General features: G+C 72.4%; 57 protein-coding genes and 1 other RNA gene (2 of these 58 running past the window's edge). 43 read left to right on the top strand and 15 right to left on the bottom strand.

The window, feature by feature from the left end; all coding sequences use genetic code 11:
• From CR165_RS01830 to CR165_RS01845, 4 genes are all read right to left on the bottom strand, one after another.
• Positions 1-206: the 5' end (the start) of an ATP-binding protein gene (locus tag CR165_RS01830; protein WP_109515241.1), read on the bottom strand. It extends 2,368 nt beyond the left edge of the window; 206 of the gene's 2,574 nt are visible here — the first part of the coding sequence; it begins with the start codon at positions 204-206; the stop codon falls past the left edge of the window.
• Positions 207-213: 7 nt separating this feature from the next.
• The gene (locus CR165_RS01835; RefSeq protein ID WP_109515242.1) at positions 214-2,445 is read right to left on the bottom strand and encodes a two-component system response regulator; all 2,232 of its coding nucleotides are present in this window, start codon (positions 2,443-2,445) and stop codon (positions 214-216) included.
• Between the two features lie 193 nt (positions 2,446-2,638).
• Positions 2,639-3,889 carry an MFS transporter gene (locus CR165_RS01840; RefSeq protein ID WP_181377963.1) on the bottom strand — a complete coding sequence of 417 codons (1,251 nt, stop codon included), beginning with the start codon at positions 3,887-3,889 and terminating at the stop codon, positions 2,639-2,641.
• Positions 3,867-4,610 (bottom strand): SDR family NAD(P)-dependent oxidoreductase, encoded by a 744-nt coding sequence (locus CR165_RS01845; protein WP_109515244.1) that lies wholly within the window; start codon positions 4,608-4,610, stop codon positions 3,867-3,869. The genes CR165_RS01840 and CR165_RS01845 overlap by 23 nt, the downstream gene beginning before the upstream one ends.
• Before the next feature lie 107 nt (positions 4,611-4,717).
• Between CR165_RS01845 and CR165_RS01850 the strand changes: the two genes are divergently transcribed.
• The 10 genes from CR165_RS01850 to CR165_RS01895 all read left to right on the top strand — a co-directional run bounded on the left by CR165_RS01850 (position 4,718) and on the right by CR165_RS01895 (position 14,553).
• The gene (locus tag CR165_RS01850; protein WP_109515245.1) at positions 4,718-5,506 is read left to right on the top strand and encodes an IclR family transcriptional regulator; all 789 of its coding nucleotides are present in this window, start codon (positions 4,718-4,720) and stop codon (positions 5,504-5,506) included.
• The gene (locus CR165_RS01855; protein WP_109515246.1) at positions 5,503-6,267 is read left to right on the top strand and encodes an SDR family NAD(P)-dependent oxidoreductase; all 765 of its coding nucleotides are present in this window, start codon (positions 5,503-5,505) and stop codon (positions 6,265-6,267) included. The genes CR165_RS01850 and CR165_RS01855 overlap by 4 nt, the downstream gene beginning before the upstream one ends.
• A 49-nt stretch (positions 6,268-6,316) precedes the next feature.
• On the top strand, positions 6,317-7,876 hold the full coding sequence (locus CR165_RS01860; RefSeq protein WP_109515247.1) for an ABC transporter substrate-binding protein: 1,560 nt from the start codon (positions 6,317-6,319) through the stop codon (positions 7,874-7,876).
• Between the two features lie 59 nt (positions 7,877-7,935).
• On the top strand, positions 7,936-8,940 hold the full coding sequence (locus tag CR165_RS01865) for an ABC transporter permease (protein WP_109515248.1): 1,005 nt from the start codon (positions 7,936-7,938) through the stop codon (positions 8,938-8,940).
• Complete coding sequence (locus CR165_RS01870) at positions 8,937-9,821, top strand: ABC transporter permease (RefSeq protein WP_109515249.1); 885 nt, start codon at positions 8,937-8,939, stop codon at positions 9,819-9,821. The genes CR165_RS01865 and CR165_RS01870 overlap by 4 nt, the downstream gene beginning before the upstream one ends.
• Positions 9,818-10,840 carry an ABC transporter ATP-binding protein gene (locus CR165_RS01875; RefSeq protein WP_109515250.1) on the top strand — a complete coding sequence of 341 codons (1,023 nt, stop codon included), beginning with the start codon at positions 9,818-9,820 and terminating at the stop codon, positions 10,838-10,840. The genes CR165_RS01870 and CR165_RS01875 overlap by 4 nt, the downstream gene beginning before the upstream one ends.
• Positions 10,837-11,823 carry an ABC transporter ATP-binding protein gene (locus CR165_RS01880; RefSeq protein WP_109515251.1) on the top strand — a complete coding sequence of 329 codons (987 nt, stop codon included), beginning with the start codon at positions 10,837-10,839 and terminating at the stop codon, positions 11,821-11,823. The genes CR165_RS01875 and CR165_RS01880 overlap by 4 nt, the downstream gene beginning before the upstream one ends.
• Before the next feature lie 214 nt (positions 11,824-12,037).
• On the top strand, positions 12,038-12,727 hold the full coding sequence (locus tag CR165_RS01885) for a glutathione S-transferase family protein (protein WP_109515252.1): 690 nt from the start codon (positions 12,038-12,040) through the stop codon (positions 12,725-12,727).
• Positions 12,728-12,840: 113 nt separating this feature from the next.
• Positions 12,841-13,995 (top strand): ABC transporter substrate-binding protein, encoded by a 1,155-nt coding sequence (locus CR165_RS01890; protein ID WP_109515253.1) that lies wholly within the window; start codon positions 12,841-12,843, stop codon positions 13,993-13,995.
• A 72-nt stretch (positions 13,996-14,067) separates the two neighbouring features.
• Complete coding sequence (locus CR165_RS01895) at positions 14,068-14,553, top strand: cupin domain-containing protein (protein WP_109515254.1); 486 nt, start codon at positions 14,068-14,070, stop codon at positions 14,551-14,553.
• A 28-nt stretch (positions 14,554-14,581) separates the two neighbouring features.
• On the opposite strand, the gene thiE is transcribed toward CR165_RS01895, so the two are convergent.
• The 3 genes from thiE to CR165_RS01910 form a co-directional block, all read right to left on the bottom strand.
• Complete coding sequence (thiE, locus tag CR165_RS01900) at positions 14,582-15,238, bottom strand: thiamine phosphate synthase (RefSeq protein WP_109515255.1); 657 nt, start codon at positions 15,236-15,238, stop codon at positions 14,582-14,584.
• 1 nt (position 15,239) lies between these two features.
• Positions 15,240-16,163 carry a class I fructose-bisphosphate aldolase gene (locus CR165_RS01905; protein ID WP_109515256.1) on the bottom strand — a complete coding sequence of 308 codons (924 nt, stop codon included), beginning with the start codon at positions 16,161-16,163 and terminating at the stop codon, positions 15,240-15,242.
• Positions 16,164-16,279: 116 nt separating this feature from the next.
• Positions 16,280-16,816 (bottom strand): hypothetical protein, encoded by a 537-nt coding sequence (locus CR165_RS01910; protein ID WP_146201810.1) that lies wholly within the window; start codon positions 16,814-16,816, stop codon positions 16,280-16,282.
• 97 nt (positions 16,817-16,913) lie between these two features.
• On the opposite strand from CR165_RS01910, the gene CR165_RS01915 reads away from it, so the two are divergent.
• The 5 genes from CR165_RS01915 (at position 16,914) to CR165_RS01935 (ending at position 19,138) form a co-directional block, all read left to right on the top strand.
• Positions 16,914-17,216, top strand: a complete 303-nt coding sequence (locus CR165_RS01915; protein ID WP_146201811.1) for a hypothetical protein — start codon at positions 16,914-16,916, stop codon at positions 17,214-17,216.
• 2 nt (positions 17,217-17,218) lie between these two features.
• A complete protein-coding gene (locus CR165_RS01920) occupies positions 17,219-17,548 on the top strand; it encodes a cell division protein ZapA (RefSeq protein ID WP_109515259.1) in 330 nt (109 codons plus the stop codon).
• 9 nt (positions 17,549-17,557) lie between these two features.
• A non-coding RNA gene (gene ssrS, locus CR165_RS01925) (6S RNA) lies at positions 17,558-17,712 on the top strand.
• Entirely contained in the window at positions 17,699-18,310 is a 612-nt protein-coding gene (locus CR165_RS01930; RefSeq protein WP_109515260.1) for a 5-formyltetrahydrofolate cyclo-ligase, read from the top strand. The genes ssrS and CR165_RS01930 overlap by 14 nt, the downstream gene beginning before the upstream one ends.
• A 6-nt stretch (positions 18,311-18,316) precedes the next feature.
• The gene (locus tag CR165_RS01935) at positions 18,317-19,138 is read left to right on the top strand and encodes a TIGR00282 family metallophosphoesterase (RefSeq protein WP_109515261.1); all 822 of its coding nucleotides are present in this window, start codon (positions 18,317-18,319) and stop codon (positions 19,136-19,138) included.
• 1 nt (position 19,139) lies between these two features.
• Here CR165_RS01935 and CR165_RS01940 read toward each other — a convergent pair whose 3' ends face one another.
• Together CR165_RS01940 and CR165_RS01945 are read right to left on the bottom strand one after the other, a co-directional pair.
• Entirely contained in the window at positions 19,140-20,042 is a 903-nt protein-coding gene (locus CR165_RS01940; RefSeq protein WP_109515262.1) for a hypothetical protein, read from the bottom strand.
• Between the two features lie 156 nt (positions 20,043-20,198).
• Entirely contained in the window at positions 20,199-20,816 is a 618-nt protein-coding gene (locus CR165_RS01945; protein WP_245906049.1) for an MSMEG_1061 family FMN-dependent PPOX-type flavoprotein, read from the bottom strand.
• Between the two features lie 170 nt (positions 20,817-20,986).
• Here CR165_RS01945 and CR165_RS01950 point away from each other — a divergent pair, with 170 nt between their 5' ends.
• From CR165_RS01950 to CR165_RS02060, 23 genes are all read left to right on the top strand, one after another.
• Entirely contained in the window at positions 20,987-21,739 is a 753-nt protein-coding gene (locus CR165_RS01950) for a YebC/PmpR family DNA-binding transcriptional regulator (protein WP_109515264.1), read from the top strand.
• Positions 21,740-21,754: 15 nt separating this feature from the next.
• Complete coding sequence (gene ruvC, locus CR165_RS01955; RefSeq protein ID WP_181377979.1) at positions 21,755-22,255, top strand: crossover junction endodeoxyribonuclease RuvC; 501 nt, start codon at positions 21,755-21,757, stop codon at positions 22,253-22,255.
• Entirely contained in the window at positions 22,252-22,869 is a 618-nt protein-coding gene (gene ruvA / locus CR165_RS01960; protein WP_109515266.1) for a Holliday junction branch migration protein RuvA, read from the top strand. The genes ruvC and ruvA overlap by 4 nt, the downstream gene beginning before the upstream one ends.
• Before the next feature lie 85 nt (positions 22,870-22,954).
• Positions 22,955-23,980: a Holliday junction branch migration DNA helicase RuvB gene (ruvB, locus tag CR165_RS01965; protein ID WP_109515267.1), complete on the top strand. Its 1,026-nt coding sequence runs from the start codon at positions 22,955-22,957 to the stop codon at positions 23,978-23,980.
• Positions 23,977-24,432: a YbgC/FadM family acyl-CoA thioesterase gene (locus tag CR165_RS01970; protein WP_109515268.1), complete on the top strand. Its 456-nt coding sequence runs from the start codon at positions 23,977-23,979 to the stop codon at positions 24,430-24,432. The genes ruvB and CR165_RS01970 overlap by 4 nt, the downstream gene beginning before the upstream one ends.
• A gap of 15 nt (positions 24,433-24,447) precedes the next feature.
• The gene (gene tolQ, locus CR165_RS01975; RefSeq protein ID WP_245906051.1) at positions 24,448-25,155 is read left to right on the top strand and encodes a protein TolQ; all 708 of its coding nucleotides are present in this window, start codon (positions 24,448-24,450) and stop codon (positions 25,153-25,155) included.
• Positions 25,156-25,159: 4 nt separating this feature from the next.
• Positions 25,160-25,663: a protein TolR gene (tolR, locus tag CR165_RS01980; protein ID WP_109515269.1), complete on the top strand. Its 504-nt coding sequence runs from the start codon at positions 25,160-25,162 to the stop codon at positions 25,661-25,663.
• 22 nt (positions 25,664-25,685) lie between these two features.
• Positions 25,686-26,921, top strand: coding sequence for a hypothetical protein (locus CR165_RS01985; protein WP_109515270.1), 1,236 nt, complete (start codon positions 25,686-25,688; stop codon positions 26,919-26,921).
• Positions 26,918-28,312, top strand: a complete 1,395-nt coding sequence (gene tolB / locus CR165_RS01990; protein ID WP_109515271.1) for a Tol-Pal system beta propeller repeat protein TolB — start codon at positions 26,918-26,920, stop codon at positions 28,310-28,312. The genes CR165_RS01985 and tolB overlap by 4 nt, the downstream gene beginning before the upstream one ends.
• A 143-nt stretch (positions 28,313-28,455) precedes the next feature.
• Complete coding sequence (pal, locus tag CR165_RS01995; protein WP_109515272.1) at positions 28,456-28,953, top strand: peptidoglycan-associated lipoprotein Pal; 498 nt, start codon at positions 28,456-28,458, stop codon at positions 28,951-28,953.
• 140 nt (positions 28,954-29,093) lie between these two features.
• Positions 29,094-29,969 (top strand): YbgF trimerization domain-containing protein, encoded by an 876-nt coding sequence (locus CR165_RS02000; protein WP_109515273.1) that lies wholly within the window; start codon positions 29,094-29,096, stop codon positions 29,967-29,969.
• Positions 29,970-30,052: 83 nt separating this feature from the next.
• Positions 30,053-31,216, top strand: a complete 1,164-nt coding sequence (tilS, locus tag CR165_RS02005) for a tRNA lysidine(34) synthetase TilS (RefSeq protein WP_109515274.1) — start codon at positions 30,053-30,055, stop codon at positions 31,214-31,216.
• Between the two features lie 116 nt (positions 31,217-31,332).
• Positions 31,333-33,255, top strand: a complete 1,923-nt coding sequence (ftsH, locus tag CR165_RS02010; protein ID WP_109515469.1) for an ATP-dependent zinc metalloprotease FtsH — start codon at positions 31,333-31,335, stop codon at positions 33,253-33,255.
• 92 nt (positions 33,256-33,347) lie between these two features.
• Positions 33,348-34,400: a dihydropteroate synthase gene (gene folP / locus CR165_RS02015; RefSeq protein ID WP_109515275.1), complete on the top strand. Its 1,053-nt coding sequence runs from the start codon at positions 33,348-33,350 to the stop codon at positions 34,398-34,400.
• 72 nt (positions 34,401-34,472) lie between these two features.
• Positions 34,473-35,882: a phosphoglucosamine mutase gene (gene glmM / locus CR165_RS02020; protein WP_109515276.1), complete on the top strand. Its 1,410-nt coding sequence runs from the start codon at positions 34,473-34,475 to the stop codon at positions 35,880-35,882.
• Complete coding sequence (gene thiD, locus CR165_RS02025; protein ID WP_109515277.1) at positions 35,882-36,697, top strand: bifunctional hydroxymethylpyrimidine kinase/phosphomethylpyrimidine kinase; 816 nt, start codon at positions 35,882-35,884, stop codon at positions 36,695-36,697. The genes glmM and thiD overlap by 1 nt, the downstream gene beginning before the upstream one ends.
• A gap of 72 nt (positions 36,698-36,769) precedes the next feature.
• Entirely contained in the window at positions 36,770-37,630 is an 861-nt protein-coding gene (locus CR165_RS02030) for a PhzF family phenazine biosynthesis protein (RefSeq protein ID WP_109515278.1), read from the top strand.
• Between the two features lie 60 nt (positions 37,631-37,690).
• Complete coding sequence (locus CR165_RS02035; RefSeq protein WP_109515279.1) at positions 37,691-38,866, top strand: phosphoserine transaminase; 1,176 nt, start codon at positions 37,691-37,693, stop codon at positions 38,864-38,866.
• A 190-nt stretch (positions 38,867-39,056) separates the two neighbouring features.
• Positions 39,057-39,986 carry a DMT family transporter gene (locus CR165_RS02040; RefSeq protein ID WP_109515280.1) on the top strand — a complete coding sequence of 310 codons (930 nt, stop codon included), beginning with the start codon at positions 39,057-39,059 and terminating at the stop codon, positions 39,984-39,986.
• A gap of 67 nt (positions 39,987-40,053) precedes the next feature.
• On the top strand, positions 40,054-40,443 hold the full coding sequence (locus CR165_RS02045; RefSeq protein WP_219929660.1) for a DUF6152 family protein: 390 nt from the start codon (positions 40,054-40,056) through the stop codon (positions 40,441-40,443).
• 10 nt (positions 40,444-40,453) lie between these two features.
• A complete protein-coding gene (locus tag CR165_RS02050) occupies positions 40,454-40,921 on the top strand; it encodes a DUF6644 family protein (protein ID WP_109515281.1) in 468 nt (155 codons plus the stop codon).
• 67 nt (positions 40,922-40,988) lie between these two features.
• A complete protein-coding gene (locus tag CR165_RS02055) occupies positions 40,989-41,444 on the top strand; it encodes a bleomycin resistance protein (protein WP_109515282.1) in 456 nt (151 codons plus the stop codon).
• A gap of 93 nt (positions 41,445-41,537) precedes the next feature.
• Positions 41,538-43,022 (top strand): ATP-binding protein, encoded by a 1,485-nt coding sequence (locus CR165_RS02060; RefSeq protein ID WP_109515283.1) that lies wholly within the window; start codon positions 41,538-41,540, stop codon positions 43,020-43,022.
• On the opposite strand, the gene CR165_RS02065 is transcribed toward CR165_RS02060, so the two are convergent.
• The 3 genes from CR165_RS02065 to CR165_RS02075 form a co-directional block, all read right to left on the bottom strand.
• Positions 43,023-43,733 (bottom strand): phosphatase PAP2 family protein, encoded by a 711-nt coding sequence (locus CR165_RS02065; protein WP_181377964.1) that lies wholly within the window; start codon positions 43,731-43,733, stop codon positions 43,023-43,025.
• A gap of 210 nt (positions 43,734-43,943) precedes the next feature.
• Positions 43,944-44,498: a hypothetical protein gene (locus CR165_RS02070; protein WP_109515285.1), complete on the bottom strand. Its 555-nt coding sequence runs from the start codon at positions 44,496-44,498 to the stop codon at positions 43,944-43,946.
• A 59-nt stretch (positions 44,499-44,557) separates the two neighbouring features.
• On the bottom strand, positions 44,558-45,259 hold the full coding sequence (locus tag CR165_RS02075; protein WP_109515471.1) for a DUF599 domain-containing protein: 702 nt from the start codon (positions 45,257-45,259) through the stop codon (positions 44,558-44,560).
• Positions 45,260-45,368: 109 nt separating this feature from the next.
• On the opposite strand from CR165_RS02075, the gene CR165_RS02080 reads away from it, so the two are divergent.
• Positions 45,369-46,535, top strand: coding sequence for an MFS transporter (locus tag CR165_RS02080; protein WP_109515472.1), 1,167 nt, complete (start codon positions 45,369-45,371; stop codon positions 46,533-46,535).
• A gap of 7 nt (positions 46,536-46,542) precedes the next feature.
• Here CR165_RS02080 and CR165_RS02085 read toward each other — a convergent pair whose 3' ends face one another.
• A complete protein-coding gene (locus tag CR165_RS02085; protein ID WP_109515286.1) occupies positions 46,543-47,979 on the bottom strand; it encodes an alanine/glycine:cation symporter family protein in 1,437 nt (478 codons plus the stop codon).
• A gap of 183 nt (positions 47,980-48,162) precedes the next feature.
• Positions 48,163-49,377: an NADP-dependent isocitrate dehydrogenase gene (locus CR165_RS02090; protein WP_109515287.1), complete on the bottom strand. Its 1,215-nt coding sequence runs from the start codon at positions 49,375-49,377 to the stop codon at positions 48,163-48,165.
• A 241-nt stretch (positions 49,378-49,618) separates the two neighbouring features.
• Between CR165_RS02090 and CR165_RS02095 the strand changes: the two genes are divergently transcribed.
• Positions 49,619-50,116, top strand: coding sequence for a DUF3597 domain-containing protein (locus CR165_RS02095; protein WP_109515288.1), 498 nt, complete (start codon positions 49,619-49,621; stop codon positions 50,114-50,116).
• 278 nt (positions 50,117-50,394) lie between these two features.
• Here the strand turns inward: CR165_RS02095 and CR165_RS02100 are convergent, their stop codons facing one another.
• Positions 50,395-51,597, bottom strand: a complete 1,203-nt coding sequence (locus tag CR165_RS02100) for a CaiB/BaiF CoA transferase family protein (RefSeq protein WP_245906054.1) — start codon at positions 51,595-51,597, stop codon at positions 50,395-50,397.
• Between the two features lie 122 nt (positions 51,598-51,719).
• Between CR165_RS02100 and CR165_RS02105 the strand changes: the two genes are divergently transcribed.
• The 3 genes from CR165_RS02105 to CR165_RS02115 form a co-directional block, all read left to right on the top strand.
• Positions 51,720-52,484, top strand: coding sequence for a GntR family transcriptional regulator (locus CR165_RS02105; RefSeq protein ID WP_109515289.1), 765 nt, complete (start codon positions 51,720-51,722; stop codon positions 52,482-52,484).
• Positions 52,456-53,472 carry a Bug family tripartite tricarboxylate transporter substrate binding protein gene (locus tag CR165_RS02110; protein ID WP_181377965.1) on the top strand — a complete coding sequence of 339 codons (1,017 nt, stop codon included), beginning with the start codon at positions 52,456-52,458 and terminating at the stop codon, positions 53,470-53,472. The genes CR165_RS02105 and CR165_RS02110 overlap by 29 nt, the downstream gene beginning before the upstream one ends.
• Positions 53,473-53,539: 67 nt before the next feature.
• A protein-coding gene (locus CR165_RS02115; RefSeq protein ID WP_109515291.1) for an amidohydrolase crosses the window boundary here: on the top strand, positions 53,540-54,611 show its 5' portion. 98 nt of this gene lie beyond the right edge of the window; only the first 1,072 of its 1,170 coding nucleotides appear in the window; its start codon is at positions 53,540-53,542; its stop codon lies beyond the right edge, outside the window.

The following is a 54,611-nucleotide window of genomic DNA, read 5'->3' on the forward strand; positions in this document are numbered from 1 at the left end:
AGCACGCCCAGCGCCAGCGTGACATAAAGCGCCATCACCAGCAGCGCGCTGCGGGACTCCGCCGAGCCGTCTACCAGCAGCACGAGGATGATGATCACCGCGAAGGCCAGGCGGTTGAAGCTCATCTCGTGCTCGCTGTCCGGCCGGCCGCGCAGCCGTGCGCGCAGGCGGGACAGCAGGCCGCGCCGGGGGGGCGGGGCGCTCATGGCACCCTCAGGGCCCGCGCAGCAGTTGCGGGCCGGCGTCCTGGCCCTTGCTCTCCGGCAGCTCCGGCCGGGCGGCCGCCGCCAGGCTGGCACGCGGGATGGCGACGGGATGGCCCATCAGCTCGGCGAAATCCGCGGGTGGCACCGCCTCGCTGTAGTAGAAGCCCTGCACCTCGTCGCAGCCCTCGGCCTTCAGCTGCAGCAGCTGCGCCTCGGTCTCCACACCTTCCGCGATCACCTGCAGGCGCAGCATATGGCCGAGCTCCACGATGGTGCGCACGATGGCCGCGTCGTTCGGCTCCGTGGTCATGCCGCGCACAAAGGACTGGTCGATCTTGAGCCGGTCTATCGGAAAGTTCTTAACATAGTTCAGCGAAGAGTACCCGGTTCCGAAGTCATCGACCGAAATCCGCACCCCGCGCGTGCGCAGCGTCTGCAGCACGGCCGCCGTCTCCGGCGCCTGCTCCATCAGGATGCCCTCGGTCAGCTCGAGGTCGAGCTGCGCCGGGTTCATCCCGCTTTCCGCCAAAGCCCGCAGGACCATCGCCGCCACGTCCTGCCGGCGGAACTGGATGGGGGAGAGGTTCACCCCCATGCGGATCGGCGGCAGGCCGGCCTCCCGCCAGCGCACTGCCTGGCGGCAGGCCTCGCCCAGCACCCATTCGTTGATGGGGCCGATCAGCCCGCTCTCCTCCGCCACGGGCAGGAAGCGGCCAGGGCCCATCAGCGTCTGGCCGGAGCGCTGCCAGCGCAGCAGCGCCTCGGCGCCGGTGATGCGGCCGGTGCGCAGGTCCACCTGGGGCTGGTAGTGCAGCAGGAACTCGCCGCGGGCGAGGCCCTCGCGCAGCGCCGCCTCGATCTGCATCGCCTCGCGTGCCCGCGCATCCATGGCGGCGGCGAAGAAGCGCCAGCCATTCCGCCCCTCCGCCTTGGCCCGGTACATGGCGAGGTCGGCGTTGCGCAGCAGCTCGGCGGCGTCCGTGCCGTCCCGCGGGTAGAGGGTGATGCCGATGCTGGCGCCCACCGTCAGCGTCTGGCCGCCGCAGTGGAAGGGTTCCGACAGGCTGGCCACCACCTTCTCGGCCAGGGTGGCGGCCTCCTCCGCCTGGCTGATGCCGGTCTGCACGATGGCGAACTCGTCGCCGCCCAGACGGGCGATGATGTCGTTCTCCTGCGTGACGTGGCGCAGGCGCTCGGCCACGGCGCGCAGCAGCTCGTCGCCCAGGTGGTGGCCGAAGACGTCGTTCACCGGCTTGAAGCGGTCGAGGTCGAGGAAGAGGAGGGCGAAGATGTGGTCGCCCCGGCGGCCGCGCGCCAGCTCCCGCCGCAGCCGGTTGCGCAGGAAGGCGCGGTTGGGCAGGCCGGTGAGCGGGTCGTGGTGGGCCAGGTGGCCCAGCCGCTGCTCGGCATGCTTGCGGTCGGTGATCTCGAGCGAGGTGGTCAGGACGGATTCGATCTCGCCGCGGGCGCCCCGCAGCGGCGCCTTGGTGGTGATGAAGATGCGCGCCTGGCCATCGGCGTCCACCGCCTCCTCCTCGCGGCCCGGCAGGGCCTCGCCGGATTCGAAGACCAGCAGGTCGAGCGCGCGGGAGCGGCGGCCGCGCTCGGGGCCGAACAGGGCTTCCACCGGGTTGCCCACCAGCGCATCGGGCGTGGAGCCGGAGAAGCGGGCCTGCCAGGCATTGACGAAGACGCAGCGCCCCTGCCGGTCGGCCGCGCTGATCATGGCCGGGACCGTGTCGATCACCTGCGCCAGGGCGCGGCGGCTGTGGCGCAGCAGCTCCTCCTGGCTGCGGGCGCTGTCCTCCAGCTCCTGCTCCAGCGAGGCGGCGCGGCGCTGGATGATCTGCTGCTGCCAGCGCATCCGCAGCAGGTTGCGCGCCCTCGTCATGAACTCGTAATGGTCCACGGGGCTGAGCAGGAAGTCGGTGGCGCCCGCCTCCAGGGCGCGCAGCCGGTAGGCACGGTCGTTGTAGGCGGTGATGACGATCACCGGCACATCCGCGGCACCCGAGCCGGGCCCGAGGCTTCGCAGCTGGCGCGTGAACTCCGCCCCGTCCATTTCCGGCATGCGGAAGTCGGTGACCACCAGATCGGCGCTGTTGTCACGCAGCCAATCGAGGGCCCGCCTCGGGTCGCCGAAAGCCTCGACCCTCACATCCTTGTCGAGCGACACGGCCAGTCTGGCGAAAATGTCCCGGTTGGTCGTCCTGTCGTCCAGGATCAGGATCGTTGCCATATCTTTGAATCTTTAGCCTGCAGCCGTGCTGCGTCCACTGAAGGTGGGCGCGGGAGAGAGTGACGCTATACGATCCGGCCGCATCTTGCACGAAGCAAGGCATCCACAATCCGGTGCATTTCGTGAGCGTTCGTAAACCAATGGTGGCCGGAAGGGCGGGCGGTTCTCCCGCCGCCCCGACTCGGGCCGCCGTTCAGGACGGCCGGGCGCCTGTTCCGAGCAGCACCAGCCCGCCGCTGAAGGGCAGCAGCGCCACGGCGAGAAAGGCCGGCCCATAGCCGGTGCCCAGCGCCAGGCAGGCGCCGACCAGCGCCGGCCCCAGCACATAGCCGATGAAGGTAACGAAGGTGGTGGCCGCCGTGGCCTCGCCCACCTGCTGCTCCGGCACCAGGCTGCTGACCTCGGCCATGAAGACGCCGTTCCAGCTGGCGATGGCGATGCCCCCCAGCGCGCTCAGCCCCACCACCGCGGCGGGCGGCCAGGCAGGGCCGACCGCCGCCAGCAGCGCGGTGACGGCGGCGGAGGCGAAGGCCAGCAGCACCAGCATGCGGCGGGCCGAGCCCATCCGGTCCGCCAGCCAGCCCACCAGGATGCGCCCCGCCACGCCGGCGCCCTGCATGGCGGCGAAGGCGGTGCCCGCCTCGGCCAGGGTGAAGCCCTGCCGTGCCGTCAGGTAGAGGACGAGAAAGGCGAAGACGCTGCCCTGGGCCACCGCGAAGCCGAGGCTTACATAGCTGATGCCGAGCAGGGCCGGCCGCCGCGCCAGCAGCCGGAAGGGCGCCGCCATCTGCGCCGGCCGCAGCGCGGCGCGCAGCGAGAAGCGGCGCGGGCCGGGCGGGTCGATGCGGCGGCGGAAGGCCTCGGACAGCAGGGTTGCGGCCAGCGCCGGCAGGGCGATGCCAAGGCAGGCCCACCGCCAGTCGCCGCTTTGCAGCAGCAGCGGCACGGCGATGCCGGCGACCGCCCCGCCCAGCGGAACGCCGGATTGCTTGATCGAGAACACCAGGGAGCGGTGCCGCGCCGGCGCATAGCGGCGCAGCAGGTCGCTGCCCGCGGGCGGGGAGGGGCCATAGCCCAGCCCGATCAGCAGCGAGGCCGCCAGCAGCGCCGGCCAGCCGCCGCCCGTCGCCAGCAGCAGCCCCGCCACCCCCAGAACGGCGCCGAGCTGCAGCGTGCGCACGGCGCCGAGCTGCGCCATCACGCCATTGCCCAGCACCAGCCAGAGCATGGTGCCGGCCGAGCCCACCGAGGCGAGCAGCCCGATGCTGCTCTCCGGCACGCCGGCCGCCTCGGTCAGCGCCGGCGCCAGCACCGGGAAGACGCGGGTGAGGCAGGCGCTCACCGTCTGCATCAGCAGCGCCACGCCGAGCGCCGCGACCCAGGCCGGGCGTGGTTCCGCCCCCGGCGCCCGGGCGGGGCCTTCAGACGTTGTACTGGAAGCCATCGACGACGAAGTCCTGGCCGGTGATGAAGCAGGGCTCCGAGGCGGCGAGGAAGGCCACGATGTTGGCGACATCCGCCGGCTTGCCGAGCCGCTGCAGCGCGATGCCGCGCGCCAGCTCCGGCCCGCGCGCGCGGGTGATGCTGTTGCCCAGCTCCGTCTCGATCACGCCCGGGCAGATGGCGTTGACCAGGATCTCCGGCCCCAGCTCCTTGGCCAGCGCGCGCGTCATGCCGAGGATGCCGGCCTTGGCGGCAGCGTAGGAGAAGCGGCTGACCGCGGCGGTGACACCGCCCGAATGCGCGTTCAGCGAGGACATGCTGATGATGCGCCCCGACCCTTGCGCCTTCATCAGCGGCGCCACGTGGCGGATGTAGTTGAAGCAGCTCTTGAGGTTGACCGCGATGGTGCGGTCGAACTCCGCCTCGGTGATCTCGAGGATGCCGGTCGGGTTGCCGCGTCCGGCATTGTTCACCAGCACGTCGATGCGGCCATGCCGCTCCATCACCGCCGCCACGACCTCGCCGGCGCGCGCGAACTCCGCCACATCCGCCTCGTGGACCGAGACCTCGCGGCCGAGCGCCGCGATCTCGCCTTGCGTGCGCTGCATCTCCGGCAACAGCAGGTCCACCAGCGCGATGTCGAAGCCCTGCTGCGCGAGGGCGAGGGCACAGCCGCGCCCGATGCCGCGCGCGCCGCCGGTGACGATCGCAAGCTTGCTCATGGAACCATCCCTCTCGACGGCGCCCCGCTCGATGACGCCGGGTTCATTTTGCCTTGACATCGCTACTGTCCGCCAACGAACCTCATTCAGCAACGGGATTGGCATTCATGTCCATGAATCTGGAAGTGAAGTCCGCGGGGCGGATCCTGGAGTTGCTGGAGTTCCTCGCCGCTGCGGCGGAGCCTGTCTCCCTCAAGGAAGTGGCGCTCGAACTCGGCTTTCCGCGCAGCAGCACGCACGGCCTGCTGCAGACGCTGGTCGGGCGCGGCTACGCGCTGCGCGAGGAAGGCGACCGCTACGTGATGAACCCCGCCTGCCGCAGCGGCCCCGGCTGGAGCGGAGGGCCCACCGCGCATCTCGTCGCCGTCGCCAGGCCGGTGATGGAGAAGCTGCGCGATGAGAGCGGCGAGACCGTCGTGCTCGGCGTGCGCATGCGCAACCAGGACGTGAAGCGCTGCGCCAAGCTCGTGAGCCTGCAGGCGGTGCGTTACGACACCACGCGCGAGACGCAGATGCCCGCCTACTGCACCGCCATGGGCCGCGTGCTGCTGGCCTACGCCGAGCCCGGCGTGGTGGATGCCTATCTGGCGCGGCTGCAGCCGGAGAGGCTGACGCCGCGCACGGTGACCGACCGTGCCGCGCTGCGCGGCCTGATCGAGGCAGCGCGGCGGGATGGCTACGCCATCAGCGACGAGGAGATGGTGCTCGGCGGCACCGGCATCGCCGCCCCCGTGCGGACCCGCAGCGGGCGGGTGGAGGCGGCGATCAACCTCGGCGTCGTCACGCCGCGCTACGCGGCCAACCGCGAGCGCATGATCGGGCTGGTGGTGGCCGCCGCGCGGCAGCTCAGCTTCCGCATGGGGCACATGTCCGCGGTGGAGAGTGCCGCGGCATGAGGATCGCATTCGCGGGGCGCACGGTTCTGGTGACGGGCGCGGCGCGCGGCATCGGCGGCGGAATCGCCGCCGCCTTCGCGGAACGTGGCGGCCGCGTCATCGCGACCGATGTGCTGGAGGCGGAGCTGGCGGCGCTGCCCGCGCATGTGGCGCCGGCCGGGGGCGGCAGCCTGGAGACGCGCCGGCTGGACGTGACCGATGCCGCCGCCATCGCTGCGCTGATCGGCGAGACCGGCACGCCGGACATCCTGGTGCATGTCGCCGGCGGCGTGCGCGGCCAGAGCCCGAAGCCCTTCGAGGACGTCACCGAGGCGGAGTGGGACGCGATCCAGGATGCCAACCTGAAGGGCGCCTTCCTCGCCGCCCGCGCCGTGGTGCCGGGGATGAAGGCGGCCGGACGCGGGCGGATCGTGGTCATCTCCAGCCGGGCGGGGCTTGGCGTCAGCCGCACCGGCATCCAGTCCTATGCCACGGCCAAGGCGGCGCAGCTCGGCCTGGTGCGGCAGCTCGCGCATGAGCTGGGGCCGTACGGCATCACGGTGAATTCCGTGGCGCCCGGCTTCCTGCGCACCAGCCCCGATTACGAGCGGCAGTGGAATTCCTACGGCGCCGAGGGCCAGCGCGCCATGGTCGAGGGCATCGCCATGCGCCGGCTCGGCGAGCCGGAGGATATCGCGCATGCGGTGCTGTTCCTGGCCTCCGACTATGCCTCCTGGATCACCGGGCAGGTGCTGCCGGTGACGGGAAGCCCCATCGCCTGACGGCCGCGCGCCGACACGACTGCAACCACCAGACGGAAAGGTGCCTGTGATGATACCGATCTCCCGGCGACCCCTCCTCGGGCTTGCCGCCGCCGCCGCGGCCACCGCCGCCATGCCGCGCGAGGCGCACGCCGCCGACCGCTTCGTCTACGCCAACAACAGCAATTTCGACACGCTGGACCCGCATGTGGTGTTCGACACCGCGCGCGTGGCAGTGCGCCTGAACTTCTACGATGGCCTCTACCGCTGGGTGGACAACCCGCCGAAGCTGATCCCCTGGCTGGCCGAGAGCCACGAGACCAGCGCCGACGGGCTGGACTGGGTGTTCAAGCTGCGCCGCGACGTGAAGTTCCACGACGGCAGCCCTATGACGGCCGAGGACGTGGTCTACAGCATCGAGCGCATCCTGGCGCTGAACCTCGGCGCCGCGCCGCTGTTCCGGCCTCTGCTGGAAGCCGGCGCCACCACGGCGCCCGATGCGCACACGGTGCGCTTCCGGCTGAAGGAACCCTCCGCCATCTTCGGCTCTCTGGTGCCGGACATCACGGTGGTGAATTCCAAGCTGGTGAAGCGCAATGAGCGCGACGGCGACTGGGGCCGCGCCTGGCTGGCGCGCAACGTGGCCGGCACCGGCAGCTTCCGCCTGCGGCGCTACGACCCGGCGGTGGGCTTCATCGCCCAGCGCTTCCCCGACCATTTCGCCGGCTGGGGGCCAAAGTATCTCGACGAGATCGAGTTCCGCACGGTGCTGGAGACCAACACCCGCGTGCTGGGCATGATCCGCGGCGACTACCACGGCACGGACGGCTACATGACGCCCGACCAGATCGACCGCTTCCGCGCCTCGGACACGGTGCAGATCCTGGAACAGGAGTCGATGCGGGTGTTCCACTTCTGCATCCACAATGCCCGCGCACCGATGAACGACATCCACTTCCGCAAGGCGCTGGTGCACGCCTTCGACTATGACGGATTCATCAATGACGTGCTGAAGGGCTCGGTGGTGCGCAACCCCACCATCATCCCGAACAACATGTGGGGCGCGCCGCAGGGCCTCGAGGGCTACAAATTCGACCTCGACCTGGCGAAGGCGGAGTTGGCCAAGGTGCAGGCGCCGCTGCGGCCCATCACCATCGGCACGCTGGCGGGCTTCAGCGAGACGGAGCAGGCGGCCTCGGTGTTCCAGGCCAACCTGCGCAAGATCGGCATCGAGGCGCGCATCGAATCCGCGCCCTGGCCCACCGTCTCCTCGCGCATGCGCAACAAGGACCAGCAATACGACATGGTGCCCTACTGGAAGAGCACCTACTACGCCGACCCCAACAACTGGCTGGGCGAGCTCTACGGCTCCCGCTACCTCGGCGGCGGCAACGTCTCCTACTACAGCAACCCGGAAGTCGATCAGCGCATCGAGCGCGCGCTGGTCTCGACCGACCAGGAGGAGCGGCAGCGGCTGAACGAGGAAGCGGCCCGCATGGTGTTCGACGATGCCGCCGGCGTCTGGATCTACAACACCAAGTGGTTCGGCCCGTACTCGAAGCGCATCGCCGGCATCCGCTTCTGCCCGGTGGGCAGCGGGCAGGACATGCGCTGGGCGCATTTCGCCTGATCCGCCTTTCCTGAATTTCCCCCGGCGCCCACCCGCGCCGGGGCCTGCCGGGGCGCCGCATGAAAAGGCTGGAACTGATCCTGTCACGGCTGCTGTGGCTGGTGCCGACGCTCATCGGGCTGGGCGTCATCACCTTTGCCATCAGCCATGTCATCCCGACCGATCCGGTCGCCATCCTGGCGGGCGAGAACGCGACGGCCGAGCAGATCGCGGCGCTGCGCACGCAGCTCGGCTTCGACCGGCCGCTGCCGGTGCAACTCCTGGCCTACTTCCAGGATCTGCTGCGCGGCGACATGGGCGTCAGCCTGTTCAGCCAGCAGCCGATCGCCGAGGAGCTGGCCACCCGCCTGCCGGCGACGCTGGAGCTGACCTTCGCCGCCGTGCTGCTGGCCTCCGTCCTCGGCATCCCGCTCGGCGTGGTCTCGGCGTTGCGGCGCAACAGTGCCATCGACCACGCGCTGCGCATCGTCACCGTCTCCGGCCTCGCCATCCCGAGCTTCTGGCTGGCCATCCAGCTGCAGTACCTGTTCGCCATGCAGATCGGCGTGGCGCCGCTGAACGGGCGGATCGACGGCTTCGGGCCGGAGCCGGTCACCGGCCTGATGCTGCTGGACTCGCTGCTGCAATGGGACTGGGAATCGTTCTGGGGCGCGCTGCGGCACATCGCGCTGCCGGCCATCACCCTGGCGCTGCCGGCGGCGGCCACCATCGCCCGCTTCACCCGCGCCGGCGTGCTGGAGGTCGTCACCAGCAACTACGTCCTCTACGAACGCGCCATGGGCCTGCCCGGCGCGCTGGTGACGTGGAAATACGTGCTGCGCAACGCGCTGATCTCCACCGTGACGCAGATCGGCCTGATCTTCGGCGTGCTGCTCTCGGGCGCGGTGGTGGTGGAGGCGGTGTTCGACTGGCCGGGCCTCGGCGCCTTCGCCGTCATCTCCATCATCCAGTCCGACCACCGCGCGGTGATGGGCTTCACCCTCTGGGCCGGCGCCATCTTCGTCATCGTCAACCTGATCGTCGATGTGCTGCACACGCTGATCGACCCCCGGAGCACGCGATGAGCGCGCCGAACCACGGCTTCCTCGCCGGCGCGGCGGATATCGCGCGGCGCCTGCTGCGCGACCGCGCCGCGATGGTCGGCTTTACGCTGATCCTGCTGCTGGTGCTGGCGGCCATCTTCGCCCCCTGGCTCGCCACCCACCCGAACGACGTGTACGAGATCCACACCGCCCGCCGCCTGACGCCGCCCGGCGCCGAGCACTGGATGGGCACCGACCGCATGGGCGCCGACATCTACAGCCGCCTGCTGTTCGGCGCGCGCATCACCATCCTGATCGCGGTCATCGCCGTCGGTACGGCGGTGCTGGTCGGCGTGCCGATCGGGCTGGTGGCGGGCTACTACCGCAATTGGTTCAGCGACCTGCTGATGCGGCTGTCGGACATCTTCCTCGCCGTGCCGCAGATCGTGCTGGCCATCGCCATCGCGCAGACGCTGGGGCCGTCGATCGAGAACGTCATCCTGGCGCTCAGCGCCACCTACTGGCCCTTCTGGGCGCGGCTGGTCTATGCCGAGACGCGTTCGATCAAGAACGAGACCTTTGTCGAGGCCGCCATCGCCCTCGGCGCCTCGGCGCCGCGCGTCATGATCCTGCACATCCTGCCCAACATCGCCTCGGCCATCATCGTGCGCACCTCCATCGGCATGGGCGCCACCATCCTGACGGCGGCGGCGCTGGGCTTCCTCGGCCTCGGCGCGCCGCCGCCGACGCCGGAATGGGGCCGCACCATCGCCGAATCCCGCGAATACCTGCCCGAGGCCTGGTGGTACGCGCTGGCCCCGGGCATCGCCATCTTCCTCGTCGTCATGGGTTTCAACCTGCTGGGCGATGGCCTGCGGGACATCCTCGACCCGCGCATCCGCCGTGGCGGGCGCGGGCCATGAGCGGGCTTCTCCTGGAGGTGGACCGCCTCACCCTCGGCTTCCGCACCGAGCGTGGCCTGGCGCGCATCCTGGATGGCGCCAGCCTGCGCATCGCACCGGGGGAGGTGATGGGGCTGGTGGGCGAATCCGGCTGCGGCAAGACCACGCTGGCGCGCGCCATCCTTGGCGTGCTGCCGGCGGGCGGCGCGCAGGTCGATGGCGGGCGCATCAGCTTCCGTGGCCGCGACCTGCTGCGCGAGGATCCCGCCACCCTGGCGCGCGACCTGCGCGGCCGCGCCATCACCTTCATCCCGCAGGACCCGTTCAGCAGCTTCAACCCGGTCTTCACCATCGGCGAGCAGTTGATGGACCTGATGAAATGGAAGTCCCCCCGTCGTCAGGGGGAGGGGCGCTGGCCCACCCTGCTGCAACCCTATCCGCGCGCACGCCGGAAGGCCGACCGGGAGGCGGTGCTGGAGATGCTCGCCGCCGTGCAACTCCCCAATCCGGCCGCCATCCTGCAAAAATACCCGCACGAGGTCTCGGGCGGGCAGCGGCAGCGGCTGATGATCGCCATGGCGCTGCTGCCGGAGCCCGACCTCGTCATCGCCGACGAGCCTACCACGGCGCTCGACGTCACCATCCAGGCGCAGATCCTGGGCGTCATCCGCCGCCTCGCCACCGAGCGGCGCGTGGCGGTGCTGCTGACGACGCACGACCTCGGCTCCGCCTGGGAGATCTGCGACGCGGTGACGGTGATGTATGCTGGGCAGGACGTGGAATCGGCGCCGATCGACCGCTTCTTTGCCGCCCCCGCCCATCCCTACACCACCCGCCTGCTGGAGAGCCTGCCCAGGGAAGGCGCCGATGTCGCGGGCATTCCCGGCGAGGTGCCGAGCCCGCTCGCCCAGCCGCCCGGCTGCCGCTTCTATCCGCGCTGCGACCGCGCCACGGAGGCGTGCCGCGCCACCCGGCCGGAGGAGACGCTGCTGGCCGAGGGCCACCGCCTGCGCTGCTACCATCCGAGGCTGCCCGCATGACCCCGACGAGCCCCATCCTGGAGCTGCGCCACCTCGTCAAGCACTTCCCCATCCGTGGCTTCATGGGCCGCCGGGTGGGAGCGGTGAAGGCGGTGGACGATATCTCCTTCACCCTGGAGAAGGGCGAGATCCTCGGCCTGGTGGGCGAATCCGGCTGCGGCAAGTCGACGCTCGGCAAGACGGTGATGGGCATCCAGCAGCCCGATGCCGGCGAGATCCTGCTCGATGGCGAGCTGCTCGCCGGCCCTGGCCAGCGCCACCGCACCGAGCGCCGGAAGGACCTGCAATACGCCTACCAGGATCCCGGCGCCTCGCTCGACCCGCGCTGGAAGATCGGCCGCTCGCTGGAGGAGCCGCTGGTCATCCACACGAAGCTCGACGCCGCCGCGCGCCGTGCCCGGGTGCGCGAGATCCTGCGCGCCGTGGGGCTGCCGGAAGGGCATCTGGAACTGTATCCGCACGAGATCTCGGGCGGGCAGCAGCGCCGCGTGGGCCTCGCGCGCATCCTGACGCTGCACCCCAAGGTGGTGATCCTCGACGAGCCGACCTCGGGGCTGGATGTCTCGGTGCAGGCCACGGTGCTGAAGCTGTTCCGCGAGCTGCGCGACCGCTTCGACCTCACCTATGTCTTCGTCAGCCACGACCTCGCGGTGGTGCGGATGATGTGCACGCGGGTGGCGGTGATGTATCTCGGCCGCATCGTCGAGATCGGCCCCACCGCCGCGATCTTCGCCGACCCGCAGCACCCCTACACCCAGTCCCTGCTGGCGGCGATCCCGCAGATCGGCGGCCGGCGCGTGACCGAGAATTTCAGCCTCCAGGGCGAGCCGCCCGATGCCGGGCGCCTGCCGGGCGGCTGCCGCTTCCGCACCCGCTGCCCGCGCGCCACGGCACTCTGCGCCGCGCAGGAGCCGGCGCTGGCGCCGCATGGCGGGCAGATGGCAGCCTGCCATTTTCCGGGGCGGGATGCGCGGGCGGCGTGACCCGCGCCGCCGGGGCCGGCTTGCCGCGGGGCAGGGGGCTTTGTAGCGTCCCGCCCCGGAGCGGTGGCGCTGCGCCACCGCGTGGGAGCTGCCAGCGATGACCGAACCGCATTCTGCGATGACGCCGAGCCAGCCTGGGGCCGCACGCTGCCTGAAGGGGGGCGCGCTGCACGGCCTGCCCCTGCGCCGCGGCGTCCGGGCCGGCTGAGCGGCGATGGCGCGCGAACTCTACGAGCTGGCCGGCTCCGACCCGCAGCGCCGCTTCAGCCCCTATTGCTGGCGCAGCCGCATGGCGCTGGCGCACAAGGGGCTGGAGGCGGATTGCGTCCCCTGGCGCTTCACCGAAGGCCAGGCCATCGCCTTTTCGGGCCAGGACAAGGTGCCGGTGCTGGTGGACGGGGACCATGTGGTCGCGGATTCCTGGGCCATCGCCGAGTATCTGGAGGACCGCTACCCCGAGGCCCCTTCGCTGTTCAACGGCGCCCGCCAGCCGGTGCGCTTCATCAATGCCTGGGCCGACACGGTGCTGAACCTGCATCTGGCACGGATGATCGTCAGCGACATCCCGCAATGGCTGGATGAAAGCCACCGGACCTATTTCCGCGCCAGCCGCGAAGCGCGCTTCGGCATGGCCCTGGAGCAGGTGACACAAGGGCGTGAAGCACGGCTGCCCGAGTTCCGCGCGGCCCTGCAACCGCTGCGGGTGATCCTGCGTGCCCAGCCCTTCCTGGGCGGTGCAGCGCCGGATTATGGCGACTATGCCGTGTTCGGAAGCTTCCAATGGGCGCGCTGCGTGTCGTCATTCCCGCTTCTGGAAGCCTCGGACGCGGTCCATGCCTGGCGCGAGCGCATGCTGGACCTGTTCGGGGGGCTGGCCCGGCACGTGCCGCACGGCGCGCCCTGAAGGCCGGCGGGGCTGGGTAAAGCGGCTCCGCCATCCTATCTACGCCGCCCCATGCTGAGGCGGAACAGAAATGCAGGCTCCCGTGCTCCCCGGCTTTCCGCCGGGGCGGGGGCATGATCACGCGGCGCGGCCTGCTGGCGGGCCTGCCTGCGGCGTTGGCCGCCGGGCTGCCGCGCCGCCGCGCCGCCGCCGGGACCCCCCTCGACGGGGCCGCCGCCCTGTTGTGGGAGGCGCTGCGCCAGAACGCCTGGGGCCGTACCCTCCGCTTCCACCTGACTGCCGAGGATCCGGGCCTGGAGGGCTTCCTGGGCTGGATGGCGGCCGAGCTGGCGGCCCGCCACGGCATCGGCCTCGACATCGTGCCGCTGCGCGACGAGGCGGAGGCGGTCTCGCGCGTCGCATCGGGGGAGGGGGTGGATCTGGTGGCGCTGGATGCGGGCGCGCTGCTCGCCCTGCGGCAGCAGGACCTGCTGCTGCCGGCTCGCTCGGCCCTGCCCAACGCCGCGCCGCCGCCGCCCGGGGCGCCGGAAGGCGGCTTCGGCGTGCCCTGGCATGGCGGCGGGCTGGTGCTGGTGCACGATGCGGCGCAGGTGCCGGAGCCGCCGCCCGGCATGCTGGCGCTGCCGGATTGGGCGCGGGCCCGGCCAGGCCGGCTGGCGCACCCGACGCCACGCCACGCGCTGGGCGCCGCCTTCCTGCTGCAGGCCTTGCACGAGCTGGTGCCGCATCCGCGCCTTCTGGAGAGCCCCGCCACCGACCGGAACTTCACCCTTTTCACCGCGCCCTTCTGGGAGTGGTATGGCTCGCTTCGCCCTTTCCTGTGGCGCCAGGGCCAGGCCTTCCCCGAAGGGGCCGCGGCCTTGCGGCGCCTGCTGCGGAGCGGCGAGATCGCCCTGATGCCGGCGCTGCATCCCATCGCGCTGCCGCGCCTGGTGCGGCTGGGGGAATGGCCGCCCTCCAGCCGCGCCCAGACGCTGGGGCGCGGCAGCATGGCCCATGCCGCGCTGCTGGCCGTGCCGCGCGCCGCGGCGCAGCCCGAGGCGGCGATGCTGGCCGCCAATTTCCTGCTCTCCCCGGAGGCCCAGGCCCGCATGGCCGACCCGCATCTGCTGGGCCGGCTGGCCCCGCCGGCACCCCGGCCGCGCCCCGAGGCGCTGCTGGCCACGCCGCCGCCGCCCGACATGCCCCGCCTGCCGGAGCCGCACCCAAGCTGGGCCCTGCGCCTGCGGCAGGAATGGGAGCGGCGGATGGGCGCGCTCACGCAATAGCCAAGGCCCTGCTCCGCAACTCGGGCGCCTTCGATCCCGTTGGCAACGGCAAGGAATACCGGAGACCGGCAGATGCAAAGCGAAACCCTGTGGCTGCCCAGTCAGGAGGCGGTCCCGAACAATCCGCGGCTGCCCGTCCAGGTGCACCGGAAGGTCTTTCCCGAGGGCAAGGTGGAACGGGCGGAGGCGCTGCTCGCCGGACATGGCTGGCTGCCCGCCTGGCGCGACGGGATCCATCCCTATGTGCATTTCCACACCACGGCGCATGAGGCGCTAGCCATCGTGAAGGGATCGGTGGTCGTGCGGCTGGGCGACGAGAGCGGGCCGGAGGTGCCGGTGAGCGCCGGCGACGTTCTGGTGCTGCCCGCCGGCACCGGGCACCAGCGCGTGGAGGAGAGCGAGGACCTGCTGGTGGTGGGCGCCTATCCGGAAGGGCAGGAGCCGGACCAGCGCTTGGCCTCCACGGCGCAGGCGGCGGAGGCGCGGGCGCGCATCGCCCGGCTGCCGGACCCGCCCTGCTGCCCCGTCACCGGCGAGGCCTATCCGCGCCGGCCCTGAGGCGCGGACCCCTAGGCGCGGGTCCGCCTCAGGCGGCGGCGATCGCCGCGTTCAGGGCGCGCACCCCGGCCGCCGGGCCGTCCGGGTGGTTCCACACCGCCCCGACCACGGCCAGGAAATCCGCCCCCGCCCGCACCAGCGGCGCGCAGTTCTCGGCGGTGATGCCGCCGATGGCAACCGAGGGCAGCTCGAACATCTCCGTCCACCACTCCAAAATCTCGGGCTCGGCCCGGTGCTCGGCCTGCTTGGTGGCGGTGGGGAAGAAGGCGCCGAAGGCCACGTAGTCGGCGCCCAGCTCGCCCGCCTCCATCGCCAGGTGCCGGCTGGCATGGCAGGTGATGCCGAGCATCCGCTCCGGCCCCAGCAGCTTGCGCGCCTGGGCGTGGTCGCCATCGGTCTGGCCGAGATGGGCGCCGTCGCAGCCCTGCTGCACGGCGAGGTCGGCGCGGTCGTTCAGCAGGAAGGCGACATCGCGCGACTGCGCCACGGGCCGCAGCACGTCGATGGCGCGCCGCAGCGCGTCCTCGCCCACATCCTTCAGGCGCAGTTGCACGGCGGCCACGTCGCCCGCGTCGAGCGCGCGGGCGAGGTCGTCGGCGAAGCGCGCCGGCTCCAGCGCGGGCGGCGTGATGAGATAGAGGCGGCAGCCCGGCTCGCCGCCGCCCGCCTCCGGAGCCGGCGCCATCTCAGGCAGCCGCCTGGTAGACGGCGATGATGTCGGACAGCAGCTTCAGCGCCTCCGCCTTCGGGCGCTGGAAGGTGTTGCGGCCGATGATCGAGCCGTTGCCGCCGCCGGCATGGATGCCGCGCGCCATCTCGACGATGGATTCGGCCGTGCCGGCCTCGCCGCCCGAGAACACCACGATGCGCCGGCCGCCGAAGCAGGCCTGGGTGATGTGCCGGATGCGGCCGGAGAGCTGGCCGATCTCCGGCACCGGGGATTTCTCGTAGGTCTTCCTGGCGGCGTCGAGCGAGATCGCTTCCGTTGGCGGCTTCACCTTGATGATGTGGGCGCCGAGGAGCGCCGCCATGTGCGCGGCATAGGCGCAGATGTCGAGCGCGGTCTCCGCGGTCTTGTCGAGGTTCGGGCCGCGCGGATAGCTCCACACCACCACGGCAAGGCCGGCGGCCTTCGCCTCCTCGGCCAGCTCGCGCAGCTCCTCCATCATCTCGAACTGGTATTCGGAGCCGGGATAGATGGTGAAGCCGATGGCCGAGCAGCCGAGGCGCAGCGCATCCGCCACCGTGGCCGTCACCGCCTGGTCCTTGGTGGTGGAGAGGCTGTTGGAGGAATTGACCTTCAGGATGGTCGGGATGGCGCCGGCATAGATGGAGGCCCCCGCCTCGATCATGCCGAGCGGCGCGGCATAGGCCGAGAGGCCCGCCTCGATCGCCAGCTCGAAATGGTAGCGCGGGTCATAGGCGGCGGGGTTGGGGGCGAAGGAGCGGGCCGGGCCGTGCTCGAAGCCCTGGTCCACCGGCAGGATCACCAGCCGGCCGGTGCCGCCGAGCTTTCCCTCCATCAGGATGCGCGCCAGGTTGGCCTTGGTGCCGGGATTGTCGCTCTCGTACCAGGAGAGGATTTCCTTCACGCGGGGCGTCAGCTGCATGACCGTGCTTCCTTCCGTTCGGCGCCCTGCCGCCGGTGCGGGACCAGGCCGCGGGAGGCGCCCCACGGCGGCGGGCCGTTGCGGCGCCCCGCGCGTCGGCGGGGGCCGTTCCGGCTTTACCCGAGGGCCTCCGGACTGTCACCAGGGCCGCTGCCGCCGGCGGCGGGGCCGGCGCTGCGCGCCGGATCGGCGGCGAGCCATCGGGCAACCTGCTCCTCCGTGGCCGGCCGCCCGGCCGTTCCATGGGCGAGGTCGAGCGCCGGCGGGGCGGCCGCCAGCACGCGGCCCGGCGCCAGCGCGGCGAGGGTGGGGAAGGCGGGGCATTCCGGCGCCAGCACCACCGCCGCCACCCCGGCGCGCAGCGCGGCCAGCGCGTGCCCCGGCGCCTGGCCGCAATCGAGCACCGGCCAGGGTTCCGGCCAGGGTTCCGGCGGGGGTTCCAGCGGGGGCTCCAGCCCGGGCGGCGCCGCACCGCCGGCGCGGATCAGCGCCAGGAAGAGCGGCGCGCCGAGCCAGGAGGCGGCGCCGGGCGGCGAGAGCAGCGGCAGCGGCCCGTGCAGGCCGCGCCCCCTGGCCGCGCGCAGAGCCAGCGCCACGCCGGCGGCATCGCGCACCACCACCCCGCGCATTCGTGATGCCGCCAGCCTCTCCATGCTCCGCCTATCCCCATCATAGAGCGTTCCATTGCCCCGCATCCGTTGACCCTGCCCATGGGGGCCGCGTAAAGCCTGAAACCATGAGAGGCACGGCTTGGGTGAAGGCGTCGGCATGAGCGATGCGGTGAACGCGGCGGCGACACGGTTGGAACAGGCGGTCGAGAAGCTGGCGGCGGCCCTGGCCCGCCCGCCGCAGTCCGCCGGCGTGACGCCGGACGAGGTGGCGGCCCTTTCCGCGCGGCTGGACGAGACGCTGGTGCGCCTGCGCACCGCCCTGGCCGAGGTGGAAGGCGAGGCCGCCGGCCACCTGCCCGAGGATGAGGCGGAGCCGGGCGAGGCGGCGGAACCCATGCCCGCCTCCGCTCCGCCGGCAGACGACAGCAGCAAGGGGAGCTGAGATTGGCCCAGGTCACGGTTCGTGTCGGTGGCTATACCCATCCCGTCTCCTGCGAGGATGGCCAGGAAGGGCATCTGATCGCGCTCGCGGCGGATGTGGACCGCCGCGTCTCCTCCATCCGCGCCATGGGCGGCCAGTTCGGCGAGAGCCGGCTGCTGCTGCTGGCCGCGCTGCTGCTGGCGGACGAGCTGCACGATCTGCGCGTCGAGATGTCGCGGCTGAAGGCGGCCAGCGCGCAATCCGCCCCCGCCTCGGACCCGCTGCTGGCCGAGCGCCTCGGCCGGCTCGCCGAGCGGATCGAGGGCATTGCGGCCTCGCTCGACCATCCCTAAATGTGTGTGGCGGAGCTGCCCGGTGCGTCAGGTACATTATCCCTGGGGCCAATAAGCATCCTCCGGGAGCTGGCTCTGACCGGATCTTGGTCCGGTTACCTGGTGCCCACCTGTTTACACAGGCCTTAGGAGGATAACACGCCAACGGCCATGGCGGCTCCGCACTCCCTTTCCCCATCTCCCGCCGAGACCGATCCGCCCGAGCTCGCCGCCGCCAAGGTGGCGATGCGCCAGGCGGCGCTGGCGGGCCGCGCCGCGTTCGGCCCCGCCGCCCGCGGCGCGGGCGAGGCGCTGGCGGCCGTGGTGCTGCGCGAATGCCCGCTGGCGGCCGGCGCCTGCGTCGGCGGCTTCTGGCCGATGGGCGACGAGATCGACATCCGCCCGCTGCTGCGCGCCCTGGCGGCGGCCGGGCATCCGCTCGCCCTGCCGGTGACGCCGCGGCGCGGCCTGCCGCTCATCTTCCGCCCCTGGCGCTTCGGCGAGGCGCTGCTGCCCGGCCGCTTCGGCACCTCCGTGCCGGCGGGCGAGGCCGAGGTGATGCCGGATGTGCTGCTGGTGCCGTTGCTGGCCTTCGACCGGCGCGGCGCGCGGCTCGGCTATGGCGGCGGCTATTACGACCGCACCCTGGCCGCCCTGCCGGGGGCGCGCGCCATCGGCGTCGCCTATGCGGCGCAGGAGGTGCCGGCGGTGCCCACCGGCCCCCACGACCAGCCCTTGCCCGGCATCGCGACCGAGGCCGGCTTCATCCGCACCGAAAGGTAGAGAGTTTTGCGCATCCTGTTCCTGGGCGACGTGGTCGGCCGTTCCGGCCGCGACGCCCTGACCGCCGAGCTGCCCGGCCTGCGCGCCCGGCTGAAGGCCGATCTGGTCGTGGTGAACGCCGAGAATGCCAGCCACGGCTTCGGCGTCTCGCCCGACATGGTGCGCGCCTTCCTGGCGGCGGGGGCGGATGTGCTGACCCTCGGCAACCATTCCTGGGACCGCAAGGAGATCATCGGCTTCATCGATGGCGAGCCGCGGCTGATCCGCCCCCTCAACTACCCGCCCGGCACGCCGGGGCGCGGCGCCACGGTGGTCGAGGTGCCCGGCGGCCGCAAGGCGCTCGTCATCAACGCCATGGGCCGGCTGTTCATGGAGCCGCTGGACGACCCGTTCCGCGCCGTGCAGGCGGAGCTGGCGAAGCACACCTTGGGCGCCGGCGGCACGGTGCAGGCCATCCTCATCGACATCCACGCCGAGGCCACCAGCGAGAAGATGGCCATGGCGCACAGCTTCGACGGGCGGGTGAGCCTGGTGGTGGGCACCCACACCCATGTGCCGAGCGCCGACCACCGCATCCTGGAGAACGGCACCGCCTACATGACCGATGCCGGCATGTGCGGCGACTATGACAGCGTGATCGGCATGCAGAAGGGCGGCGCGGCGCTGCGCTTCTGGAAGAAGGTGCCGGGCGAGAAGCTGGCCCCGGCCGAAGGCCCCGCCAGCCTCTCCGGCGTGTTCGTCGAGACGGACGACGCCACGGGGCTGGCGCGGCGGGTGGAGCCGGTGCGCCTGGGGGGGCTGCTCGCCCCCGCCATGCCGGCGGTGTGAATCAGGGGGCGGCGCCGGCCGCCCCGATGGCCTCGCGCGCTGCCCGCTCCTGCGCCAGCCGCTCCTTCTGGGCCTTCAGGAAGCCGCTGGCGGGGAACAGCCGCAGGCCGCGGTCGACCACCGCCTCGGCCTGCCGCCAGCGCCCGTGCTTCTCCAGCCAGCGCGAGAGGTTGAGCATGTAGTAGGGCGAGCGGCCCTTCATCCGGCGGAAGGGCGTGACGTTGAAGGCATGGCCGCGCATGAAGTTCAGCACGGCCGGGCGCAGCAGATGCACCTCCGCCAGCGCCGTCGCGACCGGATGGCCGGTGTGGCGCAGCGAGACATGGGTGAGCTGCGGAAAGGCCGGCTCCACGCATTCCCGCAGCAGCCGCAGGTCGGCATGTTCCAGCCTGTCGGTGCGCGGGACGGGGTCGTAGACCACGGTCACGCGCTTCGCCCGGCTCTCGCCCGCCTCCAGCGGCTCATGCGTGAAGGGCGTGCCCTGTGGCCCGCGCCGGCCCAGGACCTCGGCATAGATCGGGTGCAGGCTGTTGCGGGGGGAGAGGGAGAGGATATCGGCCCGCTGCCCGCGGCCGAAATACAGCGCGGCATAGGCACCGACGCTGGTGCCGTAGAAGCAGATCCGGCGGTAGCGCGACAGGGTCGGCTTCACGGCCTTGTCGAAGGCCTCGCGGCTCATCGACTGGTAGCCGTTGTTGCTGCGCTTCTGCACGCAGATCAGGTCGTAACCCGCGCCGTGCAGCAGCGTCTCGCCGAAGCCGGGGAGGGTGATGTCGGTCTGGTCGTAGCCGGGGAAGGTCACGACGATCGAATCCACCGGAGCCGCCTGACGCACCCGGCGCATGACGACGATGCCGTCATCGTAGAGTATCCGGCCTTTGTTCTGCGCCTTGGGCTGCGGCATGTCGGTCTCGTCTCCGGCTCACGGGCAAGGCGCCGGAATAGGATGCCGCAGGGCATGTGGATAGCGCCGGGCCGGCATGGCGCGGATGCGCCGGCTCAGCCCGGGTCGTGGAAGCCCGCCGCGGCGCCGCCCGCCGGAGCGGGGCGGGTCATCGCGTCAGTAGAGGACCTTGCTCACCAGCGGGGCCGATTCGGCATCGTATTTCCCGGCATCCACCAGCCCGCCGGTGTGGGCGGCCAGCAGCTCGCCCATGCTGGGGGCGGCGCGCGGCCGCTCCCGCTCGCCCCACAGCCTGGCGCGCAGGATGGCGCGCTGGCACTGCATGAACACCTCGCGCACCTCCACCAGCAGCACGGTGGCCGGCACCTGGCCCTGCATGGTGTAGCGCTCGCGCAGCGCCGGGTCGGCGGTGAGGCGGCCGGTGCCCGCCACGCGCAGCGTCTCCCCCGCGCCGGGGACCAGGAAGAGCAGCGCCACCGCCGGGTTGTCGATGATGTCGCGCAGCGCGTCGATGCGGTTGTTGCCGCGGCGGTCGGGCAGGGCGAGCGTCGTCTCGTCCAGCACGTCGATGAAGCCGGGTGCGTCGCCGCGCGGCGTGCAATGGGGGCCGCGCGCGCCGAAGGTGGCCAGCAGGCAGAAGGGGCTGGCGGCGATGAAGCCGGCGGTGTGGGGGTCGATCCGGTCGGCCACCTTCTTCATCACCAGCTCGCGCGGCGGGGTGTAGTGCGCCTGCAGCGCCTCGTGGGTGGTGATGGCGTGGGGGTCGTGGCTCATCATCGGCTCCTGCCCGGGAAGCGGCGGATGCTAGGGCGGCCCTTGCGGAGGGGCAATGCGGAGGGGCCAATGCGGAGGGGCAATCCTGGCGGCCCCCCTCGCATCCGGCGCGCGGCGGCGGTATAGGACCAAACCCCCGGAACATCACGAGAATACCGGAGAAGCAGCGCGTGGCCGGCCATTCCCAGTTCAAGAACATCATGCACCGCAAGGGCGCGCAGGACGCCAAGCGCGCGCGCATCTTCGCCAAGCTGATCCGCGAGATCACCGTCAGCGCCCGCCAGGGCCTGCCGGACCCGGCCGCCAACCCGCGGCTGCGCTCGGCGGTGCAGGCGGCGCGCGTCGCCAACATGACCAAGGACACGATCGACCGCGCCATCAAGAAGGCCAGCGGCGGCGCCGGCGGCGAGGACTATGTCGAGGTGCGCTACGAGGGCTACGGCCCGGCCGGCGTGGCCGTCATCGTCGAGACGCTGACGGACAACCGCAACCGCACCGCCTCCGACATCCGCTCCGCCTTCTCCAAGTATGGCGGCGCGCTGGGCGAGACGGGCTCGGTCTCCTTCCAGTTCGACCGCAATGGGGTGGTGCGCTACCCCGCCGCCGTGGCGGATGCCGACACCATGCTGGAGGCCGCCATCGAGGCCGGCGCCGCCGATGTGGAGAGCGGCGCGGAAGGCCACGAGATCCGCACCGCCATCGAGGACCTGTTCACCGTCCGCGACGCGCTCGAGGAGAAGTTCGGCCCGGCGGAGAGCGCCAGGCTGGAATGGCGCCCCAACATCTCGGTCGAGCTGGATGAGGAGAAGGCGCGCTCGGTGCTGAAGCTGATCGACGTGCTGGACGAGCATGACGACGTGCAGGCGGTGACGGCCAATTTCGAGCTGCCCGAGGCCGTGCTGGCCAAGCTCTCGGCGGAATAGGCGGCCATGAGCGGTGTGGTCCGCCTGCTGGGGCTCGATCCCGGCCTCCAGCACACCGGCTGGGGGGTGGTGGAGAGCAGCGGCAACCGGCTGCGCCACATCGCCGATGGCGTGATCTCCACCACCACCGAGCTCTCCCTGGCCGAGCGGCTGTGCCAGATCCACCGCGCGCTGAACGCGCTGATGGATCTCTGGCGGCCGGAGGAGGCGGCGGTGGAGCACACCTATGTCAACAAGAACCCCGGCGCGGCGCTGAAGCTGGGGCAGGCGCGCGGCGTGGTGCTGCTGGCGCCCGCCATGGCCGGGCTGAAGGTGGCGGAATACCAGGCCATGGAGGTCAAGCGCGCCGTGGTCGGCACCGGCCATGCCGACAAGACCCAGGTGGCCGACATGGTGCGCCGCCTGCTGCCCGGCGCCACGCTGCGCCGCGCCGATGCCTCGGACGCGCTGGCGGTGGCGATCTGCCACGCGCATCACCGCTCCACCAACCTGGTGCTGGCGAAGGTCCGCGCATGATCGGGAAGCTGACCGGACGGCTGGACACGCCGCTGGAGGGTGGCTGCATCTTCGACGTGAACGGGGTGGGCTACCTGATCGCCTGCTCGGCGCGCACGCTCTCCGCCCTGCCGCGCCCGCCCGGCACCGGCTCGCTGCTGATCGAGACGGTGGTGCGGGAGGATGCCATCCTGCTCTACGGCTTCGCCGACGTGGCGGAGCGGGACTGGTACCGGACGTTGACCGCCATCCAGGGCGTCGGGCCCAAGGTGGCGCTGGGGTTGCTCTCGGCGCTGGCGCCGGCCGACCTCGCCCGTGCCATCATGGCCGGAGACAAGGGGGCGCTGACCCGGGCGCCGGGGGTGGGGGCCAAGCTCGCCATCCGTCTCGTTTCCGAATTGCGGGAGAAGGTGGGGGCGCTGCCCACCGGCTCGGGCTTCTCCGTGGCCATTCCGGCGCCGGAGCTGCCGCCGGCCGGCCGCGCGCAGGCGGATGCCATCTCGGCGCTGGTCAATCTCGGCATCCGCCGCCCCGAGGCCGGCGCGGCCGTGGCGCGGGTGACGGAGCGCCTCGGCGACGACGCCGCGCTGGAGGCCCTCATCCGCGAGGCGCTGAAGGAGCTGGCCCCCCGATGAACGCCCCCGGGAGATTCCCTGCCCGCCGCCTCGCCGCCGGGCCACGGCGATCCCTTCACGGCCCTGACCGGCAGCGGACAGAAAAATGAGTGACAGGATTTCGGATCCGCAGCGCAGCGAGGAGGATGCGGCCGAGGCCACCCTCCGCCCGCAGACGCTGGACGACTTCACCGGCCAGAAGGCCTCGCGCGAGAACCTGGCCATCTTCATCCAGGCCGCCCGCACCCGTGGCGAGGCGCTGGACCATGTGCTGCTGCACGGCCCGCCCGGCCTCGGCAAGACCACGCTGGCGCAGATCGTGGCGCGCGAGATGGGGGTGGGGTTCCGCGCCACCTCCGGCCCGGTGCTGCAACGCGCCGGCGACCTCGCCGCGATCCTGACCAACCTGCAGCCGCGTGACGTTCTGTTCGTGGACGAGATCCACCGCCTGCAGCCGGCGCTGGAGGAAACCCTCTACCCGGCGATGGAGGACTTCCAGCTCGACCTGATCATCGGCGAGGGGCCGGCGGCGCGCACGGTGCGGATCGACCTGCCGCCCTTCACCCTGGTCGGCGCCACCACCCGCGCCGGGCTGCTGGCGACGCCGCTGCGCGACCGCTTCGGCATCCCGCTGCGGTTGCAGTTCTACACGCCGGAGGAGCTGCTGCTGATCGTCCGCCGCGGCGCGCAGAAGCTCGGCTTCGCGCTGACCGAGGAGGGGGCGCGCGAGATCGCCAACCGCTCGCGCGGCACGCCGCGCATCGCCGGGCGGCTGCTGCGCCGGGTGCGGGATTTCGCGCTGGTCTCCGGCCAGGCGGCGGACCGTGCCATGGCCGATGCCGCGCTGCACCGGCTGGAGGTGGATGAGCGTGGCCTCGACTCGATGGACCGCCGCTACCTCCGCCGCATCGCCGAGCACCACAATGGCGGGCCGGTGGGCGTCGAGACGCTCGCCGCCGCGCTGGCCGAGGGGCGGGACACGCTGGAGGATGTGGTGGAGCCCTACCTGATCCAGGAGGGCTACGTGCTGCGCACCCCGCGCGGCCGCGTGCTGGGCGATCCCGGCTGGCGGCACCTGGGCCTCGCCCCGCCGGCCGGCAGCCAGCCGGACCTGCTGGGAGGCGGGTTTTGAGCTGGCCGCACCGCCTGCCGGTCCGGGTTTATTTCGAGGATACGGATGCCGGCGGTATCGCCTACCACGCCACCTATCTGCGCTGGGCGGAGCGGGGGCGGACAGAATCGTTGCGTGCCATAAACTTGCCGCATCAACTTCTCATAGCACGTTACTCTTCGATGCTCGTGGTGCGGCGCGTTGAAGTGGAGTATGTGGCCCCCGCCCGCCTCGACGATTCCCTGATCGTGGAAACCCGCGTGCTCCGCTCCGGCGGCGCCTCGGTGGACCTCGCCCAGGAGGTGATCGGCGAGGGGGGCGGGGTCAAGGCGCGGCTCCAGGTCGGTCTGGTCTGTGTGCGGGGGGAGGCTATGCGCCCCGCGCCCATTCCGGAGCCCTGGCGCGGCGTGTTCCGGCAGGCCGCGATGGCGGACGGTCCGGCGAGGGGGCCGGCGGAGACGCCGGCCGGGTAGGAAAAGGAGATTGCCGTGGGTGACAGCGTGACAGCGTCCAACCTCGGCCAGATGGCGCACGATCTGTCCCTCTGGGGCCTGTTCCTGCAGGCGGACTGGGTGGTCAAGACCGTGATGCTGGGCCTGCTGCTGGCCAGCGTCTGGGTCTGGGCCGTGGTGTTCGAGAAGGTGACGAGCCTGCGCCGGGTGAACCGCGCGGCGGACGCCTTCGAGGACCGTTTCTGGTCCGGCGGCAGCCTGGAGGCGCTGCACCAGGCCGAGGGCGAGCGCCCCACCCACCCGATCGCCGCCGTGTTCGGTGCCGCCATGCGGGAGTGGGAGCGCAGCGTCGGCGGTGAGATCGCCACGGTGGGCATGCAGCAGCGCGCCGAGCGCGCCATGACGGTGGCCATCCAGCGCGAGATGGACCGGCTGGAGCGCTGGATGGTGTTTCTGGCCTCGGTGGGGTCGGTCGCCCCCTTCATCGGCCTGTTCGGCACGGTGTGGGGCATCATGAACAGCTTCTCCGCCATCGCCGGCATGCAGAACACCAACCTGGCCGTGGTGGCCCCCGGCATCGCCGAGGCGCTGTTCGCCACCGCCATCGGCCTCGTCGCCGCCATCCCGGCGGTGCTGGCCTACAACAAGATCACCACCGACCTGGCGCGCTTCGCAGCGCGGCTGGAGGGCTTTGCCGCCGAGTTCGGCGCCATCCTCTCCCGCCAGGCCGAGGAGCGGGGCTGACACCATGGGCATGTCCAGCGGAGGCGGGGGCCCGGGGGGCAATGGCCGGCGCGGGCGCTACCGCGCCATGGCCGAGATCAACGTGACGCCGCTGGTGGACGTCATGCTGGTGCTGCTGATCATCTTCATGGTCGCGGCGCCGCTGATGACGGTCGGCGTGCCGATCGACCTGCCCAAGACCAACGCCCAGGCGCTGAACCAGGAGACCGAGCCGCTGACCATCTCGGTCAACGCCGAGGGCCGCATCTTCCTGCAGGAGACAGAAGTGCCGCTGGAGGGCCTCGTGCCGCAGCTCCAGGCCATCATGCGCGAGCAGAAGCCGGGCGAGCAGCAGCGCCGCATCTTCGTGCGCGGCGACCGCGGCATCAACTACGGCCGGGTGATGGAGGTGATGGGCACCGTCTCCTCCGCCGGCTTCACCCGCGTGGCCCTGCTGGCCGAGCAGCCCTCCGGCCGCCCGGCGGCGGTGCAGGCCCCGCAACCGGCGCCCGCGCCACCGCGCCGCTGAGCAGGAATACGGCAACATCGCCATGGCCCGTTCCGGCCTTCGTTTCTGGGCTGCGGTCTCGGCGGCGCTGCACGCGCTGCTGGGGCTGATGCTGCTCATCCGCCTGCCGGGCCGCGAGATCCCGCCGCCGCAGGAAGCCGTTCCCGTCGAGCTGGTGACGCCGGACATGCCGCAGGTGGCGCAGGCGCCGCTGCCGCTGCCCGCGCCCGCCCCGCCGGCCCCCGAGCCCACGCCCAACACCACGACGCCGAGCACCGACCCGGCGCCGACGCCGCCCACGCCGCCGCCGCCACCCCCGCCGCCGCCGCCCGCGCCGACCCCGGCGCCCGCGCCGCCGACGCCCGTGCCGCCCGCCCCGGTGCCGCCGACGCCCACCCCCGCGCCGCAGCAGCAGGCCACGGCGCCCACGCCGCCATTGCCCACGCCGCCGCCGCCCACCCCCGCGCCGACGCCGCCGGCCCCCACGCCGCCCGCGCGCCCGACGCCGGCACCGCCGCCCGACCCGGCGGCCGCGCCTTCGCCCCCCCCGCCGCTGCCGACGCCCCCGCTGCCGGTGCCGCCGCCGCCCGCGCCCACGCCGCCGCAGCCGCAGCAGGCGCAGCCCGAGCGGCCGCAGCCGCCCGAGCGCCCGCAGCCCACGCCGCCGCAGCAGCAGCAGGCCGCGGCCCAGCCCGGCCCGCCGCTGCCCCTGCCGCCGCCGCCCGCGCCGCCGGCGCCGCCCACCCCCGCGCCGGCCGCGCCCAGCACCGCGCCGCCGGCCCGCGAGCCCGCCACCCAGCCGGGCACCGGGCAGACGCCGCCCACGCGCAACACCGCCGAGCGCAGCCAGTCCGTGCTGAGCACGCTGGAGCGGCTGCGCGCCGCGCAGCAGCAGAACGAGCCGCCGCGCGCCCGCACCAATTCGGGCGGGGCGCCGGCCGCCGGCGGCGGCGCGCCCTCCGGCGCCGCGCTGCTGACGGCGGGCGAGGTGCGGGGTGTCTCCGAGCGGATCAGCGAATGCTGGTCGGTCGATGCCGGCATGCTCAATCTTGACCAGATCGTGGTCGAGCTGCGGGTGGACATCGACGCGGGCGGGGTCATACGCAATGTGCGCCCGGCGGGCAGCGTTCCGTCCGAGCCGCGCGCGCGCGCCGTATACGAAAGCGCCCGCCGCGCGTTGCTCGACCAGAAATGCAGCCCGCTGCCCGTGCCACGCGAGAAGATCCCGTCGCTGAACGCCGCGACCTTCCGATTCAACCCGAGGGGCCTCGTCCGATGACCCAGCAGAACCTTTCCCTGTCCCGCCGCCTCGCCCTGATGGGTCTGGGCGGGCTGGTGGGCATGCCGATCCTCGGCGCCGCCTCGCGCGCCCGCGCGCAGGCCCCGGCCCCCGGCGGCACCGCCGCCGGGGGCCAGGTGATCGACATCACCCGCGCCCGCACCGACCCGATCCCGATCGCGCTGCCCGACTTCGCCGGCTCCTCGCCGGCGGCGCAGCAGCTCGGCCAGAACATCACCCGCGTCATCGCCAACAACCTGAAGAACTCCGGGCTGTTCCGGCCGGTGGAGCGCGCCGCCTACATCCAGACGCCGGAGGCCGCCGCCGGCGCGCCCCGCTTCCAGGACTGGCGCGTGATCGGCGCGCAGGCGCTCGTCACCGGCCGCGCCGAGCCGCAGGGCGACCGCGCGCGCATCGAGTTCCGGCTGTGGGAGGTGAATTCCGAGCAGCAGCTCCAGGGCACCGCCTACACCGCCGCCGCCGCCAACTGGCGGCAGATCGCCCACGTCATCTCCGACGTGATCTATGAGCGGATGCTGGGCGAGAAGGGCTATTTCGACACCCGCATCGTCTACATCGCCGAGAGCGGCCCGCGCGACCGGCGCACCCGCCGCCTCGCCATCATGGACCAGGATGGCGAGAACCACCGCTTCCTGACCGATGGCAGCTTCCAGGCCCTGACCCCGCGCTTCCACCCGAATGCGCGGCAGATCGCCTTCATGTCCTACAACAACAACCAGCCGCGGGTTTACCTGTTCAACCTGGACAGCGGCCGGCAGGAGGTGCTGGGCAACTTCCAGGGCATGACCCTCTCGCCGCGCTTCAGCCCGGACGGGCGCAACGTCGTGCTCTCCTCCGCCCGCGGCGGCGACGCCAACATCTATGTTGTGGATCTCGGCTCGCGGCGGGAGCGGCAGCTCACCTCCGGCGGCGGGCTGGATGTCTCCCCCTGCTACTCGCCGGATGGCAGCCAGATCGTCTTCAACTCCGACCGCGGCGGCGACCAGCAGCTCTACGTGATGGACGCCAATGGTGGCGGCGCGCGGCGCATCTCCTTCGGCAATGGCCGCTACGCCACCCCCGTCTGGTCGCCGCGCGGCGACCTGATCGCCTTCACCCGCATCTCCGGCGGCCGCTTCGGCATCGGCGTGATGCGCCCCGACGGCTCGGGCGAGCGCATCCTCTCCGAAGGCTGGGGCATGGAGGGGCCGAGCTTCGCGCCGAACGGCCGGGTGCTGACCTTCTACCGCGAGAGCCCGGCGCGCGATTCCCGCGGCAACGGCTACTCGGCGCGGCTGGCGATGATCGACATCGCCGGCTTCAACGAGCGGCAGGTGATCACCCCCACCGACGCCACCGATCCGAGCTGGTCGCCGCTGTTGTCCTCGTAACCGAAGGTTGATAGACGCCATGCCAGGAGCGATGCGTTTGCCGAAGGGCAACCATTCCTGGCATGCCGGTTTGTCTGCCTTGAACGCGCCTCAATCGCAGCGTAACCGCGGCCGTAATTCGATCTGACACAGGAATCGAAATTATGCAGACCAAGCTTCTTGGCGCTCTTGCCGCCGCCGCCCTTCTCGCCGCCTGCGCGAGCGAGGATACTTCGGGCGCTGCCACCGGCGCCGGCGCTGCCGGCGGTGCCGGCATGGGCGGCCTGGGTGCCGGGCAGATCCGCCCGGGCAGCCAGGAAGACCTGGTCGCCAATGTCGGCGACCGCGTTTTCTTCGACACCGACAGCAGCAGCGTCCGCGCCGACCAGCGCACCACGCTGGAGCGGCAGGCCGCCTGGCTGGCGCAGTACCCGCAGGTGCAGGTCGTGGTCGAGGGTCATGCCGATGAGCGCGGCACCCGCGAGTACAACCTGGCGCTCGGCCAGCGCCGCGCCAGCTCGGCGCGCGACGTGCTGGTGGCGAACGGCGTCTCCTCCGGCCGCCTGAGCGTGATCTCCTACGGCAAGGATCGCCCGGCGGCGCTCGGCTCCTCGGCCGACGCCTGGGCGCAGAACCGCCGCGCGGTGACGGTCGTCCGCTGAGCATGGACCACGCGCGGCCGTGTTGACGCGGTGCGTTGACGCGGGCGCGGGTGGCTGAGAGAAGCGGCGGCACCCGTCTGCGCGGGCGCCGCCGTTTTTCGTTCCGCCGACCATTGCCCTGCTACCGGAAGGACAAGGCCATGTTTCGCAAGTTCCTGCTCCTGGCCCCGCTGCTGCTGCCCCCCATGCTGCTGGCCGCCGGGCCGGCCGCCGCGCAGATGGAGAGCCGTGAGGGCATCGCGTTGCAGAACCAGATCCTGCAGCTGCGGCAGGAGCTGGACATGATGCGGCGGAGCGGCGGCGGTGGCGGCTATGCCGCGCCGGTGCCAATGGCGCCGCCGGCGGGGCGTGGCGGCGTGGCCGGCGGCTCGCCCGAGCTGCTCAGCCAGATGCTGGAGCGGGTGGGCGCGCTGGAGGAGGAGGTGCGCCGGCTGCGTGGGCAGGTGCAGGAATCCGAATACCGCGTCCGCACCACCCAGCAGGCGCTGGAGAAGCTGCAGGGCGACATGGACTACCGGCTGCAGCAGCTGGAGCAGGGGGGCGCCCGCGCCCCGGCCGCCGCACCGGCGCGCCCGGCCCAGCGCAGCGAGGCCGAGCCCGCCCCGGCCGCGCCGCCCGCCGCCGCGGCGCCGCGCACCGCCGAGCGCGCCCTGGCCGATGGCCAGACGGCGCTTTCCCGCCGCGACTACGGCGCCGCCGAGGCCGCGGCGCGCGAGGTGATCGCCGCCCGCAACACCGCCCGCGCGCAGGATGCCCAGATCCTCCTGGGCGATGCCCTGCTCGGCAAGCGGGAGTTCCAGAACGCCGCCCTGGCCTATGACGACGCCTATCGCCGCAACCGCAGCAGCGGCCGCGCGCCCGAGGCGATGCTGGGCCTGGCCAATTCCTTCCTGGGCTTCGGCGCCAAGCGCGAGGCCTGCGCCACGCTGGATGACCTGCGCAGCGAGTTCCCGCGCCTGTCCGGCGGCCTTGCCGACCGCGCCGCCGAGGCCCGCAAGCGCGGCGGCTGCCGCTGATCCTGGAAAGCGGGGGCGCCGCCGGCACCCCGAATTTCGAAGCTCGGCTTGGCGCCCTCGGGCCTTTCGGCCCTGCGCCTCGGATGGCGGTGGGCGTCTCCGGCGGCCCGCATTCCCTGGCCCTGGCGCTGCTGGCCGCGCGCTTCTGCGCCGCGCGCGGCGGCGACGCGCTGGCGCTCATCGTCGATCACGGGCTGCGTGCCGAGAGCGCGGCGGAGGCCGCCTGGACGGCCCGCACCCTGGCCGGGCGCGGCATCGCCTCCGAGATCCTGACCCTGGGCCTGCCGCGTGGCCCCGCCCTGCAGGAGCGCGCCAGGGCGGGCCGCCTCGCCGCGATGCTGGCGCGTTGCGGCGCGTTGGGCCGGCCCTGGCTGCTGCTCGGTCAGCACCGCATGGACCAGGCGGAGACGGTGCTGTTCCGCGCCCTGCGGGGCAGCGGCGCGGCGGGCCTCGCCGGCATGGCGCCCTGGCGCGCGGCGGAGGCGGCGGTGATCCTGCGCCCGCTGCTGGGCCTCCCCCCGGTGGCGCTGGAGGCGCTGCTGCGGCGCGAGGGCCTCTCCCCGCTGCGCGACCCCTCCAACACCGACCCGCGCTTCACGCGCGCCGTCCTGCGCGCCGCCCTGGCGGACCCGGATGGCACCGGACCGCGCGTCGCCGCTCTGGCCCGCGCGGCGGCGGCCTTCGCCCGGCGCCGCGCGCAGCAGGAGGCGGCGGTGGCGGAGCGCCTCGCCGGCGCTCTCCATCTGGCCCCGGAAGGCTGGGCGCGGCTGGACGCGGCGGCGCTGGGTCGGGACGCGGTGGCGGCCTCCGCCCTGGCGGCGCTGCTGCGGCTGCTCTCTGGCGCCGAGCACGCTCCGGCTTCGGCGGCGGTGCGGGCCCTGCTGCCGCGTGGGCAGGGCACGCTGCACGGGGTCCTGTGGTCGGGCGGGGTGCTGTGCCGGGAGCCCGCCGCCTGCGCGCCGCCGGTTCCGGCCGCACCGGGGGCGATGTGGGATGGCCGCTGGCGCCTGCGGGCCACCTGGCGGGCGCCGGAGGCAGAGGAGGGGTTGTGGCTCGGTGCGCTGGGCGGGGCGGGGGCGGCGGCCCTGCCGCGCGCTGTGCGGCGTGGCCTGCCGGCGCGGGTGCTGGCCGGGCTGCCGGCGCTGTGGCGGGGCGGGGAGGCGGTCTCGGTCCCGCCGCTCGGCCTCGGATGGCCGGTGGCTGCCGATTTTGCTCCCTCTGGCGGGCCGTTGTGCGCCTATAAATAACGCCGGTGCAAGATGACGTGCGCGGCAAGGTTTCAGAATGGTGCCGGGCGCCCTATCTTGTCATGGCGCTGGGCCAGGATGCCTCCTCGGGCCGGCACACGGATGGGAACCGCACGGTGAACAATTTCGGCCGCAATCTGGCGCTCTGGGTGATCGTGGCGCTGCTGCTCGTGGCGCTGTTCAATCTCTTTCAACCTTCTTCCTCCACCCGCCAGACCGGCCAGCAGGTCGCCTACAGCGACTTCCTGAACGAGGTGAATGGCGGCCGGGTGCGGGACGTGACCATTCAGGGCCGCACCCTCACGGGGCAGCTTTCGGACGGCCGCACCTTCAGCACCTACACGCCCGAGGACCCCGCCCTGGTCAGCCGCCTGACCGACAAGGGCGTGCGGGTGGTGGCCAAGCCGGAGGAGAGCGACGTCAACCCGCTCTTCCACTACCTCCTCTCCTGGTTCCCGATGCTGCTGCTGATCGGCGTCTGGATCTTCTTCATGCGCCAGATGCAGGGCGGCGGCGGCCGGGCCATGGGCTTCGGCAAGAGCCGCGCCCGGCTGCTGACCGAGAAGCAGGGCCGCGTCACCTTCGAGGACGTGGCCGGCATCGACGAGGCCAAGGGCGAGCTGGAGGAGATCGTGGACTTCCTGCGCGACCCGCAGAAGTTCCAGCGCCTCGGCGGCAAGATCCCGAAGGGCGTGCTGCTGGTGGGCCCGCCCGGCACCGGCAAGACGCTGCTCGCCCGCGCCATCGCCGGTGAGGCGAACGTGCCCTTCTTCACCATCTCGGGCTCCGACTTCGTCGAGATGTTCGTGGGCGTCGGCGCCAGCCGCGTGCGCGACATGTTCGAGCAGGGCAAGAAGAACGCCCCCTGCATCATCTTCATCGACGAGATCGACGCGGTGGGCCGCCACCGCGGTGCCGGCCTCGGCGGCGGCAACGATGAGCGCGAGCAGACCCTGAACCAGATGCTCGTGGAAATGGACGGCTTCGAGGCGAATGAGGGCGTCATCCTCATCGCCGCCACCAACCGGCCGGACGTGCTGGACCCGGCGCTGCTGCGCCCCGGCCGCTTCGACCGCCAGGTGGTGGTGCCCAACCCCGACGTCTCGGGCCGCGAGAAGATCCTCCGCGTCCACATGCGGAAGGTGCCGCTGGCCTCCGACGTCGATCCCAAGACCATCGCGCGCGGCACGCCGGGCTTCTCGGGCGCCGACCTCGCCAACCTCGTCAACGAGGCGGCGCTGCTGGCCGCCCGCTCGGGCCGCCGCACCGTCGGCATGCACGAGTTCGAGATGGCCAAGGACAAGGTGCTGATGGGCGCCGAGCGCCGCAGCCTGGTGATGTCGGACGACGAGAAGAAGATGACGGCCTATCACGAGGCCGGCCATGCCCTCGTCGCCCTGCACGAGCCGGAATGCGACCCCGTCCACAAGGCCACCATCATCCCGCGCGGCCGGGCGCTGGGCCTCGTCATGTCCCTGCCCGCGGGCGACCGCTACAGCAAGCATAAGAGCAAGCTGAAGGCGGAGCTGGCGATGGCCATGGGCGGCCGCGTCGCCGAGGAGCTGATCTTCGGCGCCGACAAGGTCTCGAACGGCGCCTCGGGCGACATCAAGATGGCCACCAACCAGGCCAAGATGATGGTCACCGAGTGGGGCATGAGCGAGAAGCTCGGCATGATCGCCTATGGCGACAACAGCCAGGAGGTCTTCCTCGGCCACTCCGTGACGCAGTCGAAGAACGTCTCGGAGGCCACCGCGCGGGAGATCGACAGCGAGGTGCGGGCGATCATCGACGACGCCTATGCCCGCGCCAAGCACACGCTGCAGACCAACATCGAGGAGCTGCACGCCCTGGCCAAGGGCCTGCTGGAATACGAGACCCTTTCGGGCGACGAGATCCGGCAGGTGATCAAGGGCGAGCCGGTGGTGCGCAACCGCCCCGACGAGCCGACCGCCGCCGGCCGCGGCAGCGTGCCCAGCTCCGGCCGGCCGACGCGGCCGGGCGGCTTCGGCAACCCGGCGCCGCAGCCGGGCGCCTGAGGCGCCCCTGGTCCTGCGGCGGGAAGCTGCGATAAGGAAAGGGCTCCGGAGACGGGGCCCTTTTTCTTTGGCCGGTCGCGAGGGACGGGAAGATGGTCGAACGTTGGATCGAGCCGGCCGGCCTGCTGCATGGGCCGGTGGCACTCCAGGCGGTGCGCGACGGGCACGCCCTGCCGCTGGCCGGCGGCCCCGCCGCCTTCCCGCTGGCGCGGCTGATCGAGGAGGGGCGGGACCTCGGCATCCACCCCGTCGCGGAACTGCCCGGCGATGGCTGGGAGGCGCTGCTGCCGCCGCTGACGCGCCGCCCTCTGCCCTTCGCCGGCCTGCCGAACGATCGCCCGCTGGTGATGGGCATCCTCAACACCACGCCCGACAGCTTCTCCAATGGCGGGCAGCACCTCGACCCGCGCGCTGCCATCGCCGCCGGCCACGCCATGCTGGAGGCGGGGGCGGACATCCTCGACATCGGCGGCGAGAGCACGCGCCCCGGCGCCCCGCCCGTCGGCCCGGAGGAGGAGATGGCGCGGGTGCTGCCCGTGGTGCGGGAACTGGCCAAGGCGGCGGTGGTGAGCGTGGACACCCGCCACCCCGCCACCATGCGCGCCGCCCTGGATGCGGGGGCCGAGATCATCAACGACGTCACCGCGCTGCGGCAGGAGCCCGCCTCCATCCGGGTGGTGCAGGAGGCACGGGCGCCGGTGGTGCTGATGCACATGCCGGTGCTGGACCCGCGCCGCATGCAGCAGGAGACGAACTACGCCGATGTGGTGCTGGAGGTGGCCCGCTTCCTGCGCCAGCGGGTGGAGACGGCCGAGGCGCTGGGCATCCCGCGCGGGCGCATCGCCATCGATCCCGGCCTCGGCTTCGGCAAGACGGGGGCGCAGAACCTGCTGCTGATGCAGCGCCTGCCGCTGCTGGCGGGCATCGGCTGCCGCATCCTGGTCGGCGCCTCGCGCAAGTGCTTCATCGGCCAGGTGACGGGGGTGGAGGAGGCGGCCGGGCGGCTGGCCGGCAGCCTGGCCGTCGCCCAGGCCGCGGCCAGCGCGGGGGCCAGCATCCTGCGCGTGCACGACGTGGCCGAGACGGTGCAGGCGCTGCGCATGTGGCGCGCCTGCACCGACGGCGCCGCGGCCGAGCTGGGCTGAGGGCGGCCTCGCTTGCGCGCGGCCTCCCGGCGCCGCTACAGCAACCCACGGGGATTGGAGAGGAAGCCCGGCATGAGTGAAGCGGTGCGCCGCCTGTTCGGCACGGACGGCATCCGGGGTGTCGCCAACCGGGCGCCGATGGACGCCTCCACGGCGCTGCGCCTCGGCCAGGCCGCCGGCCGCTTTTTCAATCGCGGCGCCCACCGGCACCGCGTCGTCATCGGCAAGGATACGCGCCTCTCGGGCTACATGCTGGAGCCGGCGCTGACGGCGGGCTTCGTCGGCGCGGGCATGGACGTGGTGCTGGTGGGGCCGCTGCCGACGCCCGCCATCGCCATGCTGACGCGCTCCCTGCGGGCCGACCTCGGCGTGATGATCTCGGCCAGCCACAACCCGTTCGAGGACAACGGCATCAAGCTGTTCGGCCCCGACGGGCTGAAGCTCTCCGATGCCGAGGAGGCGGAGATCGAGGCGCTGATGGCGGGCGATCTCTCCGCCCAGCTCGTCGGCCCCTCCCGCCTCGGCCGCGCCAGCCGGCTGGAGGATGCGCCGGGCCGCTACATCGAGGCGGTGAAGGCGAGCTTCCCCAAGGGCCGCAGCCTCTCCGGCATGCGCATCGTCGTCGATTGCGCCAATGGCGCCGCCTACAAGGTGGCGCCCACCGTGCTGTGGGAGCTGGGCGCCGAGGTGGTGCCGGTGGGCGTTGCGCCGGACGGCTTCAACATCAACCGCGAATGCGGCTCCACCGCCCCTGCCCGCATGGCCGAGCTGGTGCGCGAGCGCCGCGCCGACCTCGGCATCGCCCTCGATGGCGACGCCGACCGCCTGGTGCTGGCCGACGAGAAGGGCCAGATCATCGATGGCGACCAGATCCTGGCCGTGGTGGCGCAGTCCTGGGCGAGGCAGAAGCGGCTGCACGGCAAGGCGGTGGTGGCCACCGTCATGTCCAATCTCGGGCTGGAGCGCTTCCTGAAGGGGCAGGGGCTGGAGCTGCTGCGCACCAAGGTGGGGGACCGCTACGTCTCCGAGCGGATGCGCGAGACGGGCTGCAACCTCGGCGGCGAGCAGTCCGGCCACATGATCCTGAGCGATTTCGGCACCACGGGCGACGGGCTGGTGGCCGCGTTGCAGGTGCTGGCCGTGCTGGCGGAGGAGAGGCGGCCGGCCAGCGCCATCTGCCGCTGCTTCACGCCGCTGCCGCAGCGCCTAGTGAATGTCCGCTACGCCGGCGTGAGCCCGCTGAAGGACGCCGCCGTGCAGGAGGCGATCACCGCCGCCGAGGCGCGGCTCGCCCAGCGCGGCCGGGTGCTGATCCGCGCCAGCGGCACCGAGCCGGTGATCCGCGTGATGGCCGAGGCGGAGGAGGAGGCGTTGGTGGAGGAGACGGTGCAGGGCCTTGCCGCGCTGATCCGCGCCCGCGCCGCCGCCGGCGCCGTGGCCGAGCGCCCCGCGCCCGACGCCACGGTGGAGGGCGGCGCGTGATGCGGGGGCGCGTCCTCATCATCGCCGGCTCCGATTCCGGGGGCGGCGCCGGCATCCAGGCGGACATCAAGGCCTGCACCGCCCTCGGCGCCTATGCGGCCACCGCCATCACGGCCCTGACGGCGCAGGACACGCTGGGCGTCCATGCCGTCCATGGCGTGCCGCCCGATTTCATCCGCCTGCAGATCCGCCTCAGCCTCGAGGATATCGGCGCCGACGCGCTGAAGACCGGCATGCTGGCCGATGTGCCGACCATCGAGGCGGTGTGCGACGCGGTCACGGCGCATGGGCGCGGCATCCCGCTCGTCGCCGACCCGGTGATGGTGGCCAAGGGCGGCCATGCCCTGCTGGCGCCGGAGGCGGTGGAGACGCTGCGCCGCCGCCTGCTGCCGCTCGCCGCCCTGCTGACGCCCAACCTGCCGGAGGCCGAGGTCATCACCGGCCAGACGGTCTCCACCGTGGCGGAGATGAAGGCGGCGGCGCGGCGGATGCTGGCGATGGGCACCCCCGCCGTGCTGCTGAAGGGCGGCCACCTGCCGGGCGAGACGCTGGTGGACGTGCTGGCCACCGCCGAGGGCATCTCGACCTTCGAGAGCCCGCGCATCGACAGCCGCCACACCCATGGCACGGGCTGCACCCTGGCCTCGGCCATCGCCGCCGGGCTGGCGCAGGGGATGCCGATGCGGGACGCGGTGGCGCGCGGCCGCGCCTATGTGCAGGCGGCGCTGCGCTCCGCGCCCGGCCTTGGCCGTGGCCACGGGCCGCTGAACCATGCGGTGACGCTGGACCCGGCGCGACTCGCAACCCTGGCATGACGCGGCGCCGCCTTCGCGCCTGCGGCATGGCTCGGGCAAGCTGGGCCGCGACAACGCCCGGACCGAGCCGCCATGAGCCTGCCGCCCCCGCCCACCACCCCGCCGCCTGACCGGCTGCCGCGCAGCGTCCCGGTCTATCAGGTGGATGCCTTCGCCGAGCGCCCCTTCGCCGGCAACCCCGCCGCCGTGGTGCCGCTCGATGCCTGGCTGCCGGATGCGCTGATGCAGGCCATGGCGGCCGAGCACAATCTCAGCGAGACGGCCTTCTTCGTCCCCGATGGCCCAGGCCAGTGGCATCTGCGCTGGTTCACCCCCACCACGGAGGTGGCGCTCTGCGGCCATGCCACCCTGGCCACCGCCTTCATCCTGGCCAGCGAGATGGGGCAGGAGGGGGCGCTGCGCTTCCGCACCGCCTCCGGCATCCTCGGTGTCAGCCGGGAGGGGGAGCGCTTCGTGCTGGACTTCCCGGCCAACCCGCCGCGCCGCGCCGCCTGCGCGCCGCAGGGCCTCGCCGCCGCCCTCGGCGCCGTGCCGCGCGAGGTGTGGAAGGCGCGGGACTGGATCTGCCTGTTCGACAAGGCCGAGACGGTGCGCGCCCTGGCGCCGGACCACAACCGCATCGCCACCCTGCCGGACCCCGGCGCCGCCGGCTCCCGCGTCATCGCCACCGCGCCGGGGGATGACGGGGTGCACGACATCGTCTCGCGCTACTTCGCCGCCCGCGTCGGCATCAACGAGGATGCGGTGACGGGGGCGGCGCATGTGCAGCTTGTGCCGCTCTGGGCGGAGCGGCTGGGGCGGGAGCAGCTGGTCTGCCGGCAGGCCAGCGCGCGCGGCGGCACGCTGTGGTGCGAGCGGGCGGGGGAGCGTATCCGCATGGGCGGGCACGCCGTGCTCTACGCCCGCGGCAGCGTGGTGCTGCCGCCCGCTTGATCGTGGCGGCCGGCGGGCGCAAACCCGCCCCGCCTTCCTGAAGCAGTGAGTCCCGATCGCATGGCGCAGCCCCAACCCAAGCCGACCCGCCGCCCGGCCAATCCGTGCTTCTCCTCCGGCCCCTGCGCCAAGCGGCCGGGCTGGTCGCTGGCGGCGCTGGAGGGCGCGCTGCTCGGCCGTAGCCACCGCGCGAAGGACCCCAAGGCGCGGCTGGCCGAGGTCATCGCCCTGTCCCGCTCCGTGCTGCGCATGCCGGAGGGCTGGCGCCTCGGCATCGTGCCGGCCTCGGACACGGGGGCGGTGGAGATGGCGCTGTGGTCGCTGCTCGGGCCGCGCGGGGTGGATGTGCTGGCCTGGGAAAGCTTCTCCGCCGAATGGGCCAACGACATCACGAAGCAGCTCCGCCTGCCGGATGTGCGGTTGATCCAGGCGCCCTACGGCCAGCTGCCCGACCTCGCACGGGTGGACCCGGCACGGGATTGCGTCTTCGTCTGGAACGGCACCACCAGCGGCGTGCGCCTGCCCGATGCCGGCTGGATCAGCGCGGAGCGCGAGGGGCTCGCCATCTGCGATGCCACCTCCGCCGCCTTTGCCATGGAGCTGGACTGGCGGAAGCTCGATGTCGTCACCTGGTCCTGGCAGAAGGTGCTGGGCGGCGAGGCGGCGCACGGCATGCTGGCCCTCTCGCCGCGCGCGGTGGAGCGCCTCGAATCCCACAGCCCCGCCTGGCCGCTCCCGAAAATCTTTCGCCTGACCAAGGGCGGCCGGCTGATCGAGGGCATCTTCCAGGGCGACACCATCAATACCCCCTCCATGCTCTGCGTCGAGGATGCGCTGGATGGGCTGCGCTGGGCCGAGGGCATCGGCGGCCTGCCGGCGCTGGTGGCGCGCTCCGAGGCCAATCTCGCCGCCGTGGCGGAGTGGGTGGCGGGGCAGGACCGCTTCGCCTTCCTGGCCGAGCGGCCCGAGACCCGCTCCTGCACCTCCATCTGCCTGAAGCTGGTGGCGCCGTGGTTCGCCGCGCTCGACGAGGCCACCCAGGCCCGGGCCACGAAATCCCTGGCCGCGCGGCTGGAGGCCGAGGGGGCCGGGCTGGACGTGGCGCCCTATCGCGATGCCCCGCCCGGCCTGCGCCTGTGGGGCGGCGCCACGGTGGAGACGGACGACCTGCGCGCCCTGCTGCCCTGGGTGGACTGGGCCATGGATGCGGTCGAGGCCGAGTTCCGCCCGGCTTGAGGCCTGGGAGGCAGGGCTGTTTTGCGGAACAGCCTGCCTCCCTGGCGCGTGAGCGCGGAAATATCTTCTGCCTTTCAGGAAAAGGCAGAATGGGTTTCTGAATCGCGCCCCCGCCGCCGCCTATTTCGGTAAGAACGCCTGACGCAAATTCCCTACCCTGTGGCCACGGATCAACGCCGAGGCCACAGCCATGCGTCTGGCATCATCGCTCGCCAACAGCCCCTCCGGGCCACGCTGGGTCCTGGTGTTCCTGTTCCTCTGCGCGCCGCTGCTCTTCGCCAGCAACATGGTGGCGGCCCGCTGGCTGAGCGGCTCCGTGCCGCCGGTGACGCTGGGCTTCGGCCGCTGGCTGGTGGCGGCGCTGGTGCTGCTGCCGGTGGTGTGGGCGCCGCTGCGGCAGGGCGCGCTGCGGCAGGCGCCGCCCGGGGTGCTGGCGCTCCTGGCGCTGCTCGGCGGCGTGGTCAGCGTGGCGCCGCAATACGGCGCGGCGGCCTATACCAGCGCCGGCAACATCGCCCTCATCGCCGCCATGTCGCCGCTGCTGGTGGCGCTGATTGAGCGGGTTGTCTGGGGGGTGCGGCTGCGGCTCTCCGTGGTGGCGGGCATCGCCTGCGCCTTCACCGGCATCGCCGTCGCCACCTTCCGGGGCGATCTCGCCGCGCTGCTGCGGCTGGAGTTCAACCCGGGCGACGCGTTGATGTTCTTCGCCATCCTGGCCTGGGCCGGCTACACGGCGCTGCTGCGGCACCGCCCGGTGGCGCTGCCGCCGCTGCTGCTGCTGTGGGCGGTGGCGGCGGGCGGCGCGCTCGGCATGGCGCCGCTGATGCTGCTGGAATGGTCCAGCCTCGGCGTGCCGCACCTGGGCGTGCGGGCGGTCTGGGGCATGCTGTTCCTCGGCCTGGTGGCGGGGGTGGGGGCCTATGGCGCCTTCGCGCGCGTCGTCAGCCAGGTCGGCGCCGCCCGGGCCAGCATGTCCATGTACCTGATCCCGGCCTATGCGCTGGCGCTGGGCGCCATGCTGCTGGGCGAGAGCCTGCATGGCTACCACGCCGTGGCCATGGCGCTGGTGCTGGGCGGGGTGGCGCTGGGCACGCTGCGCCCCCGCCCCCTGTCGACATGAGCCGCCGCCGCCCCAGATAAGCCTGGCCGGGCAGGTTCCGTCCGGCCGGGAAACGGGAGGGAGAGACATGGCGACGAACCGGTTGCTGCCACGCCTGGCAGGTGGCTTCGCGATGATGGTGCTCGGCGCCTCCGGGGCGGCCGCCCATCATGGCTGGTCCTGGGCGGAATCGGAGCAGATGGAGCTGCGCGGCACCGTCCGCGAGGTGCGGATCGGCCCGCCGCACCCCACCCTGCGGGTGGAGACCGCCGATAACGGCGTCTGGACCGTGGAACTCGGCAATCCCTCGCAGACTCAGCGGGCGGGCTTCGCCGAAGGCTCGGCGAAGGTTGGCGACAGCATCACCGCCATCGGCAACCGCGCCCGCGAGGGCGACGAGAAGCGGATGAAGGCCGTGCGCCTGCGCACCGCCGACCGCACCTACGACATCTATCCGGAGCGCATCCGCGGCAACTGAGGGCGCGGCCTTGGAATGGATCGAGGCCCTGGCGGCCTGGCCGGGGGCCGCGCTGCGGCGCTCGGCCATCGCCTACCCGCTGGCCAATGCGGCGCATATCCTGTCGATCGGGGTGCTGCTGGGCGCCATCGCCACGCTGGACCTGCGGCTGCTGGGAGTGTTCCGCGGCGCGCCGCTGGTGCATCTGGCCGGGCCGCTGGCGCGGATGGCGGGGTGGGGGCTGGGCTTCGCGCTGCTCACCGGGCTGCTGCTGTTCAGCGTCTCGCCCGGCGCCTATCTCGGCAACGCCGCCTTCCAGGTCAAGCTGGCCCTGGTGCTGGCCGGCACGCTGAACGCGCTGGCGCTGCACCGCGGCGCCCCCTGGCGCCGCGCCCTGGCGGAGGGCGAGACGGGCGCCGCGCTGCGCGTGGCGGCGCTGCTCTCGCTGCTGGTCTGGACGCTCGCCGTGCTGGCGGGGCGGTGGATCGGCTTCCTCTGAGTTGACGCCCGGCGCCGGGCCCGCGCAGATGGGCTGCTCCCGCGCCCGGGGGTCAGGAGCGCACGCCATGCCCGTAGCACCGGAAGAGGATTTCCCCCGCGCCGTCCTGGTGCCCGAGCTGCTGGTCGCCAGCCTCGGGGCCAGCCTGCGCTTCTGGCGCGACCTGTGCGGCTTCCGGGTGGCCTATGCGCGGCCCGACGAAGGCTTCGCCTATCTCGACCGCGGCGGCGCGCAGGTCATGCTGGAGGAACGGGGCAGGGGAAGGAACTGGATCACCGGCCCGCTGGAGGCGCCGCTTGGCCGGGGGCTGAACCTGGAGATCATGGTGCCCACCCTCGCGCCGGTCCTGGAGGCGCTGGAGCACGAGGGCTGGCCGCTCTTCGTGCCGCCCGAGGAGAAATGGTACCGGGCCGGGGAAGCCGAGCTGGGCGTGCGGCAGTTCCTGGTGCAGGACCCGGATGGCTACCTGCTCCGCTTCTCCGCGCCGCTCGGCCGGCGGCCATGGGCCGGGCCGGAGGCGTAGGGCCGCATTTTCCGCGCCCCGCGCCGTGCCCCGCGCGCCCCGATCCGCTATAGCTCCGCGCCCTGAACAGGCGGAGCCCGGGATGACAGTGGAATGACGGTCGGCATCGACATGGGCAGGACGACGGCGGGGCAGGCGGGGATGCTCGACCTGGAGGAGCTGCTCGCCACCCGTCTTCTCGTGCAGGGCAATTCCGGCTCCGGCAAGTCGCACCTGCTGCGTCGGCTGATGGAGCAGTCCGCCCCCTGGGTGCAGCAGGCGGTGATCGACCCGGAGGGCGACTTCGTCAGCCTGGCCGACCGCTTCGGCCATCTGGTGATCGACGCCTCCCAGCACACTGAAGGCGCCTTGCAGCGCGCCGCCGACCGCGTGCGGGCGCACCGCGTCTCGGTGGTGCTGAACCTCGAGGGGCTGGATGCGGACGGCCAGATGCGCCACGCCGCGGCCTTCCTCGGCGGGCTGTTCGATGCCGAGCGCGACTACTGGTCGCCGATGCTCGTGGTGGTGGACGAGGCACAGCTCTTCGCCCCCGCCGCCGCCGGCGAGGTGTCGGACGAGGCGCGGCGGGCCTCGCTCGGCGCCATGGCCAACCTGATGTCGCGCGGGCGCAAGCGGGGGCTGGCCGGCATCATCGCCACGCAGCGCCTGGCCAAGCTGGCCAAGAACGTGGCCGCCGAGGCCAGCAACTTCCTGATGGGCCGCACCTTCCTCGACATCGACATGGCCCGCGCCGCCGACCTGCTGGGCATGGAGCGCCGCCAGGCGGAGATGTTCCGCGACCTGCCGCGCGGCAGCTTCGTGGCGCTCGGCCCGGCGCTCTCCCGCCGGCCGCTGGCCATCCAGATCGGGCCGGTGGAGACGGAATCGCGCGGCACCAATCCGGGGCTGGTGCCGCTGCCGCAGACCGCGCCGGAGGATGCCCGCGAGCTGATCCTGGCCGCCACGGCGGAACCCGAGGCGCCGCGCCCGCCGCCGCGCCGCGCCCCCGCGCCGCCGCCGCCCGACATCCTGGCGCAGCTCGCCCAGGCCCGCCCCACCATGCCCGCCCCGCGCGCCGAGCCGGAGCCGACGCCCGACGAACGCGCCGCCCGCAAGCGGAGGCTCGACGAGATCCTGCGTCAGGTGCTGGCGGAGCCGGAGGCGTCCTTCCGCAGCACCTCCGTGCTGTACCAGGATTTCCTGGTGCGGCTGCGCATCCATGCCGTGCCCGGCAAGCCGCCGGAGATCCCCGCCTTCCGCCGCATGCTGGCGGTGGCGCGCGCCGGCATCAGCGCCGAGGCGGCGGAGGGCGAGGAATGGCAGCAGGCCGAGGCCCGCGCCGGTGCCCTGCCGGAGGACATGCAGGGCGTGTTCCTGATGCTGGCCCGCGCCGCGCTGGAGCGGCTGCCCTGTCCGCCGGACGCGGCCATCGCCCAGGCCTATGGCACGCGCTCCGTGGGGCGGGCGCGGCGGGTGCTGGCCTATATGGAGGAGCAGGGGGCCATCGTGCTGCGGCCGGACGCGCAGGGGCGGCGCATCCTGGCGCTGGTGGGCCTTGGCTGGGAGACGGCGCCGGGCGATCCCGGCGCCGCCGTCTGATCAGAGCAGGATTTCCACCAGCGAGGCGACCTTCTGCCCCAGCTCCCGCGTGGCATCGAAGAAGGTGACCACCTGGTAGGTGGCGACGAACCCGGCCGCGTAGAACAGGCCGGGCGAGAGGCGCTGGAAGCGCAGCGCCCCCTCGAACAGCCGGCGGGTGAGGCCCGAGCGTATCACCAGCGCCGCCACCGCCAGCCCCAGCACCGCCCCGCCCAGGATGTCGCTGGGATAATGGAAGCCGGCATAGACGCGCGGGATGCAGGCCACCACCAGCGCCCACAGGAAGGCCAGCGCGCCCAGCCTGCGCGAGGCCATGAAGATGCCGAGCGCCATGGCGAAGGTCATGGCCGCGTTGTCGCTGGGGAAGGAGCTGTAGTTGGCCAGGTAGCCTTCCTCCAGCCCCAGCAGCGCGTTGATCCCGAGGTCGAGGTTGTGGATGGGGCGCGGCCGCTCCCACATCACGTTCTGCACCAGGCGGGAGAGCAGCGCGGCCAGGATGGCGCCGCCCAGCCCGGCGAAGGCCAGGTAGCGGCCGTCCCGCCGGCGGGGGCCGAGATCGGTGAACCACATCCACCAGTAAGCGGCGACGAAGGGCGCCGTCTTGAACAGGTGATTGTTGGTCAGGGTGAAGATGATCCGGTCGGCGGCGAAGCTCTCGCCGGCAAAGCCGTTGAAGAAGTGGAGAACCCAGAGGTCCAACGCCTGCAGCATACCCGTTCTTATCCTTGGGCCCGCATTCTGGGCTGCGTGTTGCGCCGCCATGGTCCGGTTTTGCTCGGCACGTTCCGGACCACGGATTGTCAGGGCCGGGCCGTCCTGCCCGCCATTGTCCTGAAACAATTCCGTCACAATGGGGAAGCCAAACGAAGCTTGGCAAGAAGAGCGGGAGGCATGACCGGTCACAGCGTGGTCAGGGCCGTCTCAGCGGGGCGGCACGACGCCTCGTGCAACCGCCTCGAATTCGCTACGCCTGGTTGCGAAGCGCGTCTTCTCTTCTGTGCATACAGTTGTGGTGCGGCCGCGGGGCGTTTCCACGATAGCAAAAAGCGTGCGCAATTCCTGGCCGCGTTGCGGAAGGTCGGGACGCGGGCGCAAATCGGCCACCAGCAGGACGCCTTCATGGCCGCTGTGGGCGAAGGATTCCACGCTGATCACGTTGTAGAGCGGTTGGAGCGTGGCCATCAGCACGCGCTGCCATCCCGGCGCACGGGCGAGGCGGTTCAGGTCCTCCTGGCGCAGCGATTCGTTTTGCGGCGCGGGCACGAAGGCAACCTGGCAGCCGGTGTCGCTGTCCTGCGGGCGGCGCACCGCCATGCGGGCCTGCTGCGCGCCCTGCACCGCCATGGGTGTCGCGGCATAGCCGGGCGGCGGATCGACGGCGAGGCCGGTGGCGGCATCTCGCAGGGGCTGGGCGGCGGCCGGCGCCGCCACCGACAGCGTGGCCAGCAGGAAAGCCGCGGCCGGAAAGGTTCTCATGCCGCGCAGGGAAGGCCCGGCGGGCCGGGCTGTAAAGGCCGGCACCGTCGCAGGGCCGGCTAGTCCGCGCGGGGTGGCTGGTCCGCCGGCTGTGCGAGGGCGTCGCGCACCACGGAGCGGAACTCGCGCCGGTGCAGCTCCCGCAGCACCAGCAGGCTGCTCAGGATCAGCGCCACGGGGTGCAGGATCCAGGCCAGCGCGGCCAGCCCGAAATAATAGGCGCGCAGCCCCGTGTTGAAGTGCCGCGCGGCGCGGTTGGCCACCTCGGCCGCCACCAGCGCCTGCGGGATGGCCGCCGCCGTGCGGTCCAGCCCGCCCACGCAGATGCTGCAGTAGTTGAACTGCCGCAGCGCCCAGGTCAGTTCGAAGAAGGCGCGCACGAAGATGAAGATGAGCAGGAAGATCCGGATCTCCCAGGCCGCGTCGTCGGGCGGCACCTCGGCGAAGGGCACGGCGCCGAAGACGCGGCGGCCGAGATCCGGCGTGCCCAGTATCGCCACCAGCGCGCCCAGGATGAAGATGCTGGTGTTGGCCAGGAAGGAGGTGGAGGTCATCAGGTTGCCGATGATGCTGATATCGGCGATCCGGTTCTCCCGCTCCGGCACCTGCCGCATCCAGCGGCGGCGGTGCTCGTCCATCGCGGCGATGACGCTGCGGGCACGGATGCTGGGCACCCGGTCCACCACGGCGGAATAGCCGATCCAGCAGGCGGTGAAGACGGCGAGGGCGAGCCAGTCGAGGGCGGTCAGCGGCAGGAGCATGACCCGCTGCATAGCATTGCCGTGACCCCTGCCGCAGCCCTCCAGGCGTGGCTTGTGGCGGGCGGCCTGGCGGGCCAAGCCGGGGCGCAACCATCCGCCGGAACCCTTCATGCCGATTCCCCCTGATCCGCGCGCGGCGCGGCTGGCCATCCGCCTCGTCTTCCTGGCCAATGGCGCGGTGCTGGCGGGCTGGGCGCCGCTGGTGCCGCTGGCCAAGGCGCGGCTGGGGCTGGATGAGGGGCAGCTCGGCCTGGTGCTGCTGGCGCTCGGCGCGGGCGCGATCCTGGCCATGCCGCTGGCGGGGATGCTGATCGCGCGGCATGGCAGCCGGGCGGTGAGCATCGCGGCCGGGCTGGCCTTCGCCGCGCTGCTGCCGCTGCTGGCGCTGGCGCCCGACTCGCCCGCGCTGGGGGCGCCGCTGCTGGCCCTGGCGCTGTTCGCCTTCGGTGCCGCCAACGGGCTGATGGACGTGGCGATGAACGCCCAGGCCGTGGCGGTGGAAGCGAAGGGCACGCGGCCCATCATGTCCTCCATCCACGGCATCTTCAGCATCGGCGGCCTGCTGGGGGCGGTCTCCGTCAGTCTGCTGCTGCGTGCCGGCCTCTCGCCGGTGGCGGCGGCGCTGGCTCTGGGCATGGCGGCCATGGCGCTGCTGGCGGCGCAGGCCCGCGCCCTGCTGCCGCGCGCCGAGGACCGGCCGGGCGATGGCCACGGCTTCGCCCTGCCGCGGGGGCCGGTGCTGGCCTTCGGGCTGCTCTGCTTCATCATGCTGCTGGCGGAGGGCTCGATGATCGACTGGAGCGCCGTCTACCTGGTGCAGCAGCGCGGCATGGAGGTGGCGCTGGCCGGGCTCGGCTTCGGCGCCTTCTCGGTGGCGATGGCGGCGGCCCGGCTTTCGGGCGATGCGCTGAACGCCCGGCTCGGGCCGGTGCGGCTGCTGCGGGGCGGGGCGCTGCTGGCGGCGCTGGGGCTGGCCGTGGTGGTGGTGCTGCCGCAGGCCTGGGGGGCGCTGCTGGGCTTCGTACTGGTGGGGCTTGGCATCGGCAATGCCGTGCCGCTGCTGTTCAGCGCCGCGGGCCGGCTGCCGGGGGTGGCGCCCGGCACCGCCATCGCCGCAGTGGCGACGCTGGGCTATGCCGGGCTGCTGGCCGGCCCGGCGCTGATCGGCTTCGCCGCGCGGCTCACCAGCCTGCCCGTGGCGCTGGCCGGGGTGGCGCTGCTGGTGCTGGCCGTGGCGGCGTGGGCCGGCATCGCGCGCAACGAGGCCGGCCGCTGAGGGGAGGCTACTCCTTCCCCTCCGCCGTGCGGCGGGACCAGATGGCGGTGTCGATGCGCGGCGCCACCTCCGGCATGCTCTGCGCCAGGAACACCGGCAGCTGGCCGGCTTTGCGCTGTTCCAGATAGTCGCGCGTCAGCCGTGCCACCTGGCCGGAGAGCAGCAGGATGGCGACGAGGTTGATGGTGGCCATCAGCCCCATCGAGGCATCGGCGGCGTTGAACACGCTGGCCACGCTCTCCATCGCGCCCCAGAACACCATGCCGAGCAGCGCCAGCCGCAGCACCGCGCGGCCCAGCCGGCCATTGCCGCCGAGGAAGGTGAGGGCGCTCTCGGCATAGGCGTAGTTGCCGATGATCGAGGTGAAGGCGAAGAAGAAGATGGCCACCGCCACGAAATAGGGGCCGGAGGCGCCGATATGCGCCTCCATCGCCGCCTGGGTGAGCTGGGTGCCGGTGGGGCCGCCGGCCGGGTCCAGCGTGCCGGAGAGCAGGATCAGCAGCGCCGTGGCGGTGCAGATCAGCAGCGTGTCGATGAACACGCCGAGCGCCTGCACGAAGCCCTGGCTCGCCGGGTGGTGCGGGTCGGGCGTGGCGGCGGCGGCGATGTTGGGGGCGCTGCCCATGCCGGCCTCGTTGGAGAACAGGCCGCGCTTCACGCCGTTCAGCATGGCGGCCGCCATGGCGCCGGCCACGCCGCCCGCCGCCGGCTCCAGCCCCAGCGCGCTGCGGAAGATGAGGCCGAGCATCGCCGGCACCTCGCCCGCATGGGACAGCACCGCGTAGAGCGCCACCGCCAGATAGGCCGCCGCCATGAAGGGCACCACCACCGAGGCCACGCGTGCGATCAGCCCGATGCCGCCGAAGATGATGACGCCCGAGAGCACCGCCAGCCCGAGCCCGGTGGCGGGCTTGGGCAGGCCGAAGGCGCCCTCCATGGCATCGGCGATGGAATTGGCCTGCACGGCGTTGAACACCAGCCCGAAGGAGAGGATGAGGCAGGCCGAGAACAGCGCCCCTGCCCAGGGCGCGCCGAGCCCGCGGGCGATGTAGAAGGCCGGCCCGCCGCGATACTGCCCCTCGCCATCGCGGATCTTGTAGAGCTGCGCCAGGCTGCTCTCGGCGAAGGCGGTGGCCATGCCGAGCAGCGCCACCAGCCACATCCAGAAGATGGCGCCGGGCCCGCCCAGCTGCAGCGCCACCGCCACGCCGGCGATGTTGCCGGTGCCGACGCGCGAGGCAAGGCTGGTGCACAGCGCCTGGAAGGGCGAGATGCCCGCGCGGTCCGCTGCGCGGGAGCCGCTGACGGCGCGCAGCATCTCGGGGAAGTGGCGGATCTGCAGGAAGCCGAGGCGCAGCGTGAAATAGGCGCCCACGGCCAGCAGGCCATAGATCAGGACATAGTCCCAGAAGAGGGTGTTCAGGAAACCGATGATGCTGTCCATGGCGCCGGCCGTTCCTCCCCGCGCGGGCGGAGGCGGCGGTATGCGCGCGGCCCGTCCCGGCTGAGGGATGAAGCGCACAGCCCGCGCTCGCGTTGCCCGCCGCCGCGGCGAAAGCGGCGGCCATGAAAAAGGGCGGGCGCCCTGGAGGCGCCCGCCCGCGTCAGGCCCGCAAGGGCGGGAGCCTCAGAGGCCCATCTTCTTCTTCAGGTTCTCGTCCAGCTTGGCCAGGAAGTTCTGGGTGTTCAGCCAGGGCTGGTCCTTGCCGATCAGCACGGCGAGGTCCTTCGTCATGTGGCCGCTCTCGACGGTCTCGATGCAGACCTGCTCCAGCGCGTTGGCGAAGTCGGTGACATCCTGGGTGCCGTCGAACTTGCCGCGATAGGCGAGGCCACGGGTCCAGGCGAAGATCGAGGCGATCGGGTTGGTGCTGGTCTCGCGGCCCTTCTGGTGCTCGCGGTAGTGGCGCGTCACCGTGCCATGGGCGGCTTCCGACTCAACCGTGTTGCCGTCCGGGGAGAGCAGCACCGAGGTCATCAGGCCGAGCGAGCCGAAGCCCTGCGCCACGATGTCGGACTGCACGTCGCCATCGTAGTTCTTGCAGGCCCAGATGTAGCCGCCTTCCCACTTCAGGGCGGAGGCCACCATGTCGTCGATCAGGCGGTCCTCGTAGGTCAGGCCGCGCTTCTCGAACTCGGCCTTGAACTCGGCGTCGTAGATGGCGCGGAAGATGTCCTTAAAGGTGCCGTCATAGGCCTTCAGGATGGTGTTCTTGTGGCTGAAGTAGACCGAGTAGTTGCGCGCCAGGCCGTAGTTGAAGGAGGCGCGGGCGAAGCCCTCGATCGACTTGCTCAGGTTGTGCTGCATCATCGCGGCACCGGCACCCTTGAAGTCGAACTGGCCGATCTCCTGCGGCTCGCCGCCCTCGGGGGTGAAGGTCATCTTCACCGTGCCGGCGCCCGGCACCTTCATCTCCACCGCGCGGTAGATGTCGCCATAGGCGTGGCGGCCGACGACGATCGGCTTCGACCAGTGCGGCACCAGGCGGGGCACGTTCTGGCAGATGATCGGCTCGCGGAAGATGGTGCCGTCGAGGATGTTGCGGATGGTCCCGTTCGGGGACTTCCACATCTTCTTCAGGCCGAACTCCTTCACCCGCGCCTCGTCGGGCGTGATGGTCGCGCACTTCACGCCCACGCCGTACTGCTTGATGGCGTTGGCGGCGTCGACCGTCACCTGGTCATCGGTCTGGTCGCGGTACTCGATGCCGAGGTCGTAGTACTTCAGGTCCACATCCAGGTAGGGGACAATCAGCTTGTCCTTGATGAACCCCCAGATGATGCGGGTCATCTCATCGCCGTCGAGCTCGACGACGGGGTTCTTCACCTTGATCTTGGCCATGCTGATCCTCGTCTGGACGCCTGCGTTCGCCGCCAGGGCCGCAGGAGAGGCGGCCGGGACATTCTGGCGACAGGGTGGCGCGGACAATCGCACCGGGCGCTGCACGGGGCAAGGGTGCCATGGGCCGATCCGGTGCCAGGGCGAGAGGGGCCAGGGCGAGCGGCGGACAACTGCCGGGGCCGGGGCGCGTTAAGGGGTTCCCGGACCCAATCCCGAACCCGGCAACAAGGAATTCCCGCGCATGAGCATCTTCGGCTCCATCCTGTCCAAGATCACGGGCCGCAAGCCCCAGGCGGCGGAGCCCGCCGCCACCGCCCCGGTGGCCGACGAGCAGCCGAAGCCCTCCGCCGCCGACATCCCCGCCGGTTCCGCCGCCACCCCCAGCGCGGCTCCCACCACCCCGCCCGGCCCGGTCTCCGCCATGCCGAGCGGCGCCGCGGCGGCGACGCCGGCCCCGGGCGTTGCCACCGCGCCCGCCGAGCCCGTGGACGTGGAGGCGGTGCTGAACGACATGGCCGCCAAGAACGGCCAGTCGCTCAACTGGCGCACCTCCATCGTCGACCTGATGAAGCTGCTCGGGCTGGACAGCAGCCTGGAGAACCGCAAGGCGCTGGCGCGCGAGCTGGACTATTCCGGCGACATGGGTGACTCCGCCAGCATGAACATCTGGCTGCACAAGCAGGTGATGCGCAAGCTGGCCGAGAATGGCGGCAAGGTGCCGGCCGACCTCAAGGACTGAGAGCGGCCCCGCCCTGCCCCTGCAGGGGCAGGGCGGACCGCCCTCAGGCGCCTTCGGCCGGATCATAGAGCACGCCGGCGGCTCGGAAGCCGCGATCCACGTTCAGCACATGGCCGGCGAGGATCACCGCTGCTTCCGCGAAGTTCATCGTCCCTTGATCCTCAGGGGCGATGAAGCGCCCCGGCGAATCGCCGGGAGGCTGCAGGCCGGTGGGCCGCCTTCTCCCGGCGGCCCCTGGCCGGTGCGGCGCGCGCCGCACCGGCCCGGCAGGCGGTGGCTCAGACCACCTGGCGGGCGCGCAGCGCGGCGATCTCCTCGCCAGAGAGGCCCATCCCGGCCAGGATGGCGTCGGTGTGCTCGCCCAGGGCAGGGGGGTGGGTCACCACCTCGCTCGGCGTGCGGCTGAGGCGGAAGGGCTGGCCCACATAATCCTGCGCCGCGTTGCTGCCGCCGTTCAGGTGGCGGGCGATGCCCAGATGCTTCACCTGCGGGTCCGCGAACATCTGGTCGATGGCGTAGATCGGGCCGCAGGGCACGCCGGCGGCGTTCAGCTTCTCAACCCAGGCGGCGCTGTCATCGGTGACGGTGACGGCCTCGATCTCGGCGTTCAGCGCGTCGCGATTCTGGCTGCGGGTGCTGCCGCTGGCGAAGCGCGGGTCCTGCGTCCACTCCGTCTTGCCCAGCACCTGGCAGAGCCGCTCCCAGATACGCTGGCCGGAGGCGGCGATGTTCATGTGCCCGTCGCGGGTCTTGAACACGCCCGTCGGGATGCTGGTGGGGTGGTTGTTGCCGGCCTGCTTCGGCACCTCGCCCGCCTGCAGCCAGCGCGCCGCCTGGAAGTCCAGCATGAAGATCTGCGCTTCCAGCAGCGAGGTCTGCACCCACTGGCCCTTGCCGCTCACCTCGCGCTCCAGCAGCGCCACCATGATGCCCTGCGCGGCGAACAGCCCCGAGCAGAGATCGGCGATGGGGATGCCCACGCGCACCGGCCCCTGGCCCGGCAGGCCGGTGATCGACATCAGCCCGCCCATCCCCTGCGCGATCTGGTCGAAGCCGGGGCGGTTGGCATAGGGCCCGTCCTGGCCGAAGCCGGAGATCGAGGCCAGGATGATGCGCGGGTTGACCGCCGCCAGCGCCTCGTAGTCGATGCCGAGGCGGGACTTCACGTCGGGGCGGAAATTCTCCACCACCACGTCCGCCTTCTCGACCATGCGCTTGAACAGGGCGACGCCGTCCGGGTCCTTCAGGTTCAGCGTCATGCCGCGCTTGTTGCGGTGCAGGTTCTGGAAATCCGGGCCCTGGCGCGGGCCGCCCATCGGGTCGCCGGCGTCGATGCCCTCGGGCATCTCGATCTTGATGACCTCCGCGCCCCAGTCGGCCAGCTGGCGGACACAGGTGGGCCCCGAGCGGACCCGCGTCAGGTCCAGCACGGTGAAGCGCGAGAGGGCCGTGGAAGCCTTGGGGTGGGCATGCGTCATCATGTGTTCTCCCTGGAGCGGGAGGCTAGCACCCGTTCGGCCTTGTGCAAACTGTTAACAGAGGACATCCGGTGTCCGTTGCTGACAGTAGACAGAAGGGGGGCGGATTTGGCAGTTTGGCCCCCATGGCCGAAAGCTCCGTCTCCCCGCTCCACATCGTCCGCACCCAATCGCTTGCCTCGCTCGTCGCCGACGAGCTGGAGCGCATGATCCTGTCGGGGGAGATACCACCGGGCACGCGCCTGAACGAGCAGGCGCTGGCGGCGCGGCTTGGCGTCAGCCGCGGGCCGGTGCGCGAGGCGGTGCGCGGGCTGGACCGCTCAGGCCTGGTGGTGACGGTGGTGAACCAGGGCTCCTTCGTGCGCCAGCTCAGCGCCGAGGAGGCGATGGATGTCTACGACCTGCGCGTGGCCCTCACCGGCTATGCCTGCGAGCGCCTGGCGGGGCGCGCCACGCCGGAGCAGATCGCCACGCTGGAGGCCATGGTGCGGGGCATGGAGGCGGCGGCCGAGGCCGATGACGCCGCCCGCTACTACGCGCTGAACCTCGATTTCCATTCCGCGCTGATGAGCATGGGCGGCAGCAGCCGCGCCGTCCGCCTCTACGACGACCTGGGCAAGGAGCTGACGCTGTTCCGCCGCCGCGCCCTGGTGGTGCGGGAGAACATGCGCGAGTCGAATGCCGAGCACGCCAAGATCCTGCGCGCCCTGACCGACGGCGATGGCGCCGCGGCGCGTGTGGCGGGCGAGGCGCATATTCGGGGTGGCAAGCGGCGCTTCGCCACCTCCACCCCAACCGGGGGCACCGAGCCCCCCGGCCAGAAGCGGCCCGGCGAAGCGGCCGCGCGAGGAGAGGAAGACCATGTTCGAGACGAGGATTCCGCCGGATGACACCACCCCCGGCGCCTGGAGCCGCCGCCGGGCGCTGACCGGGCTCGGCGCCCTGGGCGCGGGGCTGCTGGCCGCCCCCGCCCTGCTGCGCGCCCAGCCCGCCTTCGGCAGCCGCCCGATCGAGGTGGTGACGCATGCCGGCGTCGGCGGCGGCACCGACATCACCGCGCGCATGATGACGGCCCAGGCCCCCGCCGTGCTGGGCATGGACTTCACGGTGGTGAACAAGACCGGCGGCAGCGGCGCCGCTGCCCTTGCCTATGCCGCCAGCCGGCCGAAGGACGGCCACGCCCTGCTGCTGATCACGCAGACCCACCTCATCACCATGCTGCGCAGCAAGTCGCCGCCGGTGCAGATCGAGGACATCGTCGGCATCGCCCGCGCCACGGAGGACCCGCAATTCGTCATGGTGCGGGCCGACAGCCCGCTGCGCTCGGCCGACGAGCTGGCCTCGGTGGGGCAGAAGCGGCCGCTGCGCTTCGGCATCACCCATGCCGGCAGCGTGGACCATGTGGCGGTCGCGGGCTTCTCCAAGGCGGCCGGAATCCAGCACGCCGCCGTGCCCTTCCGCGGCGGCGGCGACATCGTGGTGAACGTGGTCGGCGGCAACATCGACATCGGCCTGCTCAACTTCGCCGAGGCGGAGGCGCAGATCCGCGCCGGCGAGGTGAAGCCGCTGATGGTGCTGGCCGCCAGCCGCGTCTCCTCCGCGCCCGACGTGCCGACGGCCAAGGAGCTGGGCATCGACTTCACCGCCGCCACCACCCGTGGCTTCTGCGTGCTGAAGGGCACGCCGGAGGACCGCGTGGCGAAGCTGTCGGACGGGCTGGTGAAGGCGATGAAGACGCCGGTCTACCAGACCTACCTCAGCAGCTCCGGCCAGTCGGCCGAGAGCGTGGCGGGCCGGGCAGTCTGGCAGGCGCAGATTGAGGATTTCTGGAAACAGGGCAAGGATGCCCTGGCGGCCCTGGGCATCCCCACGGGCTGAGCCAGAAGGCCGCGCCATTGGGCGGGCGGGGGAGGGGCCTCCGCCGCCCGCCAGGAGACCCATGCCCATGACCGCCGAAGCCGCCGACCTCGTGGCCTGGCGCCGCCACCTGCACACCATCCCGGAGCTGGGCTTCGCCGAGCATGAGACGGCCGCCTTCGTCGCCGCCCGGCTGGCGGAGATGGGCTGGTCGGTGGCGGCGGGGGTGGGCGGCACCGGCGTGGTCGGCACGCTGCAGGCGGGCCGGGCGCCTCGCAACGGCGGCCCGCGCGCCATCGCGCTGCGGGCCGACATGGATGCGCTGCCGATCGCCGAGGCGGTGGCGCGGCCCCATGCCTCGCGCCATGCGGGGCGGATGCATGCCTGCGGGCATGACGGGCACATGGCCATGCTGCTCGGCGCGGCGCGGGACCTGGCCACGCGGCCGGATTTCCACGGCACGGTCCACCTGATCTTCCAGCCCGCCGAGGAGCATGGCCGCGGCGCCGCCGCAATGCTGGCTGACGGCCTACTGGAGCGCTTCCTCTTCGACGAGGTCTACGGGCTGCACAACATGCCGGGCCTGCCCTTCGGCCGGTTCGCCACCCGCCCCGGCGGGCTGATGGCGGCGGAGGACAATTTCGAGATCGTGGTGGAGGGCGTCGGCACCCATGCGGCGCGGCCGCATATGGGGCTCGATCCGCTGGTGGTCGGCGCCGAGATCGTGCTGGCGTTGCAGGGCATCGTCGCGCGGCGGCTGGACCCGGTGGCGCAGGCGGTGGTCTCGGTCACGGAGTTCCTGACCGACGGGCAGCGCAACGTGCTGCCCGGGCGGGTGACGCTGCGCGGCGACACGCGCAGCTTCGACCCCGCCGTCAGCGCCATGATCGAGGCACGCATGGCGGCCATCGCCGCCGGCCTCTGCCAGGCGCATGGGGCGGGGCACCGCTTCCTCTACACGGGCGAGTTCCGCCCCACCGTGAACAGCGCGGCGCAGACGGCCTGGGCCCTGGACGCCGCGCGTGCCGTGGCGGGAGCAGAGGGGGCGGAGGGGGATTGCGCGCCCGTCCTGGCCTCGGAGGATTTCGGCGCCTTCCTGGAGCGCGTGCCGGGCAACTTCATGTTCCTGGGCAGCGGGCTGGCGGGCGAGCCGGGCGGCG

The sequence above is a fragment of the Teichococcus aestuarii genome (assembly GCF_003116135.1).
GTDB classification, from domain to species: domain Bacteria; phylum Pseudomonadota; class Alphaproteobacteria; order Acetobacterales; family Acetobacteraceae; genus Pseudoroseomonas; species Pseudoroseomonas aestuarii.

Excerpts from the sequence above, each read along its gene's own strand:
- CR165_RS01905 (WP_109515256.1), bottom strand. The coding sequence starts at position 16,163 with ATGCAGCTGACGCCCCGCGTGAAGGAAATCCTCTCCTGGTACGAGAGC.
- thiE (WP_109515255.1), bottom strand. The coding sequence starts at position 15,238 with ATGGCGCCGGCTCCGGAGGCGGGCGGCGGCGAGCCGGGCTGCCGCCTC.
- CR165_RS02030 (WP_109515278.1), top strand. The coding sequence starts at position 36,770 with ATGAGCCTGCCGCCCCCGCCCACCACCCCGCCGCCTGACCGGCTGCCG.
- tilS (WP_109515274.1), top strand. The coding sequence starts at position 30,053 with ATGGCGGTGGGCGTCTCCGGCGGCCCGCATTCCCTGGCCCTGGCGCTG.
- CR165_RS01855 (WP_109515246.1), top strand. The coding sequence starts at position 5,503 with ATGAGGATCGCATTCGCGGGGCGCACGGTTCTGGTGACGGGCGCGGCG.
- CR165_RS02100 (WP_245906054.1), bottom strand. The coding sequence starts at position 51,597 with ATGATGACGCATGCCCACCCCAAGGCTTCCACGGCCCTCTCGCGCTTC.
- CR165_RS01860 (WP_109515247.1), top strand. The coding sequence starts at position 6,317 with ATGATACCGATCTCCCGGCGACCCCTCCTCGGGCTTGCCGCCGCCGCC.
- CR165_RS02035 (WP_109515279.1), top strand. The coding sequence starts at position 37,691 with ATGGCGCAGCCCCAACCCAAGCCGACCCGCCGCCCGGCCAATCCGTGC.
- pal (WP_109515272.1), top strand. The coding sequence starts at position 28,456 with ATGCAGACCAAGCTTCTTGGCGCTCTTGCCGCCGCCGCCCTTCTCGCC.
- glmM (WP_109515276.1), top strand. The coding sequence starts at position 34,473 with ATGAGTGAAGCGGTGCGCCGCCTGTTCGGCACGGACGGCATCCGGGGT.
- CR165_RS01930 (WP_109515260.1), top strand. The coding sequence starts at position 17,699 with ATGGCGGCTCCGCACTCCCTTTCCCCATCTCCCGCCGAGACCGATCCG.
- CR165_RS01910 (WP_146201810.1), bottom strand. The coding sequence starts at position 16,816 with ATGGAGAGGCTGGCGGCATCACGAATGCGCGGGGTGGTGGTGCGCGAT.
- CR165_RS01895 (WP_109515254.1), top strand. The coding sequence starts at position 14,068 with ATGCAAAGCGAAACCCTGTGGCTGCCCAGTCAGGAGGCGGTCCCGAAC.
- CR165_RS01870 (WP_109515249.1), top strand. The coding sequence starts at position 8,937 with ATGAGCGCGCCGAACCACGGCTTCCTCGCCGGCGCGGCGGATATCGCG.
- tolB (WP_109515271.1), top strand. The coding sequence starts at position 26,918 with ATGACCCAGCAGAACCTTTCCCTGTCCCGCCGCCTCGCCCTGATGGGT.
- CR165_RS01850 (WP_109515245.1), top strand. The coding sequence starts at position 4,718 with ATGTCCATGAATCTGGAAGTGAAGTCCGCGGGGCGGATCCTGGAGTTG.
- tolR (WP_109515269.1), top strand. The coding sequence starts at position 25,160 with ATGGGCATGTCCAGCGGAGGCGGGGGCCCGGGGGGCAATGGCCGGCGC.
- CR165_RS01890 (WP_109515253.1), top strand. The coding sequence starts at position 12,841 with ATGATCACGCGGCGCGGCCTGCTGGCGGGCCTGCCTGCGGCGTTGGCC.
- folP (WP_109515275.1), top strand. The coding sequence starts at position 33,348 with ATGGTCGAACGTTGGATCGAGCCGGCCGGCCTGCTGCATGGGCCGGTG.
- CR165_RS02105 (WP_109515289.1), top strand. The coding sequence starts at position 51,720 with ATGGCCGAAAGCTCCGTCTCCCCGCTCCACATCGTCCGCACCCAATCG.
- CR165_RS02055 (WP_109515282.1), top strand. The coding sequence starts at position 40,989 with ATGCCCGTAGCACCGGAAGAGGATTTCCCCCGCGCCGTCCTGGTGCCC.
- CR165_RS02090 (WP_109515287.1), bottom strand. The coding sequence starts at position 49,377 with ATGGCCAAGATCAAGGTGAAGAACCCCGTCGTCGAGCTCGACGGCGAT.
- CR165_RS02080 (WP_109515472.1), top strand. The coding sequence starts at position 45,369 with ATGCCGATTCCCCCTGATCCGCGCGCGGCGCGGCTGGCCATCCGCCTC.
- CR165_RS01865 (WP_109515248.1), top strand. The coding sequence starts at position 7,936 with ATGAAAAGGCTGGAACTGATCCTGTCACGGCTGCTGTGGCTGGTGCCG.
- CR165_RS02075 (WP_109515471.1), bottom strand. The coding sequence starts at position 45,259 with ATGCTCCTGCCGCTGACCGCCCTCGACTGGCTCGCCCTCGCCGTCTTC.
- thiD (WP_109515277.1), top strand. The coding sequence starts at position 35,882 with ATGCGGGGGCGCGTCCTCATCATCGCCGGCTCCGATTCCGGGGGCGGC.
- CR165_RS01945 (WP_245906049.1), bottom strand. The coding sequence starts at position 20,816 with ATGAGCCACGACCCCCACGCCATCACCACCCACGAGGCGCTGCAGGCG.
- CR165_RS01940 (WP_109515262.1), bottom strand. The coding sequence starts at position 20,042 with ATGCCGCAGCCCAAGGCGCAGAACAAAGGCCGGATACTCTACGATGAC.
- CR165_RS01985 (WP_109515270.1), top strand. The coding sequence starts at position 25,686 with ATGGCCCGTTCCGGCCTTCGTTTCTGGGCTGCGGTCTCGGCGGCGCTG.
- CR165_RS02095 (WP_109515288.1), top strand. The coding sequence starts at position 49,619 with ATGAGCATCTTCGGCTCCATCCTGTCCAAGATCACGGGCCGCAAGCCC.
- CR165_RS02070 (WP_109515285.1), bottom strand. The coding sequence starts at position 44,498 with ATGAGAACCTTTCCGGCCGCGGCTTTCCTGCTGGCCACGCTGTCGGTG.
- CR165_RS01840 (WP_181377963.1), bottom strand. The coding sequence starts at position 3,889 with ATGGCTTCCAGTACAACGTCTGAAGGCCCCGCCCGGGCGCCGGGGGCG.
- CR165_RS01885 (WP_109515252.1), top strand. The coding sequence starts at position 12,038 with ATGGCGCGCGAACTCTACGAGCTGGCCGGCTCCGACCCGCAGCGCCGC.
- CR165_RS02040 (WP_109515280.1), top strand. The coding sequence starts at position 39,057 with ATGCGTCTGGCATCATCGCTCGCCAACAGCCCCTCCGGGCCACGCTGG.
- CR165_RS02000 (WP_109515273.1), top strand. The coding sequence starts at position 29,094 with ATGTTTCGCAAGTTCCTGCTCCTGGCCCCGCTGCTGCTGCCCCCCATG.
- CR165_RS01845 (WP_109515244.1), bottom strand. The coding sequence starts at position 4,610 with ATGAGCAAGCTTGCGATCGTCACCGGCGGCGCGCGCGGCATCGGGCGC.
- ruvB (WP_109515267.1), top strand. The coding sequence starts at position 22,955 with ATGAGTGACAGGATTTCGGATCCGCAGCGCAGCGAGGAGGATGCGGCC.
- CR165_RS01880 (WP_109515251.1), top strand. The coding sequence starts at position 10,837 with ATGACCCCGACGAGCCCCATCCTGGAGCTGCGCCACCTCGTCAAGCAC.
- CR165_RS01835 (WP_109515242.1), bottom strand. The coding sequence starts at position 2,445 with ATGGCAACGATCCTGATCCTGGACGACAGGACGACCAACCGGGACATT.
- ruvA (WP_109515266.1), top strand. The coding sequence starts at position 22,252 with ATGATCGGGAAGCTGACCGGACGGCTGGACACGCCGCTGGAGGGTGGC.
- CR165_RS01875 (WP_109515250.1), top strand. The coding sequence starts at position 9,818 with ATGAGCGGGCTTCTCCTGGAGGTGGACCGCCTCACCCTCGGCTTCCGC.
- CR165_RS02045 (WP_219929660.1), top strand. The coding sequence starts at position 40,054 with ATGGCGACGAACCGGTTGCTGCCACGCCTGGCAGGTGGCTTCGCGATG.
- CR165_RS02110 (WP_181377965.1), top strand. The coding sequence starts at position 52,456 with ATGTTCGAGACGAGGATTCCGCCGGATGACACCACCCCCGGCGCCTGG.
- CR165_RS02065 (WP_181377964.1), bottom strand. The coding sequence starts at position 43,733 with ATGCTGCAGGCGTTGGACCTCTGGGTTCTCCACTTCTTCAACGGCTTT.
- CR165_RS02060 (WP_109515283.1), top strand. The coding sequence starts at position 41,538 with ATGACGGTCGGCATCGACATGGGCAGGACGACGGCGGGGCAGGCGGGG.
- CR165_RS02085 (WP_109515286.1), bottom strand. The coding sequence starts at position 47,979 with ATGGACAGCATCATCGGTTTCCTGAACACCCTCTTCTGGGACTATGTC.